At 39.3% G+C, this 57,671-nt stretch carries 60 protein-coding genes, 1 other RNA gene and 1 CRISPR repeat array (2 of these 62 only partly in view); of the genes, 12 read left to right on the top strand and 49 right to left on the bottom strand.

All coding sequences use genetic code 11. From position 1 onward, the window contains the following. The 9 genes from ACPWSO_RS04840 to rimM all read right to left on the bottom strand — a co-directional run. Positions 1 to 254, bottom strand: partial view of a PTS sugar transporter subunit IIA gene (locus tag ACPWSO_RS04840; protein WP_426081694.1) — the 5' portion only. It extends 196 nt beyond the left edge of the window; the window shows 254 of its 450 coding nt (coding positions 1-254); it begins with the start codon at positions 252 to 254; its stop codon lies off the left edge, out of view. A gap of 19 nt (positions 255 to 273) precedes the next feature. After that, on the bottom strand, positions 274 to 591 hold the full coding sequence (locus ACPWSO_RS04845) for a PTS fructose transporter subunit IIB (protein WP_426081695.1): 318 nt from the start codon (positions 589 to 591) through the stop codon (positions 274 to 276). A gap of 11 nt (positions 592 to 602) precedes the next feature. Next, positions 603 to 1,043 carry a PTS sugar transporter subunit IIA gene (locus ACPWSO_RS04850; RefSeq protein WP_426081696.1) on the bottom strand — a complete coding sequence of 147 codons (441 nt, stop codon included), beginning with the start codon at positions 1,041 to 1,043 and terminating at the stop codon, positions 603 to 605. Next, positions 1,033 to 2,514, bottom strand: a complete 1,482-nt coding sequence (locus ACPWSO_RS04855; RefSeq protein WP_426081697.1) for a BglG family transcription antiterminator — start codon at positions 2,512 to 2,514, stop codon at positions 1,033 to 1,035. Before ACPWSO_RS04855 ends, ACPWSO_RS04850 begins: the two co-directional genes overlap by 11 nt. A 464-nt stretch (positions 2,515 to 2,978) precedes the next feature. Then, positions 2,979 to 3,326, bottom strand: coding sequence for a 50S ribosomal protein L19 (gene rplS, locus ACPWSO_RS04860; protein ID WP_426081698.1), 348 nt, complete (start codon positions 3,324 to 3,326; stop codon positions 2,979 to 2,981). Between the two features lie 813 nt (positions 3,327 to 4,139). Then, positions 4,140 to 5,168: a YeiH family protein gene (locus ACPWSO_RS04865; RefSeq protein ID WP_426081699.1), complete on the bottom strand. Its 1,029-nt coding sequence runs from the start codon at positions 5,166 to 5,168 to the stop codon at positions 4,140 to 4,142. Between the two features lie 202 nt (positions 5,169 to 5,370). Further along, on the bottom strand, positions 5,371 to 5,712 hold the full coding sequence (locus ACPWSO_RS04870; RefSeq protein WP_426081700.1) for a VOC family protein: 342 nt from the start codon (positions 5,710 to 5,712) through the stop codon (positions 5,371 to 5,373). Beyond that, on the bottom strand, positions 5,709 to 6,470 hold the full coding sequence (gene trmD / locus ACPWSO_RS04875) for a tRNA (guanosine(37)-N1)-methyltransferase TrmD (protein WP_426081809.1): 762 nt from the start codon (positions 6,468 to 6,470) through the stop codon (positions 5,709 to 5,711). Before trmD ends, ACPWSO_RS04870 begins: the two co-directional genes overlap by 4 nt. Next, positions 6,460 to 6,984 (bottom strand): ribosome maturation factor RimM, encoded by a 525-nt coding sequence (gene rimM / locus ACPWSO_RS04880; RefSeq protein ID WP_426081810.1) that lies wholly within the window; start codon positions 6,982 to 6,984, stop codon positions 6,460 to 6,462. The genes trmD and rimM overlap by 11 nt, the downstream gene beginning before the upstream one ends. A 319-nt stretch (positions 6,985 to 7,303) precedes the next feature. On the opposite strand from rimM, the gene ACPWSO_RS04885 reads away from it, so the two are divergent. Both ACPWSO_RS04885 and ACPWSO_RS04890 read left to right on the top strand, forming a co-directional pair. Continuing rightward, positions 7,304 to 7,903, top strand: a complete 600-nt coding sequence (locus ACPWSO_RS04885) for a TVP38/TMEM64 family protein (RefSeq protein ID WP_426081701.1) — start codon at positions 7,304 to 7,306, stop codon at positions 7,901 to 7,903. Between the two features lie 160 nt (positions 7,904 to 8,063). Continuing rightward, a complete protein-coding gene (locus tag ACPWSO_RS04890; protein WP_426081702.1) occupies positions 8,064 to 9,866 on the top strand; it encodes a glycerophosphoryl diester phosphodiesterase membrane domain-containing protein in 1,803 nt (600 codons plus the stop codon). Between the two features lie 93 nt (positions 9,867 to 9,959). Here the strand turns inward: ACPWSO_RS04890 and nth are convergent, their stop codons facing one another. The 7 genes from nth to ACPWSO_RS04925 all read right to left on the bottom strand — a co-directional run bounded on the left by nth (position 9,960) and on the right by ACPWSO_RS04925 (position 15,801). Then, a complete protein-coding gene (gene nth / locus ACPWSO_RS04895) occupies positions 9,960 to 10,610 on the bottom strand; it encodes an endonuclease III (RefSeq protein WP_426081703.1) in 651 nt (216 codons plus the stop codon). A 10-nt stretch (positions 10,611 to 10,620) separates the two neighbouring features. Continuing rightward, positions 10,621 to 11,337 carry a DnaD domain protein gene (locus tag ACPWSO_RS04900; protein WP_426081704.1) on the bottom strand — a complete coding sequence of 239 codons (717 nt, stop codon included), beginning with the start codon at positions 11,335 to 11,337 and terminating at the stop codon, positions 10,621 to 10,623. Between the two features lie 119 nt (positions 11,338 to 11,456). Beyond that, the gene (locus tag ACPWSO_RS04905) at positions 11,457 to 12,956 is read right to left on the bottom strand and encodes a carboxypeptidase M32 (protein WP_426081705.1); all 1,500 of its coding nucleotides are present in this window, start codon (positions 12,954 to 12,956) and stop codon (positions 11,457 to 11,459) included. Positions 12,957 to 12,958: 2 nt separating this feature from the next. Further along, a complete protein-coding gene (locus tag ACPWSO_RS04910; protein ID WP_426081706.1) occupies positions 12,959 to 14,131 on the bottom strand; it encodes a THUMP domain-containing class I SAM-dependent RNA methyltransferase in 1,173 nt (390 codons plus the stop codon). A 232-nt stretch (positions 14,132 to 14,363) separates the two neighbouring features. Continuing rightward, an RNA gene (rnpB, locus tag ACPWSO_RS04915) (RNase P RNA component class B) lies at positions 14,364 to 14,732 on the bottom strand. 18 nt (positions 14,733 to 14,750) lie between these two features. After that, complete coding sequence (gene gpsB, locus ACPWSO_RS04920; protein ID WP_426081707.1) at positions 14,751 to 15,170, bottom strand: cell division regulator GpsB; 420 nt, start codon at positions 15,168 to 15,170, stop codon at positions 14,751 to 14,753. A 91-nt stretch (positions 15,171 to 15,261) separates the two neighbouring features. After that, a complete protein-coding gene (locus ACPWSO_RS04925; protein WP_426081708.1) occupies positions 15,262 to 15,801 on the bottom strand; it encodes a DUF1273 domain-containing protein in 540 nt (179 codons plus the stop codon). A gap of 62 nt (positions 15,802 to 15,863) precedes the next feature. Between ACPWSO_RS04925 and recU the strand changes: the two genes are divergently transcribed. Both recU and ACPWSO_RS04935 read left to right on the top strand, forming a co-directional pair. After that, positions 15,864 to 16,481, top strand: coding sequence for a Holliday junction resolvase RecU (gene recU, locus ACPWSO_RS04930; protein ID WP_426081709.1), 618 nt, complete (start codon positions 15,864 to 15,866; stop codon positions 16,479 to 16,481). A 30-nt stretch (positions 16,482 to 16,511) separates the two neighbouring features. Beyond that, positions 16,512 to 18,818: a PBP1A family penicillin-binding protein gene (locus tag ACPWSO_RS04935; RefSeq protein WP_426081710.1), complete on the top strand. Its 2,307-nt coding sequence runs from the start codon at positions 16,512 to 16,514 to the stop codon at positions 18,816 to 18,818. 347 nt (positions 18,819 to 19,165) lie between these two features. Here the strand turns inward: ACPWSO_RS04935 and ACPWSO_RS04940 are convergent, their stop codons facing one another. The 6 genes from ACPWSO_RS04940 to rhaB form a co-directional block, all read right to left on the bottom strand. Beyond that, on the bottom strand, positions 19,166 to 20,776 hold the full coding sequence (locus ACPWSO_RS04940; RefSeq protein ID WP_426081711.1) for a CTP synthase: 1,611 nt from the start codon (positions 20,774 to 20,776) through the stop codon (positions 19,166 to 19,168). A 339-nt stretch (positions 20,777 to 21,115) separates the two neighbouring features. After that, a CRISPR array of direct repeats spans positions 21,116 to 21,807; the repeat unit is 30 nt; unit sequence ATTCACATTACACTATGTTTAGATTAAAAC. Positions 21,808 to 22,045: 238 nt separating this feature from the next. After that, a complete protein-coding gene (fucO, locus tag ACPWSO_RS04945) occupies positions 22,046 to 23,197 on the bottom strand; it encodes a lactaldehyde reductase (protein WP_426081712.1) in 1,152 nt (383 codons plus the stop codon). A 188-nt stretch (positions 23,198 to 23,385) separates the two neighbouring features. After that, a complete protein-coding gene (gene rhaM, locus ACPWSO_RS04950) occupies positions 23,386 to 23,697 on the bottom strand; it encodes an L-rhamnose mutarotase (protein ID WP_426081713.1) in 312 nt (103 codons plus the stop codon). Between the two features lie 10 nt (positions 23,698 to 23,707). Continuing rightward, a complete protein-coding gene (gene rhaD / locus ACPWSO_RS04955) occupies positions 23,708 to 24,535 on the bottom strand; it encodes a rhamnulose-1-phosphate aldolase (RefSeq protein ID WP_426081811.1) in 828 nt (275 codons plus the stop codon). 45 nt (positions 24,536 to 24,580) lie between these two features. Continuing rightward, on the bottom strand, positions 24,581 to 25,867 hold the full coding sequence (gene rhaA, locus ACPWSO_RS04960; RefSeq protein ID WP_426081714.1) for an L-rhamnose isomerase: 1,287 nt from the start codon (positions 25,865 to 25,867) through the stop codon (positions 24,581 to 24,583). After that, positions 25,868 to 27,334: a rhamnulokinase gene (rhaB, locus tag ACPWSO_RS04965; RefSeq protein WP_426081715.1), complete on the bottom strand. Its 1,467-nt coding sequence runs from the start codon at positions 27,332 to 27,334 to the stop codon at positions 25,868 to 25,870. It lies immediately after the preceding gene. A 180-nt stretch (positions 27,335 to 27,514) separates the two neighbouring features. On the opposite strand from rhaB, the gene ACPWSO_RS04970 reads away from it, so the two are divergent. Next, positions 27,515 to 28,384 (top strand): helix-turn-helix domain-containing protein, encoded by an 870-nt coding sequence (locus ACPWSO_RS04970; protein ID WP_426081716.1) that lies wholly within the window; start codon positions 27,515 to 27,517, stop codon positions 28,382 to 28,384. Positions 28,385 to 28,644: 260 nt separating this feature from the next. Here ACPWSO_RS04970 and ACPWSO_RS04975 read toward each other — a convergent pair whose 3' ends face one another. The 7 genes from ACPWSO_RS04975 to ACPWSO_RS05005 form a co-directional block, all read right to left on the bottom strand. Then, a complete protein-coding gene (locus tag ACPWSO_RS04975; protein ID WP_426081717.1) occupies positions 28,645 to 29,049 on the bottom strand; it encodes a hypothetical protein in 405 nt (134 codons plus the stop codon). 318 nt (positions 29,050 to 29,367) lie between these two features. Beyond that, positions 29,368 to 29,547, bottom strand: a complete 180-nt coding sequence (locus ACPWSO_RS04980) for a transposase family protein (RefSeq protein ID WP_426081718.1) — start codon at positions 29,545 to 29,547, stop codon at positions 29,368 to 29,370. Positions 29,548 to 29,912: 365 nt separating this feature from the next. Beyond that, positions 29,913 to 30,746: a sugar phosphate isomerase/epimerase family protein gene (locus tag ACPWSO_RS04985; RefSeq protein WP_426081719.1), complete on the bottom strand. Its 834-nt coding sequence runs from the start codon at positions 30,744 to 30,746 to the stop codon at positions 29,913 to 29,915. Positions 30,747 to 31,213: 467 nt separating this feature from the next. After that, positions 31,214 to 32,509 (bottom strand): TRAP transporter large permease, encoded by a 1,296-nt coding sequence (locus ACPWSO_RS04990; protein WP_426081720.1) that lies wholly within the window; start codon positions 32,507 to 32,509, stop codon positions 31,214 to 31,216. Positions 32,510 to 32,512: 3 nt separating this feature from the next. After that, a complete protein-coding gene (locus ACPWSO_RS04995; RefSeq protein ID WP_426081721.1) occupies positions 32,513 to 32,998 on the bottom strand; it encodes a TRAP transporter small permease in 486 nt (161 codons plus the stop codon). Between the two features lie 9 nt (positions 32,999 to 33,007). Then, the gene (locus tag ACPWSO_RS05000) at positions 33,008 to 34,024 is read right to left on the bottom strand and encodes a TRAP transporter substrate-binding protein (RefSeq protein ID WP_426081722.1); all 1,017 of its coding nucleotides are present in this window, start codon (positions 34,022 to 34,024) and stop codon (positions 33,008 to 33,010) included. Positions 34,025 to 34,041: 17 nt separating this feature from the next. Then, positions 34,042 to 35,148, bottom strand: coding sequence for a glycoside hydrolase family 88/105 protein (locus tag ACPWSO_RS05005; RefSeq protein WP_426081724.1), 1,107 nt, complete (start codon positions 35,146 to 35,148; stop codon positions 34,042 to 34,044). 261 nt (positions 35,149 to 35,409) lie between these two features. Between ACPWSO_RS05005 and ACPWSO_RS05010 the strand changes: the two genes are divergently transcribed. Further along, positions 35,410 to 36,264 carry an AraC family transcriptional regulator gene (locus ACPWSO_RS05010; protein WP_426081812.1) on the top strand — a complete coding sequence of 285 codons (855 nt, stop codon included), beginning with the start codon at positions 35,410 to 35,412 and terminating at the stop codon, positions 36,262 to 36,264. Positions 36,265 to 36,656: 392 nt separating this feature from the next. Here the strand turns inward: ACPWSO_RS05010 and ACPWSO_RS05015 are convergent, their stop codons facing one another. The 10 genes from ACPWSO_RS05015 to ACPWSO_RS05060 all read right to left on the bottom strand — a co-directional run bounded on the left by ACPWSO_RS05015 (position 36,657) and on the right by ACPWSO_RS05060 (position 45,670). Further along, the gene (locus tag ACPWSO_RS05015; RefSeq protein ID WP_426081725.1) at positions 36,657 to 37,460 is read right to left on the bottom strand and encodes a gluconate 5-dehydrogenase; all 804 of its coding nucleotides are present in this window, start codon (positions 37,458 to 37,460) and stop codon (positions 36,657 to 36,659) included. A gap of 104 nt (positions 37,461 to 37,564) precedes the next feature. After that, complete coding sequence (gene kduI / locus ACPWSO_RS05020; protein WP_426081726.1) at positions 37,565 to 38,404, bottom strand: 5-dehydro-4-deoxy-D-glucuronate isomerase; 840 nt, start codon at positions 38,402 to 38,404, stop codon at positions 37,565 to 37,567. Positions 38,405 to 38,468: 64 nt separating this feature from the next. Beyond that, entirely contained in the window at positions 38,469 to 39,479 is a 1,011-nt protein-coding gene (locus tag ACPWSO_RS05025) for a PfkB family carbohydrate kinase (protein WP_426081727.1), read from the bottom strand. 2 nt (positions 39,480 to 39,481) lie between these two features. Beyond that, positions 39,482 to 40,129: a bifunctional 4-hydroxy-2-oxoglutarate aldolase/2-dehydro-3-deoxy-phosphogluconate aldolase gene (locus tag ACPWSO_RS05030; RefSeq protein WP_426081728.1), complete on the bottom strand. Its 648-nt coding sequence runs from the start codon at positions 40,127 to 40,129 to the stop codon at positions 39,482 to 39,484. A 196-nt stretch (positions 40,130 to 40,325) separates the two neighbouring features. Continuing rightward, positions 40,326 to 41,087: an IclR family transcriptional regulator gene (locus ACPWSO_RS05035; protein ID WP_426081730.1), complete on the bottom strand. Its 762-nt coding sequence runs from the start codon at positions 41,085 to 41,087 to the stop codon at positions 40,326 to 40,328. Between the two features lie 257 nt (positions 41,088 to 41,344). Beyond that, positions 41,345 to 41,980 carry a DNA-directed RNA polymerase subunit delta gene (rpoE, locus tag ACPWSO_RS05040; RefSeq protein ID WP_426081732.1) on the bottom strand — a complete coding sequence of 212 codons (636 nt, stop codon included), beginning with the start codon at positions 41,978 to 41,980 and terminating at the stop codon, positions 41,345 to 41,347. 75 nt (positions 41,981 to 42,055) lie between these two features. Then, complete coding sequence (locus tag ACPWSO_RS05045) at positions 42,056 to 42,490, bottom strand: DUF1934 domain-containing protein (RefSeq protein ID WP_426081733.1); 435 nt, start codon at positions 42,488 to 42,490, stop codon at positions 42,056 to 42,058. Positions 42,491 to 42,726: 236 nt separating this feature from the next. After that, positions 42,727 to 43,671 carry a sugar-binding transcriptional regulator gene (locus tag ACPWSO_RS05050; protein WP_426081734.1) on the bottom strand — a complete coding sequence of 315 codons (945 nt, stop codon included), beginning with the start codon at positions 43,669 to 43,671 and terminating at the stop codon, positions 42,727 to 42,729. Beyond that, positions 43,668 to 44,663 carry an alpha-ketoacid dehydrogenase subunit beta gene (locus tag ACPWSO_RS05055; RefSeq protein WP_426081735.1) on the bottom strand — a complete coding sequence of 332 codons (996 nt, stop codon included), beginning with the start codon at positions 44,661 to 44,663 and terminating at the stop codon, positions 43,668 to 43,670. The genes ACPWSO_RS05050 and ACPWSO_RS05055 overlap by 4 nt, the downstream gene beginning before the upstream one ends. Continuing rightward, on the bottom strand, positions 44,660 to 45,670 hold the full coding sequence (locus ACPWSO_RS05060) for a thiamine pyrophosphate-dependent dehydrogenase E1 component subunit alpha (RefSeq protein ID WP_426081736.1): 1,011 nt from the start codon (positions 45,668 to 45,670) through the stop codon (positions 44,660 to 44,662). The genes ACPWSO_RS05055 and ACPWSO_RS05060 overlap by 4 nt, the downstream gene beginning before the upstream one ends. 364 nt (positions 45,671 to 46,034) lie before the next feature. Between ACPWSO_RS05060 and ACPWSO_RS05065 the strand changes: the two genes are divergently transcribed. From ACPWSO_RS05065 to yidA, 4 genes are read left to right on the top strand one after another with little or no spacing between them, the layout of a single operon-like run. Next, entirely contained in the window at positions 46,035 to 46,394 is a 360-nt protein-coding gene (locus ACPWSO_RS05065; RefSeq protein WP_426081737.1) for a hypothetical protein, read from the top strand. After that, on the top strand, positions 46,387 to 47,259 hold the full coding sequence (locus ACPWSO_RS05070; RefSeq protein WP_426081738.1) for a lipoate--protein ligase family protein: 873 nt from the start codon (positions 46,387 to 46,389) through the stop codon (positions 47,257 to 47,259). The genes ACPWSO_RS05065 and ACPWSO_RS05070 overlap by 8 nt, the downstream gene beginning before the upstream one ends. Then, positions 47,243 to 48,610, top strand: a complete 1,368-nt coding sequence (locus ACPWSO_RS05075; protein WP_426081739.1) for an HD domain-containing protein — start codon at positions 47,243 to 47,245, stop codon at positions 48,608 to 48,610. Before ACPWSO_RS05070 ends, ACPWSO_RS05075 begins: the two co-directional genes overlap by 17 nt. A 17-nt stretch (positions 48,611 to 48,627) precedes the next feature. Next, positions 48,628 to 49,437, top strand: coding sequence for a sugar-phosphatase (gene yidA / locus ACPWSO_RS05080; protein WP_426081740.1), 810 nt, complete (start codon positions 48,628 to 48,630; stop codon positions 49,435 to 49,437). A gap of 321 nt (positions 49,438 to 49,758) precedes the next feature. On the opposite strand, the gene ACPWSO_RS05085 is transcribed toward yidA, so the two are convergent. Continuing rightward, positions 49,759 to 50,208: an NUDIX hydrolase gene (locus tag ACPWSO_RS05085; protein WP_426081741.1), complete on the bottom strand. Its 450-nt coding sequence runs from the start codon at positions 50,206 to 50,208 to the stop codon at positions 49,759 to 49,761. A 145-nt stretch (positions 50,209 to 50,353) separates the two neighbouring features. Here ACPWSO_RS05085 and ACPWSO_RS05090 point away from each other — a divergent pair, with 145 nt between their 5' ends. Both ACPWSO_RS05090 and ACPWSO_RS05095 read left to right on the top strand, forming a co-directional pair. Then, positions 50,354 to 50,731, top strand: a complete 378-nt coding sequence (locus tag ACPWSO_RS05090) for a VOC family protein (protein WP_426081742.1) — start codon at positions 50,354 to 50,356, stop codon at positions 50,729 to 50,731. Positions 50,732 to 51,098: 367 nt separating this feature from the next. After that, positions 51,099 to 51,821: a gamma-glutamyl-gamma-aminobutyrate hydrolase family protein gene (locus ACPWSO_RS05095; RefSeq protein WP_426081743.1), complete on the top strand. Its 723-nt coding sequence runs from the start codon at positions 51,099 to 51,101 to the stop codon at positions 51,819 to 51,821. A gap of 274 nt (positions 51,822 to 52,095) precedes the next feature. On the opposite strand, the gene ACPWSO_RS05100 is transcribed toward ACPWSO_RS05095, so the two are convergent. From ACPWSO_RS05100 to ACPWSO_RS05140, 9 genes are all read right to left on the bottom strand, one after another. Beyond that, complete coding sequence (locus ACPWSO_RS05100; RefSeq protein WP_426081744.1) at positions 52,096 to 52,920, bottom strand: aldo/keto reductase; 825 nt, start codon at positions 52,918 to 52,920, stop codon at positions 52,096 to 52,098. A gap of 119 nt (positions 52,921 to 53,039) precedes the next feature. Continuing rightward, a complete protein-coding gene (locus tag ACPWSO_RS05105) occupies positions 53,040 to 54,347 on the bottom strand; it encodes a glucosaminidase domain-containing protein (RefSeq protein WP_426081746.1) in 1,308 nt (435 codons plus the stop codon). A gap of 166 nt (positions 54,348 to 54,513) precedes the next feature. Then, positions 54,514 to 54,942 (bottom strand): hypothetical protein, encoded by a 429-nt coding sequence (locus tag ACPWSO_RS05110; protein WP_426081747.1) that lies wholly within the window; start codon positions 54,940 to 54,942, stop codon positions 54,514 to 54,516. Between the two features lie 119 nt (positions 54,943 to 55,061). After that, positions 55,062 to 55,589, bottom strand: coding sequence for a hypothetical protein (locus tag ACPWSO_RS05115; protein WP_426081748.1), 528 nt, complete (start codon positions 55,587 to 55,589; stop codon positions 55,062 to 55,064). 27 nt (positions 55,590 to 55,616) lie between these two features. Continuing rightward, entirely contained in the window at positions 55,617 to 56,258 is a 642-nt protein-coding gene (locus tag ACPWSO_RS05120) for an HD domain-containing protein (protein ID WP_426081750.1), read from the bottom strand. A gap of 60 nt (positions 56,259 to 56,318) precedes the next feature. After that, positions 56,319 to 56,615, bottom strand: coding sequence for a hypothetical protein (locus ACPWSO_RS05125; protein WP_426081751.1), 297 nt, complete (start codon positions 56,613 to 56,615; stop codon positions 56,319 to 56,321). 45 nt (positions 56,616 to 56,660) lie between these two features. Beyond that, a complete protein-coding gene (locus ACPWSO_RS05130; protein WP_426081752.1) occupies positions 56,661 to 57,041 on the bottom strand; it encodes a hypothetical protein in 381 nt (126 codons plus the stop codon). Between the two features lie 53 nt (positions 57,042 to 57,094). After that, on the bottom strand, positions 57,095 to 57,412 hold the full coding sequence (locus tag ACPWSO_RS05135) for a hypothetical protein (protein WP_426081753.1): 318 nt from the start codon (positions 57,410 to 57,412) through the stop codon (positions 57,095 to 57,097). Positions 57,413 to 57,505: 93 nt separating this feature from the next. After that, a protein-coding gene (locus tag ACPWSO_RS05140; protein WP_426081755.1) for a hypothetical protein crosses the window boundary here: on the bottom strand, positions 57,506 to 57,671 show its final stretch. It continues 236 nt past the right edge of the window; the window shows 166 of its 402 coding nt (coding positions 237-402); its start codon lies beyond the right edge, outside the window; its stop codon occupies positions 57,506 to 57,508.

Here is a 57,671-nt window from a genome sequence, read left to right on the forward strand (position 1 = left end):
TTGTTGTTAATGCCAATAGCTACACCAATCGTATTTACATACGAGCTTTTTCCGTGTGGAATAGCTATATAGTTTCCTATACCAGTTTGCCCTTCTGCTTCTCTGGCATAAATATCTTTTATAAATCCATCAATCTCGGAAATATTTCCATTTTTAAGCAAAAGATCAGCTAATTCCCTTAATGCTTCATCTTTCGTTTTTGCATTCATATTTGTTTTTACTGTGTTCAAATCAACAATATCTTTTACTTCCATCATAATTCCTCCTAAGAGTTTACTTATCCTGCGCAATAACTTCCTGCGCTTTTTCAATCAATTTATTAGGTGATTTTACAGCAACCTCTGTGGGAACCTGAATGATTCTTTTTCCTTCAAAACGCTCTCTTCCCGAAATTTTTACATCAATTGCTAAAATCACAATATCCGCTTCCTTAATCTGCTCTTCGGTTAACTCATTTTCAATTCCGATAGTGCCTTGCGTTTCCACGTGAATGTCATGCCCTGCTTTTTTGGCAGCATTCTCCAATTTTTCTTGTGCAATATAGGTATGGGCAATCCCAACAGTACATGCTGCTACGCCTACTATTTTCATCTTTTTTCCTCCTAAAATTCTTGAATTTCTTTATAAAAATCGGTTTCTGTTTCCATAATCAGCAACTTTTCCAAAAATTGCTCATCTGCCAATTTCTTAGTAAATTCGCTGATTTTCTTTTTTTCTTCAATCGTCTCATCTTTCTTTAGTAAGATGGCAATGATTAATTTTATATTTCGAATATCTTTCGTCCATTCGGTAATTTCTTCTTTTAAACGAATTAAATAGACTTCACTTTTTCCTAACAGAGAACTTTCCAAATGGGGCAATACAACCTGTTCCGCAATCTGGGTATTTCCAACCTTTTCTCTCTCAACTAAAGAATGAACAATCTGCTTCTTCTCTTCAATTCCTAAAAATGGAACAGCTGTATCAGCAATGAATTGATAGACTTGCTCTTTAGAAATTGATGCTTGATTTAGGAAAACCTGATATAAAGGGTTAGCGTTCATGGTATATCTCCTCGATCTTCCTCTGAAGTCTGTGCTGATCGTCCACAGTAAACATTGCACTCACTAATAAAGATTTAATAGATAGGCTGTCCTGCAAGTGAATGGTTGTGAGAATCAATTCAATATCAGAATGTTTTTTTAAAGACTTTGCTACATTTCGAGTAGCAACAACATCGACAATTTGTAGTTCAGGAAATTTTTTCTCAACTTTTACTCTGAGTAACTCAGAAGTACCTACCCCAGTTGTACACATAATCAACGTTCGAATAGGCAGCTGGTTGGTTTCAATAATTCGAGCAAAGTATAGCGTAATGAAGCCATTTTCATCTTCATTGATGACTGGTAATTGATATTTTTCACTCACTGCATCCGATACATCTGTTATTTTGCTAAAAATCATTTCATAAGTCATTTTTATTTGGTCCAGCAAACTATTTTTTACTCGTATGCCATTTTCAAGTCGATTCAGCATTGGCTTAATATGATTAGCCAGCTCTAGAAAAATCGTATCATTGGCAATTAAAATCTTAAGGTGCGTACTCATCTCATCTAAATAAAACTGAGTAATTTGCATAACTCTAGGAGAAAAGTTGGTTGCTTTACTGAATGAGCCCTGCATTCTGGAAGAAACTAAGTATTGATATAGATAGTACGCTTCTATTTTGGGAAGTTGTTTATTCAAATAATTTTCGATATTTTGAATGGTTGCTTGAGCAACTTCCTTAAGTGCTAAATCCTTTTTTAGTTCTGTTTTTTCCTCGTTAGATAATTTTGATTTTTCAGAAACAACAACTTTTCGCGAACGGCTAATTAAGATATACAAATGCGAAAATATATTTACGTTGTATGGATATGGAATCATAATATCCAGCTTCTTTTCGATAATTCTTAATTGATCCAATACGAAAAGTACATCATAGTTATTAAAATTCAGCTCTTTAGTGGTTCGAAGATCATCAATATCAATAATATTCAGCATCTGGATTCTGTCAGATATAGCTTTTCTAATAGCCCCTTCTTCGCCAATAACAGCCAATGTCCGGTTTTTACGCCTGAGAGTCAAATCATACCTTTTTAATTCTTCCGCTAACCGTTGTTCATCACTGAAAATCACTGAATCTCCAACATAATATTCTTCAAACAACTCATAAACATTTTTAGGTTTGGGAGCAGACAACAATAATTCCTCTAAAATTCGACTACGCCGTTCTTTTGGTGAAAAACTGCTTTTTTTATCAAATGACTGATGGTTTTGCTTCATATATCTTTCGTAGTCTAACTTGTATCCCCGTCCTTTCTCAGATAATATGAGAGAACCCTCTAAGACTTCATCGTTAATCTTTTTTATTAAACGATAAACAGTCTTAGAAGAGGCATTTAGCGCTGCTGCCAATTCTTCTGCGGTCATATAATCTTGTTTTTTCGAGAGAAGCAACAATAACTTTTGCTCACGTTCTTTTTTCGAACTCATAGCAACCCCTCCTTGATATATTTATCATAACTCATTTAATAGAAAACGCTTCCCTAATTTTTGTCCCTTACAATGGTCACTTTTGTGAACCATTAGAACTGTTACGGAAAATCATTTAGGCTTCCAGCTAAAGTGTATCTGAAAAGTAGAGCGGCAGCTAAATTTTTCAAGGATTATTGTGAAAATCAAGAAAAACATAGCTTGTGTGGTGCATCAGCGAGCCGCCAGTTCTGTTTACTTTAGTATCTTAACAGAATGATAAGCGCTGTTTCGATAAATTTTCTTTGAAATAAACAAGTACCACTTATCTTCGAGAGATAGTTATATAAAGATTCACTGTTAAAATTTTCGGACACGCTCTAAATATAACAGGCTGCTTTTATATGTTGTTGTAATAAATAACTAATAAAAACAAAAAAACCTCTTGATAATCAAGAGGTTTTCGTATAGACAATAACGAATTATTATCTTCTGATTTCTTTGATACGAGCTGCTTTTCCGTGTAATGCACGCAAGTAGTACAGTTTTGCACGACGTACTTTACCGTAACGAACAACTTCAATTTGAGCGACACGTGGTGTATGTACAGGGAATGTACGTTCCACACCTACACCGTTAGAAATTTTACGTACTGTGTAAGTTTCGCTGATTCCAGCTCCGCGGCGTTTGATTACTACACCTTCAAAAATCTGGATACGTTCGCGTGTTCCTTCGACTACTTTCGCGTGAACACGAACTGTGTCCCCAGGGCGAAATGCAGGAATATCTGCACGCAGTTGTTCTTTTGTTAATTCTTCGATCAATGGATTCATTTTATCCTTCTCCTTATACCGAATATTCTTATGAGCATACTCGTCACAGCGGAATACCGTAATAGTTGAGCACTTTTGCACTCACCAATGAATTTTACCACAGCACCTAATGTCTGTAAAGATTTTTTTCTTTACAAGTATCAAGGAAACCCGCCAACTCAAAGATAGTTTCTTTTTTTGATAGCTGCAGCTTTATTTAAAATCACTAGTGTTTCAAAGAAAATAAGACGGTTCATCATGTTTCAGACTAATAGAATAAGCAGTGAGCCGGAAGCAACTCGGTAGAAGATCATGGCCGATTTCATTCCTAAATGAAGTCAAACAAGCTGTAGCTGAACTTGAAAAACAGCTTGTAATTCCTCATTTGCTTTTAACACTGCTTGTTCTTGGTTCTGAAGCATAGCTATCCATAGACAAAAAAGTCCTTTATGCTACTCTTGGCAGAATCTAACCATAAAACAGCTGTATTTTCGTAGCGAGCATGGGGCAAAGAATCAAGTAATTATTGCACTGATCCCCTCACTATTAACCTACTTGATCAAGAGAGAACTGCGAACAAGAGCCAGCCTGTTTCAGCTAAAGCGCTCCTTTCATTATCTGAAGTTTGAGCCAGCAGAAAATTGGTTGGAGAGAAACAGGCCTGATGGCTAAACATTTCAAGTGAAGGATATCGCACTTGGTTTTAGTTAAATAGTTCGTACAAATTCTAAAAAAGAGTCATCCATTGCTTAAGCATTCGAATTTTCACCTTGTTCACAGATTAATATTTTCAGATTATATCTCTACAACTCTAATGATTTAAAATACCTTGAATCAATTCAACAGTAAGAAAATCAATGCTAAAGCGGCAATTGTTTGAAAGCCGCCCACTGAAATACCGTAAATCATAAAACGCGGGCCTTCCTTCAAGAACTTTTTCAAATTTAGTCTAAGCCCAATCGCTGCTAGAGCAGTTGTTTCAAACCAGGTGCTGACAAAGTGGGCAGAGTCAGAGATCAATGTGGGCAGCTGAAATAGACTATTTATAATACAGACAACTAAAAATCCTGTAACATACCAAGGCAGCGATTGTTTCTTTTTTTTCACTGAAACAGATGCTTCCGCTGTTGATAATACGCTTCCTCGATTAGCCCATTTTTCAAAAACAAATACAACCACCACCAGCATCATAATACGCAAAATCTTGAACAGCATTGCAAACTGAACCACATCCTGATTAATTAGACTGGCACCAGCTACGACCTGACCTACGGATTGAAGGGTACCGCCTAGCAGAGCGCTTTTAGGAATCAGCTCTGAAAAGAGCTGCTGACCAAGAAAGGGCAGTGTCAGCATCATTACTGTTCCTAATAGATTAACCAAAGTGATAATTTGTCCCTTTTCTTCATCCTTTGCACCAATTGCTGGTGCAATTGAGGCGATGGCAGAAGAACCACAAACTGCATTGCCTCCTGCCATCATTAAAGACATTGATTGATTAAAGCCTAGTTTTTTTCCTATCCAGTAGGTAAAAACAATTGTTCCAGCCATTAGTAGTAGAACAAACAGCACACCCATAACTCCCATTTCTGCGATGGTTTGAAAAGTTACGGTTGCTCCTAGTAATACGACTGAGAACTCCAACAGCTTGCTTTCAGCGAATTTTGTACCTGCATCCAGCTGGTCTTGATGTCCTATTGTGTTGCCCAAAACGATTCCTAAGAGAATCGCAATTGTAGCACCACCCAGCTGCGGTAAAAAAACAGCCAAGCCTTTACTAATCACAGCAACAATTACTGCCAATGACAGTCCCAGTAGAATAGGACTTTTTCTCAAATTATTAATCCATTGTTTTATCTTCATGTTATTTTCCCCTCACATTTCTTCATCATTATACCTCGTCTTTATCATTCATATGATGAATTATCATGATAGGTACTATTACGAAACTCAATGAAAACTATTACATATAAATAAAATCAACATTTTCATTATACAAAAGAAAATGTTGATTTAGAAAAAATTCTGTTCTTGAAAATTCTCTTTTCAGGAAGCAGATAGTTATTTAAATTTTTGACCGTAATGCAAATTGATTATTTTCAGGATCTATAAACAGTGCATTGCGATATCCCCATGGCTGATCTTGAGGCGGAGCAATGACTGGCACATCCATTTTTATTAGCCGTTGAAACTCCTGATCCACATTCTCTACATCAAATACCAATGCAACAACTGGCGACGGTACAGCTGCTTTATCTGGATTTTTTAGAATCGCCAAGGTCATTCCTTCACATAGAATATCCTGATGAATGTCATCTCCCTTGCCTGCAACTTGAAGTAGCTGACAATAAAAATTACTTAACGCCGGCACATCCTCTGCCAAAAGACAGATACCGCTAAATTTCATTCCTCAATCTCCTTTGCAGCCTCACGCGTCTCTTTTTCAATCTCATCAAGCAGCTTTTTCATTTGTTCCGTCAATTCTAGTTTGTCCAACATGTCCGGCCGTCTTAAAAAAGTTCTCCGCAGTGATTCTTTTAGCTGCCATTCCTCAATCAGTTTATGGTTGCCGTTCATCAGTACTTCAGGAACCATCATCCCTTGGAATTCAGCAGGACGTGTATATTGAGGATGCTCAAGCAAACCTGTTGAATGAGAATCCGTTTGAGCGGATAAATTATTGCCCAGCACTTCTGGAAGCAAACGTACCGTGGCATCCACCATAACCATTGCGCCCAGCTCACCGCCAGTCAGCACGTAATCCCCTAGAGAAACTTCGTCGGTTACCAAGGTTCGAATCCGTTCATCGTACCCTTCGTAATGACCACAGATAAATACCAAATGTTCTTCTCCAGCAAATTCTTCCGCCGTTTTCTGATCAAACTGCTTGCCAGCCGGATCCAACAGAATCACTCGTTTTTTTGTCTCCGGTGTCCGTTCATTGATAGCAGCAATTGTGGAAAAAATAGGCTGTGCTTTTAACAGCATTCCTGCGCCGCCGCCATAGGGATAGTCGTCCACCATTTGGTGCTTATTATCAGAGTAATCTCTAAAATTATGCACTTGAATCTGCAGCAGTTCTTTTTCCACTGCTTTGCCAATAATCGATTCTCCCAGCGGCCCTTCAAACATCCTAGGAAACAAAGTTAAGATATCAATCTTCATCGTCAATCAAACCTTCCGGAATCTCCACTGTGATTTCACCCTTCTCAATATCAACCTTCTTAACAACCGATTCAATGTAGGGAATCAAGGCATCTTTTTTCTTCACACGCTGTACTACCCAGACATCATTCGCTCCAGGAGATAGAATTTCTTTTACCTTACCGATTTCTGTTCCGGCTTCATCAATGACCTTCGAGCCAATAATCTCATGGTAATAGAATTCGTCTTCATTTAACGTGTTTAATTGATCCTTAGCAACTTTCAAAATACCATCCCGATATTTTTCTACATCATTAATCGATGGATGTCCCTCAAAGCTTACAATATCGAAATTTTTATGCTTGCGATGACTTTTAATCGTCAATTCTACCGGATTTTTTCTTTCCTGAAATAACAGTAAGACTGCCCCTTTTTTATAGCGAAGCTCTGGAAAATCCGTCTGAGAAATCACACGAACCTCTCCTTTAAGTCCTTGAGTATTTACAATTTTGCCAACGTTTAGATAGTCTGTCACTCGTAGCCCTCTTTTCATTCATAATCCTTTATAGTTTATCACTTTTAGCGATTGAATACCACGAACAATTATATGCCAGGGTAAATAACCAAGTCCTTCTGCCGCTTTTATTCTACATCTCAGGATGTAGGCGATAATCGGACCATAACTTTTTATTCTTTCGGGCTAAAGTTTGATGTACATCCTTTTAAAATACACTATAATAATTATAGAAATGCTTCCTTACAACTTTGTTATTCAATTTTGTTATGGATTGATGTTAAAATAGAAATATCTTAAAAAGCTTAACTAGCAAAACCATTACAAGGAGCTGAGAAAAATGAGTATTGCCCTTTCCAGAAAAATTATCCAGATGATCTCATTCATTGGCATCATCGCTACTATAATCGTGACTATTTACTTTTTAAAACTGGGTGTTTTCCAGGATACTAATGCCTTGAGAGGATTAGTGGGCGATTCCGTCATTCTCGGTCCTGTAATTTTTATGCTCATTCAGATTATTCAGGTAGTTATTCCAGTTATTCCAGGTGGAATTAGCTGTGCGGCAGGCGTTTTAATCTTTGGTCCAGTTGCCGGCTTCATCTATAACTATGTGGGAATTGCAATAGGTTCAGTCATTATTTTCATCTTGAGTCAAAAATATGGAAAACCGCTGATTCTTAGTCTGATTAGCGACAAGACTTATAATAAATACATTGGCTGGCTGGATAACGAAAAACGCTTTGAACGATTGTTTGCCTTCGCCATTTTCTTCCCGGTTGCTCCTGATGATGCACTTTGTTTGATGGCTGGTCTGACAAAAATGTCTTTAAGAAAATTTACGATGATTATTATTTTTGCGAAGCCATTCTCTATTGCAGTATACAGCTTAGCGCTGATGTATGGAGGAACGTTCCTGAACTCTTTATTAGGCTTTTAAGCAGAAAAATTTTATACTATAATTACAGAGGACGAGGGAGAAGTATTCAGCTGCTTTAAAAGAGCTGCTTCTGTCTCGTTCTTTTATGCTAATGATTTATTTTCCAGAGAGCACTTAGCTGCAACTCGGAAAGATGCTAACACAGATAGGATGACGAACAATGAACTATTTAAAAAACAGTCTAATTAATATTGTTGATTTTCTAAAAAGCACGACCGCCTATTTCCGGGATGTTCTTCTTCTTCACGGATTTATGCTTTTTATTCTGCTCCCTTCTTTATCAAGCTTGACCAAATTTATCCTGCGTCGGGGCAATATTGATTATCTGTCCTACGACTCTATCGGAATTATTCTAAAAGAGCATCCGGCTGTTTTAATCTCTCTCCTGCTGGTACTAACCGCCATCGTGATCAGTGTCTTTTTTGAATTTACGTTCTTATTGTTAAGTGTATTTTTTATCAAAAAGAAAGAACCGATTTCTTTAAAACAGCTCTTAGCTGGTACCTTTAGCCAAATCAAAAAGATTAAGCCCAGCACATTCTTATTCTTTTTATTCTACTTCTTTCTTATTTTGCCTGTTAGCGGTTTAAATTTTAACTCTGATTTACTTGCTAAGATTAAAATTCCAGCGTTCATTTTGGACTATATTTTTGCTAATCGGGTGATTATTATCGCCGCAGTAATTATTGCTTATCTGCTGTTGATTTACCTATCTATCCGTTTAATATTTGCACTGCCGGAAATGATTTTAAGAGATCGGAAATTCAAAGAAGCTGTTGCAGAAAGCTGGCAGCTGACCAAAAACCGTTTCTTTAAAATTATTGGTCAATTTATTGCCATCGGCGGAACGATTCTTCTGATCTCTATCATTGGCTATACAGCCATTTTCATTTTTCAATCCTTTATGGAAGCTCAGTTTCCCACTTATGCGCTGCAAAGTGCGGTAGCAGCTATGACGCTGCTGCAGCTGATGTTTCTGCTGAATATTATCTTTTCTACTGTAGGTATTTTTTATATCACGATTGATTTTATGGATGATGAGGGCTTCCTGCCGACGTTACCTTCGTGGTTTGAAAAGGAAGAAAATGCACCTGCTGCCCCTTGGACCTTTACTAAAGTAATGCTGTTTGCTGTCGCTGCGGCTCTTTTCGGTATGGGTGTTGGGACATATAATACCAATTATCTAAGTAATTATTCAATCAAAGAACCTTTGACCATTTCCCATCGAGGCGTTGATGACACAAACGGTGTTCAGAACAGTCTGGAAGCTATGAGAAAAACCAGTCAGCTTAAGCCTTCTTATATCGAAATGGATATTCAGGAAACCAAAGATCACCAGTTTGTGGTGATGCATGATTTTAATCTTAAAAATCTGACTGGTGTGAATAAACGGCCGAATCAGCTGACCTTAGCTGAATTGGAAAAACTGAAAGCGAAAGAAAACGGGCAGGAAGCTTCGGTTGTATCCTTTGATGCTTATCTGGCAGAAGCGAAAAAACTGAACCAGCCGCTGCTCATCGAAATAAAAGCCACTCCTCAGGATAGTCCAGATATGCTGAACAACTTTATTAAACGCTATAAGGATATCATCATAAAGGAAAAGCATATTATTCATACACTAACCTTTGATATTGCAGAAAACCTAAAGGAAAAAGAACCAGATTTTCAAGTGGGCTACATTTTACCATTTAATATTATCGGTCCGCCTATTTCTAAGGTAGATTTTTTTACAATGGAGTACACCACCTTGAACCGAAACTTTATCGATGCCGCTCATAATGACGGCAAAAAGGTCTATGCCTGGACAGTCAACGATGAAGATACAATGACTCGGATGATGTTCTACGGCGTAGACGGACTTATCACAGACCAGATGGAGCTTTTAAAAGAGACTATCAAGACAGATTTAAAAGAACCCACCTACTCTGATAAGCTTTTCTATTTCGTTACAGGGATTGGTTAAAAAAGAAGCCCGAAAGCCTGAGAGATTCTCTCACGCGCTTTCGGGCTTCTTTCGTTTACTAACACTCTTTAGCTTCAGACTTTGCTTAAAATATTAAGCTTTTGCTCTCATTCGCTCTTTCCCATCCTGACACATGTACAACAATGGGCATACCTCACATTTGGGATTTCTAGCCAGACAATGGTAGCGGCCAAAAAAGATCATTGTATGATGGGTTTTGACCCACAGCTCCTTGGGAACCTTCTTCATCAATGTTTCTTCAACCTCAGTCACGTTTGCATCCAGCTTGCAAATCCGCAGCCGCTTGGATACACGTTCGACATGAGTATCCACCGCAATCGCCGGTTCTCCAAACGCATCTCCCATGACGACATTTGCTGTCTTTCTGCCAACTCCCGGAAGAGAAATCAATTCTTCTCTTGTTTTAGGCACAGTGCCGTTAAAGCGCTCCAGCAGTTGAGCTGCACAGGCTTTGATGTTTTTGGCTTTATTTCTGTACAAGCCAATCGTTTTAATCTTGCTGATAATATCATCCACCGGCGCTTCTGCCAACGCTTCAGGAGTTGGATATGCAGCAAATAAAGCAGGAGTCGCCTTATTTACCGATACATCGGTTGCTTGTGCACTAAGAATAACCGCTATCAACAGCTCAAAAGGATTCTTATGCTGAAGCTCCCCAACTGCTTCCGGGAACATGTCATACATAATCTGAATGGCTTCCATTGTTTTTGCTTTTGAAATCATTACCTTCCTCCTATTCGCTGTCTTCAGGATTCAGCCAATTGTGCAGTGTTACCTTAGGCAGCGGCTCCTGTACGCTGCTCTCTGCTTCAATTTCTTTTTGCTGCAGCGCCTGCTTGCGCCGCTTCTGATCTTCGGCTATCTGTTCCTTTGTAGTTAAATTCTTTCTTTCCCATGCCAGTAATATCCGGTCAATATATTTTAAGCTATATGCCTGATTCAAAACGGCTTCTCTAAGGGCTAATCGGATGACCTCCGGTTTATAACCATCTGTTTCCAGCCACTGCCCAATCATTTCCAGTTCAATAGGCGAGAGCGGACGTGAAAATTCTTTTTCAAAATCCTGATAAAGTGTTTTCACTGCATTTTCCTCTGACTGCTGTTCCTTTTGAATCAATTGTTTCTTCTGCAAACCGGCAATCTTATCAAATATCGGCAGCAAATCGTAGGTATCCATCATCTGACCCTGCTCATTTTGCTTTGTATCAATTCGAATATATCCTCTGGAAACCAGCTCGTTCAACAGCTGATAAACCTTCTCCTTCGGTTTTTCTAGCATCTCGCTAATTGCCAGCAGGTCGGGGAAAAGGTCCCCTTTTTTTTGGGAACGGTAAAGCTGCAGCCAAAACAGAAATTCTTCATCACTCAATCCGATTTTCCGATAATTTTCGATAACAAGATTAGAAACGACGGTTTCCCCGGCTTGTAAATAATCATTAATGGATAACACAGCTGTCCATCCCCTTCTTATCTATAAAAATAGTTCTAAGCAGCTCTCAGCAGCATTCAAAATGAGCTTGTTTTATCTATTTTAGCATAAAATAGTTTAGAACAAACACTCTCTATGACCTATTTTTCAACTTGATAAACATCAAAATAAACAGACTTCATATAATCAAGTAAATAAGAGGCCTTCAGCTCTTCTCCAGTAGCACCGACAATCAGCTCATTCGGCTTTTTCGAAGCCCCGTAACGATGGATTTTCTCTGTCATCCAGTTATAAATTGGTGAATAATCATCTGAAAGAAGGACCTCATCAACGGCAACCTCCTGCTGCAGCGCATGATTCAGCTGGGCAGCGTACATATAACCTAACGCATACGATGGAAAATAGCCAAAGCTCCCGCCAGACCAGTGAACATCCTGCAAGACTCCTTCTAAATCATTCTGCGGGCGAATCCCTAAATATTCTTCATACTTGTCTGCCCAAATAGCAGGCAGCTGTTCCAAATCAACAGCATCATTGAAAATCATTTTTTCTATTTCATAACGAATAATGATATGCAGAGGATACGTAAGACTGTCCGCTTCAATCCGAATTAAGCTGGATTTAGTTTCTTTTAACCCTTTATAGAATGTATCAAAATCAATATCGTCAAAGGTTCCCTCTGTACATTTCTGGAACAGCGGATATTGTTTCTGCCAAAAATTCCGATTGCTGCCTAAAATGATTTCATTAAACAAAGACTGTGACTCATGAATACCCATTGAAGCCCCTGTTGACAATGGCGTGTAATCATATTTTGAATCGATGTTTTGCTCGTAAATACCATGTCCGGCTTCATGAATAACACCAAACACAGCCATTGAGAAGTTTTGCTCATCCCAGCGGGTAGTAATCCGGGCATCGTTGCGGTTCAAATCAAGCATGAAGGGATGAACCGTATCATCCAAACGTCCTTTAGAAAAATCGTAGCCCAGCTGTTCAGCAACCCTTGTTACAAATGTCCGCTGCTGCTCCTTTGAAACCTTTCTATTCAGAAAATCTGTCCGCGGCGGTGTTCCTTTTTCTGCCAATTCTTTTCTTAGTTCAATAATGCCGGTTTTCAGCTCAGCAAAAAGCTGATCCAGTTTTTCCACTGTTAACCCCGGTTCATACTGATTTAAAAGAACATCATAGGGGGTCTTTTCATCCTTTTGCCAATAGGGAATAAATTCTCTTAAATAGGAAACAAGACGGCTGATAGATGGTTTCATGCCCGCAAAATCCTGATCTGCTCTAGCCTGCAGCCAGGCAGCATGAGCGTTAGAAATCTCGCCGTGATACGCCTGCATGCGCTCAGCGGGGATGCGGTGGTTTCGCTCGAATTCTTCCTTAATCTCCTTGAAAACCTCCCCGCCAACCTCTGAAAGCTTCTCAGGATGCTCAGAAAAAAAGGTTACTGCTTCCTGAATAATTGGTCCTGTACTTTTTTCAAATGCCAGCTTGTTAATATAACCGACAACTTCTCCACGAAATTCATTGGAGCCTTCCGGCATACCAGTCTGGCTATCCCATTCAAGCAAGCCTAATGACTGGTTCAGTAAATCAATTTCTTTTACTTCCTTCAGAAACTGTTGTTCATTCATGCCTATCCCTCTTTCTCCTCATTTCTTGGCTTCCTAGGCGGACGTTCTCCCCAAAATTGAAACAGATCCGTTCTCAATGCACCATTATACAGTTTTCTTTTCTTCGTCGCCTTCGCTCCATAATATTGCTCAAAGGTTAAATCACTAGTCAGAATGTATTTACTCCAAGTTTTTAATGGACGGAAGACCTCGCCCATTTCTTTATAAAGCTCCCGAACCGTCTCCTCTTCGCCCAAACGCTCACCGTACGGAGGATTGGCAACAATTACTCCATACTCTTTATCTGTAGAAAAATCCTTCACTGCCAGTTGCTTAAACTGGATAGAATCACCTAAACCAATCTCTGCCGCATTTGCCTTGGCTATCTCAATCATCCGCCCGTTGATATCTGAACCGGCAATATCAAGCACTGCATCATAGTCAGCCTGCGCTTCTGCCTCTGCTCTCACTTTTTCAGTTACTGCTGAATCAAACCAATCCCAAGCTTCAAAAGCAAATTCCCGGTTAAAGCCTGGAGCAATATTGTGGCCAATCAAAGCAGCCTCAATACACAAGGTTCCTGAACCGCAAACAGGATCATAAAATGGCCGGTCCTTGCGCCAGTTCGTCAGCATCACCAAAGCCGCCGCCATATTTTCTTTCAGCGGTGCGCCGCCCTTATCCAAGCGGTACCCCCGTTTAAATAAGCTAGGACCTGTCGTATCCAATGTCACAATCACATGATCCTTCAACAGTGCAACCTCTAGCTGAAAAAATGCGCCTGTCTCTGGCAGCGGTACACTAGCAGGACGGTGGTATACCTCTCTTAAACGATTAACAATCGCCCGTTTCGTAATTGCCTGACAGTCTGGTGTACTGTAAAGCTTGGATTTTATTGATTTACCTGCTACTGGAAACTCTGCATCAAAGGGTAAAAAATCTTCCCAGGGCAAAGCTTTCACCTGTTCAAAAAGCTCATCAAACGTAAAAGCATCAAACTCACCCACGATGATTTTCACTCGGTCTGCTGTACGCAGCCAAAGATTAGCCGTAGCAATCGTCTCCATCGTTCCTTCAAACCTTGCCCGTCCATTTTCAACTTCACAAGGAATCCCTAAGTCTCTCAGTTCTTTTCCTACTAATGCTTCTAGACCGCTGGCTGCTGTTGCTACCAGCTGATATGTTTTATTTGCCATGTTATGCGCCTTCTTTCTATTATAGTGCTGCTTTGTTTACTGTTCATGCTCCAAATCAACCGTAATTTGCTCTTTCTTCTGCAAATCTGCTGTTTGTCATCGGATTTTTTTAATCAACCCAGAATCTGGATGAAAAATTCGTTTCTGCTGCATTTTTCAAACAAGTCCTAGTCTTTTTCGAAAAAAAAGCCTTCACAACAACGTTGGAAGGTCAGCCTGATTGCCTGTAATTTTCTGTAAGCCATGTTCTGTATCAAATCCTCTCAGGTAAAAGAATCTGATGGTTACCATCTATCTGCAGATATTTCTGCCTCTTCTACTCGTTCATTTCCTTTAGAAGAGTGCCCCTACCATTGTTTGGGTTGCTCGCTCGAGGGGTTTACCGCGTTCCACCAGCGTCGTTTCCCACGCTGCTTCGTCACTGTGGCACTTTCAAGGATACTCAGGCATAGCCGAAGCCTTAGCCCTTTTTCCTGCCGTTATTCTCAAAGGAATACCTTAGCTTATGGTTTCGCTAAGCACGAACACTACAGACATCTCAGTCTGTGCGAGCATGGACTTTCCTCAGCCTGATTTAATCAAACCGCGGTAACCCGAAAATTACAGGATCATGATAGTTTTAGAATTGACGTGTTTCTGTGTTGTCGATTGGTGTTTGCGGTGCCGGTTCGTAAACTGGCGCTGCATGGTGTGTTGGCGCCGCAGCTGGTGTATCATCCAGCTTCTTGCCAAAAACCTCACGCTCCAAATTAGAGAGACGTTTCAGAATATCAAAGTTAGTTACGGCTGCACTCTTAGGCGCATCTGGAACTACTGAGCTTCTGCCCGGCATAGACGGCTGCACTTTAGCTGCCTGATCAGCCTTTGCGGAAAGTCTGCTGTTTTCTTCCTGTAAAGCAAGGATTTCTTTGTTGTATGCTTCATAATCCTTGATGACGTTATCCAAAAATTCATCCACTTCAATCGGATCATAACCACGCATTTTTGATTTAAACTCTTTTTGTAAAATTTCCTTTGGGCTGTATATCAAGTTTGCCATATCTACACCTCATATTTATATTTCTGTACTCGAATTCACAATTCAACATTTTCATTGTATCTAAAAACAGGCGGAAAATCAAACAGATTCTCTATTCTAATGCAAAATTTTGTAAATCATCCATGGAAATCATCCGTTTTTCATAGAAATGGGTTTCGGAAAACTGTTCTGCTTCCTTCTCAAAAAACAACGTCTTCCCTGGATATTCTTTATCATATATAAGCAGACAGCCTTGTGTATGATCTAAAATGAATGCAGTATGACTCTTGAGCTGTGCCGGCGATTGATACGGCTGCCGGCTGACATAATCAACGTAGTCGGCATTTGCCTCGATTTTTTCAAGCAGCTCTTTATTTTTTTCATTCCAGTTTTCACCGAACCCCATAAATGGATAAATCACACCCAGATTGACTTCATATTCTTCTTTCAGCTCCAGCACAATTTCTCCTGCCCAAAGCTCTACACCCAAATTTCCGGCAATTAAAAACCACTGAACTCCCTCTTCCAGAAAGTTAATCAGTTCACTTTTTAACACTTTTTTAATAACCCCGACTTTCGGGTCATTTTCCTGAAATACATTGAGTTCAAAGCTTCTATAGCCCGTAACAAAGACAGTTTTTATTACTTCCATAAGAGTTTCCTTTTCTTTCGTTCACATTTTTTGCTATAATATTCGCTAGGAGTGTGATATAAATGGTTTTCCATTATCCAAATGGTACTCCCTTCAATAATAATGAAGCAAACAATCAAAAAAAACAAGAGAAAAAGAAACCTGTCGACTTTGCTAAACGGGGCATGAATTTTGAAGACGAGATTAATCTAAGTAATACTTATTACCTAAACCGTCGTCTTGCTGTGATTCATAAGAAACCCACCCCTATTCAAATCGTTAAGGTTGACTATCCTCGGAGAAGTGCTGCTGTCATCAAGGAAGCTTACTTCAGACAAGCTTCCACCACAGATTATAATGGTGTATATAAAGGGTATTATCTAGATTTTGAAGCAAAAGAAACCAAGAACAAAACATCTTTTCCTTTTAAAAACTTTCACCAGCATCAGATTGATCATATGGCACAATGCCTTGAGCAACAAGGAATCTGCTTCGTGCTATTATGGTTTTCTTCACTGAACCGCTGCTTTTTTCTAAGTGCTGAAACGCTCATCCATTATTGGACAGAACAGCAGACAGGAAAAAAATCCCTGCCACTGAAAGTACTTGAAACCGAAGGAATAGAAATCAAGCTGGGGCTAGCACCCAGAGTGCCGTATTTAGATGCAGTCGCGCGCTATCTTGAAAAGAAGACTGACTGATTTTTGTTAAGATAAAGGAGTAGGTAGTATATGTCAAGCGAATTAGGGACACGTTCACAGAAACATTCCCATTTCTCAGCTGGTTCAGCCCCGACTGGTTCAGGGTCAAACGGCCAGCCGAAAAAAAAGAAAAATATTTTTATTCGAATATTAATTGTTTTAGTCTCATTAGGCTTTACAGCACTTTTAGGCGGTGCCATTCTTTTTTGGTTCTACGCAAAGGATGCGCCAGATTTAGATGACGACCGGCTAAGCGATACAGTTTCTTCAAAGCTTTATGATATCAATAATAACGTTTTTGAAGAACTAGGGTCTGAAAAGCGGGAGCTGATTCAGCCGAATGACGTGCCTCAGCTGCTGAAAGACGCAGTTGTCTCTGTAGAGGACAAGCGCTTTTATAAGCACAACGGGGTTGATCCTATTCGGATTATTGGTTCTGCCTTTTCAAATTTCAAAACCGGCGGACTCCAAGGAGGTAGTACCTTGACTCAGCAGCTGATTAAGCTTTCCTTCTTTTCAACAAAGGAATCTGATCAGACATTGAAACGGAAGGCTCAGGAAGCCTGGATGGCCGTCAAGCTGGAAAGAGAAAAATCAAAAGACGAGATTCTTACCTATTATATCAACAAGGTATACATGGCAAACGGTCTTTACGGGATGCAAACAGCAGCTGAAACTTATTTTGGCAAACCTTTGTCAGAACTGAACCTGCCGCAGACAGCGATGCTTGCCGGGATGCCCCAAGCACCTAATGACTATGACCCTTATGTCCATCCTGATCTAGCGAAAGAACGGCGCGATGTTGTTCTTTATACGATGAAAGAAAATGATAAAATTAGCACTGCTGAATATGAACAGGCGAAAGCAGCGCCGATTGAAGATGGTCTGCTGCCTCAAAGTGAATCAAGCGATGAAAGAAAAATCGTTGATAATTACGTTACAGCAGTAATTGCTGAAGTAGAAGAAAAAACTGGTAAAAATGTTTATACTGACGGCCTTGATATCTACACAAATCTTGATATGGAGGCGCAAAAGAAATTATTCGACATCATTAACACTGAGGAATACGTTGCTTACCCAGATGAGAATATGCAGGTTGCTTCTACTGTCGTTGATGTTCAGACTGGCCAGGTACGCGCTCAGATTGGCCGACGGAATGTCCCTGATGATGTTCAGCGAGCGGAAAATCTAGCGACAAATAATCGGCGAGACATGGCGTCTACGATGAAACCATTGATTGACTATGGACCAGCGATTGAATACTTGGATTATTCTACTGGTAAAATTATGTACGATCAGCCAACGACTTATACAGATAAAACACCTGTTTATAACGCCGATTTACAATATTATGGCGCACTCACTATGAGACGGGCGATTATGGGTTCACGAAATACCACAGCTGTTCAAACATTTAACGCAGTTGGAAAAGATAAGGCTGGAGAATTTCTTAAAAATCTAGGCATTGAATTCAAGACCTTAAATGAAGCAAATGCGATTTCCAGTAATATGAACGAGGGCGAAGATGCTAAAGAATATGGCGTTTCTTCCTTAAAACTGGCTTCTGCTTATGCCGCTTTTGCAAATGGCGGAATGTACAACAAGCCTTCGTATATTCACAAGGTGGTCTATCAAGACGATTCTGAAGAAGAATTTGCTCCTGAAAGTAAACGGGCAATGAAAGAATCAACTGCCTATATGATGACAGATATGCTTAAGGATGTTATTAACGGCGGAACAGCATTTAACGCCGGCATTGACGGCTTGATTCAAGCTGGCAAAACTGGAACAGCCAACTATACAGATGCTGACCTTGAAAAAATTGGTATTTATTCAAATATTGCACCAGACAGCACATTTGTTGGCTACACTACGCATTATGCTGTTTCAGTATGGACCGGCTACGACGACCGTTTGACACCGATTCATTCAGAATACTGGGGAACTGCATCAGATGTATACCGTGAAATGATGACTTACCTATCTCAGAATGTTTCAAACGATGACTGGGTTATGCCGGACGATGTTGTTCGAATTGGTGCTGAGCTTTATGTTAAAGGTGCAACCAATCAACAGGCTCCTGTATACACCTCCAGCTATTCGACTGAAAGCAGCACGACAAGTGAATCCAGCAGTACAACGGATTCTACTTCAAGTACATCTACATCAGAAGCACCTGTCGTTCCGCCAACAGAAACATCGACACAAGAACCACCAACTCAAACGTCAGAACCAACGCCGCCAACAACTGACAGCAGCGACGTCACACCACCTGTTACTCCTGGCGGCGGTGATGGCGAAAATGCCGAGAATGATAACCCCGCTGCACCAGGCTGATTACAATTAGGAAAGTGAGTGGGACATAAGTACATGCCTGAACTCTTATTTCTCTAAAATCCGAATAAACGGCGTTCCAGTCTTTGTATGCTTCGAGGATTGCAACAGAGTGAGAACCGTAGACGCAAAAGTAGCTCTCTCAAACAATAAGGCGAGTCAGAAACATGATGTTCTTTATCATGAGACTGACTCGCCTTACTGCTGAAGTAAGCTTGCTCGTAAAGCCAAACATTGGCAAAATACTTTTCTGTGTAGCCTTTACAGGATACCTAGATAGCTTATTCCCCTTTATCAATAAAAAAGCATCTGAGCCAAAAAACTCAGATGCTTTTCTCTATTTTTAAGTACTAATTACTTTGACTATTTTTAAGAGCCGCTCCGACAAATCCCTGAATCAATTTTTGCGGACGGTTCGGACGGGAAATCAATTCCGGATGGAACTGACAGCCCACAAAGAATTTCTTCTCTGGAATTTCAACAATTTCAACCAGACGGTTATCTGGAGATACACCAGAAAAGACTAGACCATTTTCTTCGAAAATCTGACGGTATTTATTGTTAAATTCATAGCGGTGACGATGGCGTTCCTGAACAACCTCTTGATTGTCATAGGCCGCTGCCGTGACGCTGCCTTTTTTTAGTTTGCAAGGGTACAGTCCTAAGCGGAGAGTTCCACCCAGATTCTCTACATTTTCCTGATCTGCCATTAAATCAATAATATTATTGGTAATATCCGGATTGGTTTCTGCTGATCCGGCATCTTCTAAGCCAACCACATTACGGGCAAATTCCACGCAAGCCATCTGCATACCAAGACAGATTCCTAAAAATGGTACATCACTTTCACGAGCATAGCGAATTGCTTCAATTTTCCCTTCAATCCCGCGATCACCAAAGCCTCCTGGAACCAAAATCCCATCTGCTCCGCTAAGTAATTCACCAACATTTTCAGCCGTTACTGCTTGTGAATCTACCCAGTCAATTTCAATTTCTGAATCAAATGAAAAGCCTGCATGCTTCAAGGACTCTACTACTGAAATATACGCATCTGGTAGTTCAACATATTTTCCAACAAGAGCAATTTTGGTTTTCTTTTTCAGGTTTAATACTTTTTCTTCCAATGCACGCCATTCGGTCATATCTGCAGCAGGAGCATCAATCTTCAAATGGTCACAGACAATCTGATCCATGTTTTGTGCTTGTAAAGCCAATGGAATTGAGTAAAGCGTTTCTACATCTCTTGATTCAATAACTGCTTCCGGTTCTACATCGCAGAATTGCGCCAATTTATTTTTAGTTCCTTGAGAAACAGGTAATTCCGTTCTAACGACTAAGATATTTGGCTGGATACCCAGACCACGCAGTTCTTTCACACTATGCTGTGTCGGCTTGGTTTTCATTTCTCCAGCAGCCTTTAGATAAGGAATTAGGGTTGTATGGATATACATCACATTGTCTGTTCCTACATCAGCTTTCATCTGACGCAAAGCTTCCAGAAACGGCAGAGACTCAATATCCCCTACTGTTCCGCCGACTTCTGTAATGATGATATCAGAATCGGTCATTTTCGCTGCACGCATAATCTTGTCTTTGATTTCATTGGTAATATGAGGAATAACCTGAACAGTTGCCCCTAGATACTCCCCCTTACGTTCTTTTCTAAGAACTTCGGAATAAATTTTTCCTGTGGTAACATTTGAATACTTGTTTAAATTGATATCAATAAAGCGTTCATAATGTCCTAAATCCAAATCTGTTTCGGCACCATCATCTGTAACGAATACTTCTCCATGCTGATAGGGACTCATTGTTCCCGGATCCACATTAATGTAAGGATCAAATTTTTGAATCGTCACCTTTAAACCGCGATTTTTAAGTAAGCGTCCGAGAGAGGCAGCTACAATTCCTTTTCCGATTGAGGAAACAACGCCACCGGTAACAAAAATATATTTTGTCATAATTACAAAAACCCCTTCTTTTCTTATGATAATTTTGGAGAGGATATTGAACAGCTTTTATTCAGACATATCTAGCTAGGAAATTAACGAATCTTCACCGACATACCAAATAAAAAAAGAAAACGCCCCTATCCAAAAAGAATAGGGAGCGGATAATGTTCAATTTCTGACCTTCTCAAAGGTGCCCAAGTAGTATAATACAAGCAAAATCGCTCAAGGTCAAGTATTAATGAACAGATCTTATATTGGCTCTTTAAAACATAAAGAATTCAAGTTTATGTCAACAATGTGTTTAGATTAAAACTTTGAAGGAGGCACACAAAGTGCTACACGTTCAATATTCACATTACACTATGTTTAGATTAAAACCCTGACTCTGTTCCGTTTCTATGCTTAATGTATGCAATTCACATTACACCATGTTTAGATTAAAACAACTTGCTGAATAAAGCAAAAGAACTAAAGAAAGATATTCACATTACACTATGTTTAGATTAAAACACCAACAACCGAGCAGATAGGCATTGATTTTGACGAATTCACATTACACTATGTTTAGATTAAAACCGAAAATAATGTGTAATCATGTTCATACCATGCAACATTCACATTACACTATGTTTAGATTAAAACAGGGATAAAGCCGAGTGCCTGCTCCGAGAAGAGCGTATTCACATTACACTATGTTTAGATTAAAACTTAATCGCAGATTTACCGAAGCGTTTAGCGATTTTATTCACATTACACTATGTTTAGATTAAAACTGGTCCTTTTCTTCCTGTAGAAGCAATATGAAAAGCTATTCACATTACACTATGTTTAGATTAAAACTCGAACTTGTTTTATATGATGAATTTCAGGCTGATGAAATTCACATTACACTATGTTTAGATTAAAACGATAGAAGGTATTCAGAAAGCCGTCTCAGGTTCGTCATTCACATTACACTATGTTTAGATTAAAACGTCTACTCCATAGCCACCGTAACGAGCGATAATTTCATTCACATTACACTATGTTTAGATTAAAACCGGCTCTTGTTTAGCCCTTGCTATGACTGAGCTGAACAGGGCATTTCTGTCGACCTCGCTTTTTTTTGCTCTTTATTTATAGATTTTAGAGCACTTTTAACAAGAAGTCAATAATATCAAGGTTTTCGTCTGCTGTCGATCCCCCGTTCTTTTTACAGTATTGACGGTCGACAGATAAAAAACTCGCTGAAATCTTCTATCGAGTAGAAGTTCAACGAGTTTTCTTCATTCATATATCTTACATCAGGCTTTGATAAAGAGAAATAATCTCTTCCACTGAAGCATCTCTTGGATTGCCTGGTGTACAGACATCTTTAAAGGCATCAGCAGCAATCTGTGGAATGTCTTCAGCTTTCACGCCCAGTTCAGAAATGGTAGCTGGGATTCCTACATCCTTGCTCAACTGATCAATCCCTTCACAGGCTGCATCACGCACCGCTTCGATGGACAATGTTTCTGCGTCTTTAATCCCTAATGCTAGGGCGATATCCCGATACTTTTCTCCGGTAAAATCCTTATTAAATTTCATAACCGTTGGCAATAAAGAAGCGCAGGCCACACCATGAGGAATGTTATACCAAGCACTCAATGGATGGGCCATCCCGTGAACTAGTCCCAATCCTACATTGGAAAAGCCCATACCGGCAATATATTGTCCCAGCGCCATGGCTTCCCGTCCAGCCTGATGACCAGCGACAGAGTCTTTTAGCGAACGACCGATGATTTCAATCGCTTTGATATGAAGCATATCCGTCATTTCCCAGGCACCTTTGGTAATATAGCCTTCAATCGCATGCGTCATGGCGTCCATGCCTGTAGCGGCAGCCAGTGCCTTCGGCATTCCCATCATCATATCACTGTCTACAAAAGCCACAATTGGAATATCATGAGGGTCGACACAAACAAACTTACGATGGTTCTCTTCATCTGTTATTACGTAGTTAATTGTTACTTCCGCTGCAGTACCTGAAGTGGTTGGCACGGCTAAGATAGGCAAGCAAGGCTGCTTGGTTGCCGCCACGCCCTCCAAGCTGCGGACATCAGCGAACTCTGGATTGTTTACAATAATCCCGATTGCTTTCGCTGTATCAATAGGAGAGCCGCCGCCAATCGCAATAATGCAGTCTGCTCCGGCCTCCTTGACTGCCTCTACGCCATCTTTGACATTCTGAATTGTAGGATTTGGAACAATTCCGTCATAGACACTATAGCTAATACTTGCTTCATCCAACAGAGCCGTAACCTTTGTTGCAACTTCAAACTGCACCAAGTCCTTGTCGGTAATCACAACCGCTTTTTTAAAGCCTCTTTTTTGGAATTCTCCCGGCACTTCTGCAATTGCCCCTTTTCCAAAATACGATGTTTCGTTTAATACCATTCTGTTTGCCATTTCCTATTTCCTCCTCATGTGTTATTTTTCACAAGTTTATCTAAAAGAGAGACGGTTCCAAGCCGCAGCTCTTCATTTCTGCGCAAAAGTAAACGTTTCCCAATTACCCTTACCATGCCTTCCGCTGCAAAAAATCCTTGAAGAAAAAGAAGCTGAAACAGAATCCTCTTTTTCTTCAATCTATTCCATTATAATTCAAATACTGGCAACAGGTCCTCTGCAACTGGCGAGTTATCTGGATTGGTTTCCATAATATCTGCCATGTAATCCCACCATTTGCGGTTAATAGCTGTTGCTGCTGTTTTTCCCCACAGCAGTTCATCTTTTATCTCCAGATAAGCAAAAAGTGTACTTGTTTCCGAATCCAAAAAGATTGAATAGCTCACTGCGCCGTATTCTTTAAGCATTTGTTTCATTTCCGGCCATAGCTCATCGTGCCGTTGCTTATATTCTTCATGCTTATCAGGATATACTTTCATTTTCACTGCTTTTTTAATCATCTAAGCACTCCTATTTTTCTTTCAAATAACCTGCTTTTGGTTCTACACCAAAGGCATCAGCTAACGCCCAGAGATTTTCATCGGTAATTGTCTGTCTCACTCCACCTTGCGCGCAGACGTACGTATAGATTTCCGCTGCTTTTTCCGCTGTTTCAATCAATCCAAAAACCTCATCCATATCTTTACCAGCTCCATAAATCCCATGCTGCGGCCATAAAACAAGGCGCGTTTCTTTCATTTTTGCTGCAGTTGCTTCACCGATTTCATTGGTTCCAGGTACTAGCCAAGGAATAATAGAAACGCCTTCCGGGAAAACAACTAAGCATTCTGTACACATTTGCCATAAGGTGCGGGTAAATGCTTTTTCATCCAGCTCATGTGTAAAGCTCATAGCCAACAAATGGCTGGCATGGTTGTGCATGATAATCCGATTGTCAGGATCAACTTCCAAACGAGCGATATGGCTCATGAAATGGCTGGGAAGCTCACTGGTTGGTACAGCATTGTTCTCTAAACCCCATAAGAGCTCTACAGCACTTCCGTCCTTGCTTACGCGCACCACACCTAAGTTTTCAGCAGGAGCATCGCAAACATTCTTGAAGTATTTCCCTGAACCTGTCACGATAAAATATTTGCCCGCCAGCTTACTGCCGTCAAAAATCATTGGGATTGTTCTAAGCACATTTTCCGGATTAAGAAAGGGTAGGATTTCTTCTTCTGTTAGCAGATAAGAAATATTTCCTCCGTTCCGTTCATCCCAGCCTAAGCGGTAAAGATTTGCCGTAGTTTTTGTCATTTCCTGCACAAAAGGTGCATGTAGCATATCCATTTTTTTCATCATTCTGTTTGTCTCTCCTTCGATTTTCCATTAATAAGCTTTTTTCTACGAAAAACGGCAGCTTTCTTTACCATTACCAGTCATTCTTTGACTCAATACGTCTTTTTCATACTGCTTAACTTCAGCAAGCCAGTCTAAATTTACAGGTACTCCATTTATTTCACAGTAATAATTCCAGACATCAGCGAATGGAAAATCCTTTAGTTCTTCAATCATCGCTAAACGAGTTGTATAATCTCCTGAATTTTCGATAGCCTTCAGCTCTTCGGTTGGTTCAAGCATTGCCTTCATAATCGCTTTTTGAGTATTTCTTGTACCAATCACCCAAGCTGCTATCCGGTTAATCGTTGCATCAAAGAAATCCAAGCCAATATTTGTTATTGGCAGCAAGTCGTTGCGAACCAGCTCTCTACCGATTTCCTGTAACTCGTCGTCCATAATGACCACATGATCACTGTCCCAGCGAATCGGACGGCTCACATGTAGAAGAATCCCTTTACTAAATAGAGACAAGGAAGACAGTTTATTGGAAATCACTTCCGTTGGATGGAAATGACCAGCATCCAAACAGACAAGCTTGTTTCTAGTTAACCCATAGCCCATATAAAATTCATGAGAACCAACCGTATAGGCTTCTGAACCAATCCCGAACAGTTTGCTTTCAACCGCATCCAGCGTATACTCTGTGCTTAGCTCTTCTGAAAAAATCTCATCAAGAGACTCCATCAATCTTCTTCTTGGCGCCAAACGGTCGATAGGGTTGTCTTTAAAGCCATCAGGAACCCAGAAATTATTTACACAAACCTGTCCCAGCTCTTTTCCAAAATATTCAGCAACCCTTCTTGAACGTTTTCCATGTTCAATCCAAAAATCGCGAACTTCCTTATCTGGTGATGCTAGAGTAAATCCATCCTTGTACATTGGATGAGAGAAAAAGGTCGGGTTAAAGTCCAATCCCAGCTTTTGCTCTTTAGCCCAAGAGACCCATTTTTCAAAATGCTTCGGCTCAATTTCATTTAAATCAACTGCTTCATCTGTATCAAGATAAATCGCATGCAGGTTTAGTTTATGATTCCCAGGAATCAGTCCATAAGCTTTTTCCAAATCCTGTCTCAGCTCATCCGGTGTACGTGCTGCCCCTGGATAGTTGCCGGTAACAGATATTCCTCCGGAGAGCTCCTCGTCACTTAGAAACCCTTTAACATCATCCCCCTGCCAAACATGCATGGAAATTTTTACGTCGTTCATTTTCTTCATTACTGCATCCGTGTCCACACCAACAGCAGCATATCGTTTCTTAGCATCTTCGTATCGTTGTTTTACATCAGTCATTTACTTTTTTGCTCCTTCTATCATAGATTTATATGCTTCAATAATTTGATTATCAAATGGCTCCGGCTGATGAATAGAAAAATCAAAGGATTTTTGAATCACCTTGCGGGCTTCTTCAAGATTGTTAAAAATTCCGGTAGCAATCATCTGCATTAGAATATTGCCAATGGCTGTTGCTTCGCCAGGGCCTGCTTCAACTGGAATGCCTGCTGCATTAGCAGTCAGCTGATTAAGAAATAGATTATTTGCACCGCCCCCGACAATATGAAGCTTATTGATTTTTTCTCCAGTTCCAGTCAAGCCTTCCATTTTTTCCAGCTCTACAGCATAGCAAAGGGCTAGATTATCGTAGATACATCTGGCCAATTCGCCGGCTGTTTCTGGAACCTTTTGATTCGTATTGCGGCAATAGCTTTGTAATGCTTCAATCATATTATCTGGATTTAGAAATACTGGGTCATTCACATCAATGAACTGCTGAAATCCAGGAGCCGCAGCAGCCTGCTCGGCAAGCTCCGCATAGCTATACTGATATTTCTGCATTCTTGCAACCTCCTGAATCAGCCACATTCCCATAATATTTTTCAAAAAGCGAATCGTGTTATGGGCGCCCCATTCATTTGTGTAGTTTTCAAAAAATGCTTGTCGGGAAACATTAAACAACGTTGTCTCGATTCCTAGAAGAGACCAGGTACCGCTGCTAATATATGCCCAGTTTTCCCCGCAGCCTGGAGTTCCGATGACTGCAGAAGCTGTGTCGTGTGTTGCTACAGTAATAAATGTGGCTTCCGGCAAATCCCTTGTTGGGAATTTTTCTTGCAAAAGAGTACCCAGTACTGTCCCAGCTTCTACTAATGGGGGCAGCTGTTCTTCTCTAAGACCAACCAGCTTTAACAATTCACCATCCCAATTTTTGCTTTCCGGATTTAAGAGCTGCATGGTTGAAGCGTTTGTCTTTTCTGTTACTGCCTTCCCAGTAAACACGTAGCCTATATAATCAGGAATCAGCAGCAGCTGGTGTGCCTCCCTCAGTTTTTGCTGGTCTTCTGCCAGCAGCTGAAAAATAGTGTTGAAGGGCTGAATCTGAATGCCGGTTTTCTCATAAAGCTTTTCTAAGGAATAGTGTCTGGTAAATTCCTGTACAGCGCCTTTCGTCCGATCATCCCGATAAGAAATAGGCGCCTCTTTTAAGCAGCCGTGCTTATCAATTAAACAATAATCAACCGCCCAAGTATCAATTCCCACATAGCATTTCTCTATACCGGATTGTTTGACTTTTTCCAACCCGTTAATTATTTCCTCTATCAGACGGTTGATTTCCCAGCGATCATGCCCATCTTTTTGGGAAAAGCCATTTTTAAAGCGATGAACCTCTTCTAAAGTAATCCGATCATCTAGCTCATAATTACTTTTCATCAGCCGACCGCTGGAAGCACCAATATCGACGGCAATATATGCTTCTTTCATTCTTCCACCTTCTATTACACTTTTTTGATATAAAAATAAAGCGATGTCATTTTTAGCAAAAATAGTTTATTTATTTGTTTACAAAGTAATAATAGTATCAAATCAATTCTTTTACATCACACAATTTTGATATATAATTGCACTATCTTGGTATATACATTTAAAGGAGGGAAATTAGCTATGTCCTATTGGGAAAATGCGAATCATTCATGGAGCCCTGACTCTACTCGATACATTAATACACCTGATCAGAAAAGCCGCGAGCTCTTCTATTATATTCAAGAAATCGGTCACTTTAAGGCTCATCAGCCCTACTTTACTGAACGAGCAAATCTCCCGTCTTTTTTAGTCAAATTTACACATTCTGGGGAAGGAAAACTAATCTATAAGAATCAACATTATATTTTGAAAAAGGGTGACGTTTTCTTTATCGACTGCCGTGAGTATCAGCACTATCAGACAACCAGCGACGAACCTTGGGAAATGGATTGGATTCATTTTTTTGGCGGAAATGCAGAGGCCTTCTATCAGGAATTTATGAAAAATGGCACAAATGTTTTTCACACAGAAATGACCACACTAACTAATCCTATTCATTTGATTATCAATCAGATGCTGCTAATACAAGAAAATCAGCACGCCCAGACGGATTATCAGGTTTCGGTTTTACTTCATCAGCTGTTAAACGAGCTTTTGCTTCAGAAAAATCAACTGGATTTTACCTATGAAGAAATTCCTGATCACGTACTTGCTATGAAGGATTTTCTGGATCAGTATTTTAAAGAGTTCATTTCCATGGAACAGCTGGAAAAGCTATTTCATGTCAACAAATACCAGTTGAACAAAGATTTTTCCCGCTATATTGGCCAACCGCCTATTAGCTATCAGATTAATAAGAAAATCTCTTATGCGAAAGATTTACTTCGCTATTCCAAGCAGTCCATCAAAGAAATTGCAATGGAAGTTGGCTTGGAAAACTTTGCTTATTTCAGTCGTTTGTTTAAAAAAAGAACTGGTCTTTCCCCCAGTAGCTACAGAAAAATCGGCTAGCGTTAAATGCTTTACCAGTTTCTCTATTATTTAAGGTTCTTATTTTTCGCAGTATTAGAGGAAGGTATCTTTCCAGTCACACTGACAAGGTAGAAAGAATCAGTTACTTTCAATCAGCCACCTAGATGACTCATATCGTTTCTTTTAATCAAAAAAGAGCTTAAAACAAAATCGGATTTTTGTTTTAAGCTCTACGCTGTTATTTAATTTTTAGTCTTACAAGCAGCTTTGATGTAAAACAGTTATTCAAACTAATACACTTATTTTCTTTCATTCATTAAAGCCTTTAAGGTCATTCCTCCACCAGCACCTATCAATACCATAATCAAGATATAAACATAAAGCGGTGTTGCCATTAAGCGAATATGCACGCTAGTAATAATACTAAAGACGATTAGAACAACACCTAAACCCATCAATAGCTTAGCTATCACCGATTTCATATTATAGAAAAACAAAACAATCCCGGCAATTAGCGGAATAACTACCAATCCGTTAGAAAAACCATACCGGCCAAATCTGAAAAAGTTCGTGCTATACCAAGAAGAACTTACATAGACTCGGTTAAACAGCATAAACAAACCAATCCCTAAAAGAATAATTCCGAAAAAAAAATTGCCGGTTTCATCTTTTTTTCTTTTTCCCACACTATTTTTCTTTTTCATTTTTACTCCTCCAACTCGATAACAAGAACCTCTTTATAAAATTAATATAGCATAGGCTATTTTTAAAGTAAACGAGGTTCCAGTTGGAAGTACGACAAAAGTATGAAACTAACTCTCTTGATTATAGATACTTAGTCAAGGGCAAAACAGAAATCCGGAGACCGCACTAATGAATTGAAACAGCTAGCCGGAAGCGACTCAGCTAAAATCGTGCCTATTCCATTCCTAAATAGCGTCAAACTCGCTGTATTCCTTATACTAACAGCGAGTAATTCCCTATTGCTTCTACAGCTGCTTCAATTCTTTACTGGCTCCTTCCTATTGGAGACAATCCTGTACTCGATAGAGATAAATCATTCCCATGACTCGACAAATGGTGTCTTTTGAAGGAACACCATTTTCCAAACTAATAAAGTGTTTCAAAATCGTTTTATTACGCAAAGCGAAAAAATGACTTTCTTCCCATTCGTTACAATTTACCAAGTAGCAAAAAAACAATCATCACACTAGCTGATAATGAATGAACCACCTTGCGTGCTTGACGAGAATCAGTGACTTGAGATGAAAAACAAAGAGGACCTTCATGAAAAAAGTGCCCTTCTACATTGAATTGATAGTTTCAGTCTAGTTCATTACTACCAACAGGAAAACAGATTCTTTCAATTTTCTCACTTTCTTTTTCCTTCATGAGTATGTCCTGGGTCGGAAGTTCGTTCGTCTAATGCTGAGCTATAATTTTTTACATTAGACTTCTCTATGAACTTTCTTTTTTGCCAAAATAAATCGACTACTATTAAAAACGTTTATCTGATCTAGTCCCTAGATATTTTTGAAGAGACTTTATTACTTGATTACACTGTAATTTATTTAAATTTGGCTATTAATTCTCTAGCTCTACTGATTTTCTCATTTTTTGTTTCTTCCAAAACAATATTTATCAAAGGTTTATGAGTATTAATAATCTCCAACATCCCTTCGATGTCCATCAAGCCTTCTCCTACAGCTGCTGGAATAACCTTTCCAGCTTCAATAACAAAATCTTTCAGGTGAATTGCAGCAATTTTTTCACCAAACAGCTCAAATGCCTGTTTTAAAATAGTGGTTTGCTGCTGATAGTTTGCAGCGGTAATCAAATTGGTCGCATCCAAAACAACACCCAAATAATCAGAATCAATTCGTTGTATCAGCTGATTCATACGCTCAACAGAGTAAATCGGATGGTTTAAACCCGGCTCGATTCCTACTAAAATACCGTACTTTTCTCCACACTTCACCAGCCGCTGAATCGATTCAACGGCTAATTCAAAAGCTTCTTCTGTAAAATTCTGTTCCGTAAAGACAATTTCTGGTAAGACATTCCCAGTTTCAGAAGCTACCATAGAAGCACCAAAGTATTTTGCATACTGTACGTAAGCTTCAAATTTCTGCAGAAGCTCCTCCCTTGTATCTTGATTAGGATGAATCATATTGATATAGCAGCTCAAAATGGCAATTTGAACACCACTTTTCATAAATTCATTTTTTATAAATGTTCCAAATCCTGGAGATAAGTTTTCCTTGCCGCTTGCTAATTTCGGAAACGACATACCTAATGCCAGTTGAACATTTTCTATGCCAGCTTCTTTAATTTTTGCCGGCAAATCTGTTATAGAGTACCCTCCTGTTAAATCATGGCCTCGAACTGTTAAATTATACAAATTAGTACCCTCACTTTATTAGTAAATTCTTTTATTGATTGCTTCATATACTTGAAAGCCTTGCATCACACGTAAAATAAAATTCGTGTTACCCAGAAAATAACCAGCGGGCATTATTTTAAATTGTCCACTGCTATAAATAAGAAACAGAGGATGTGACAGTTGCATGTCGCCATCCCCTAAAACAGTATTTCAGAAGCAGACTCTTTGGAAAAAAATCGAGTCCTATTGAAAATATGAAAAGCTCTACATAAGTCTCAATCATCCGCTACTCGATTCCCACGCAGCGTTTCTTGTTTTTTTACTCTCCATATCCTAATACTCCTGTCCAAACCTTTGCTTATTTTACAATTCAGATAATGCTTGCTCCCCCCTTCAATCTATAAAAACTGCCTTCTCTGGTTGTTTGTTGGTTTATCCAATCAAAAATTTGGGGTGATTAATTAGATAAACAGTGGTGAATGTGATTAAGAAGCGAGATTTGGCAGCCACATAACAACTTGCGGGAAATAGGTAATCAAGAAGAGTACCGCTAAAATTGCTAGATAAAATGGAATAAGCGGCTTGAGCATTTTTTCAGCCTTAACCCCGCCGACACTGGCTCCAACATACAGGCCGGTTCCTACAGGCGGTGTGATTGAGCCGACACACAGATTCATGATGGCAAAAAGTCCAAAATGAACAGGATCTACGCCAACACTGGTTACAACCGGCAGAAAAATTGGTGTGAAAATCAAGATTGCCGGACCTACATCCATAAACATTCCAACTAATAACAATACAATATTTACCAGCAGCAGTACTAACAGTTTATTTGTTGTCAGACCTAAAATCGCTGCACTAATTGCTTGAGGAATGCCGGTAAAAGCCATTGCAAAAGACATCATTGAAGATGTTGCCAATAAGAAAGCAATCGTTCCTGTTGTTAACACCGCATCCTTTAGCATTTTAGGAATGTCTTTCACCGTTACTGTTTTGTAGAAAAACATCGCAATGAGTAATGAATAGGCAACCGCAATTGCTGACGCTTCGATTGCTGTAAACAAACCTGTTAGGATTCCGCCGATAATAATAACAATCAGCATCACACTTGGCAGCGCTTCTTTCAGCACTGTGCCAACTGCTCCAATTTCAGAACGAGTAACTGTTTTATAGTTGTTTTTCTTAGCATGGATAAATGCAACAATCATAATTCCGATGCACCATAGAGCACCTACCAGATAACCGCCGAGAAACAATGAGGAAATCGATGCACCACTGGCAACCAGTGAATACATGATAAATGCTGTACTGGGCGGGATAACCATGCCTGTTGGTGCAGAAGCAATGTTCACTGCTGTTGCAAACTTCCGGTCATACCCAGCCTTTACCTGCTGAGGAATCAACACTCCGCCAATGGCTGTTGAAGCAGCAATCGCTGAGCTTGACATTGAACCGAACAACGCATTCCCTAAAACATTCGTATGTGCTAAACCTCCTGGCACCCGACCGACAAACAACATGGCAAAATTAACGAGCTTTTCCGCTATTCCGCCACCATTCATAATAATTCCCGAGAGAACAAAGAACGGTATTGCGACCAACGAAAAGCTATTTAGACTGGACACCATTTTTTGAGCAGAAGTAAATACTGCAATATCAAATGGAACAACTAACAATAATGTGGCTATAGAAGAAACGGCGATACTGATTGCAATCGGCATTCCTAATATCAGCAGTATGGCAAAAACGATAAATAGTATTAAACCAGCTTCCAACGCCATCTTTTATTCCCCCTCCTGAACACTTTCTTCTACTGGTTTTTCCAGTAGATTCAATAAGCTGTAAATAAACATAATCACTCCCGATATTGGAACTGCCAGATAGACATAGCCCATCGGAATAGAAAGCGATGGCGAAATTTGTCCCATAGTTACTGTTACAGCTTTCCAGCCGCCGAATACCATGATAACTGCAGCAAACAACAAGAATAAAATTTGTACAACAATTTCTAAAAGACGTTTGTTGCCGCCCTTCAAATGATCACTTAGCAGCGTTACTGCTAAATGACTTCTTTTTCCCACTACATAAGCAGAGGCCAGCATCGACAGCCAAACTAGACCAAATCGAACAAACTCTTCGGTAATTGTATTAGGATTATTCAGTACAGTTCTGGCAAATACTTGATAGAGAACGACTAAAATCATAACTGCCAGCAGCACAGCTCCGAAAACCTCTAAACATTTATCTAAAATATTCCTTACCGTTTTCATAGTGACCTCCTAGTTCATTTCGTCTGCTACAGCACGAATTTTCTCGTATAAATCGCTGTAGTTTTTATCATTTTTGAATTGATCATGAAGCGGCTGAACGGCTTCCTGGAAAGGCGCACTGTCTACATCGTTATAAACCACACCATACTCTTCCTCGGCAATTTTTTTCTCTTCCTCAACCGCCTTTTTAAATACTTCTTTTTCAAATTCAGTGGATTCTTTAGCAGCCTCAACAACTGCTTCATACTGCGCATCTGTAAGACGTTCTTTCACATCATCATTCATGATTACAATATCCGGTACGCGAGTATGCTCATCATAAGAGTAATACTTCGCAACGCCGCCGTGTCCTGCCGTATATAGTACGAACTCATTATTTTCGGCGCCATTAATTAAGTTTGACTGCAATGAAGTATAAACTTCCGAACTGCCCATAGGAACGGGTGATCCGCCTAAGAGCTCCACCATCTTAATCGCTGTTTCACTTTGCATCACTCGAATCTTTTTCCCTTTTAAATCCTCAGGTGTATTCACAGGACCGCCTGTCATATAAAAGCTTCGCTGACCAGAGTCATAGTAGGTTAGACCAATGAATCCTAAGTCTTCAGTTGAGTGATAAATCTCATCCATGATTTCCTGATTCTCCATCACTTCAAAAAAGTGCTCTTCATTATCAAAGATGTAAGGTACAGCAAAGATTGAATAATCCTTTGAAAAGCTTTCCAGTGCAGAACCGCTAACCTTTGTAAAATCAATTCCGCCCGTTTGAGTCAGTTCAATCAGCTCAGTTTCCCCACCTAGCTGGCCATCGGGAAAATACTCAATACTTACTTCTCCGTTTGTTTTTTCTTCAACTAAGCGGCCAAATTCCTGCATAGAATCGATAACCGGCTGGCTGTTACTGGCATAAGCATACCGCAGCACAACCTTTCCATCGTCAGCTGCTTCGGATTGACTACAGCCGCTTAATGCTATCAGACCAGCTGTTGACAGCAGCAGCCCCGTAATAAGATGTTTCATTTTCATCATTTTTCCTCCTGTTTTTAGCAATAAGAAACAAGCAGTTCTGTCAGACACAGAATCGTCAATGACTGTCCATAAGGCATTGCTGTCATACCAATGTTGCGGTAGAAGTCCAAATCATCACCCATCCCTGTTCCGATTGAAACATGCTGAACTTCTCCTTTTTCATCAATCTCTTCTAATAGACCAGCCATCGCTTTATAAGCAACCGCTTCATAGTCACTGCTGATATAGCGTTTATGAACAGCTTTCAAAATACCATATGCAAAGCCGGCAGTCGCAGAGGATTCCAGATACGAATCAGGATCATTCAGCAATGTATGCCACAGTCCTGACTCATGCTGGTAGTCTGCAAGAGATGCTACCTGAGCGTTTAGTGTATTAATTAGGAAGGCTCTTAATCCATCTCCTTCAGGAAGCTCTAAAATTTCAATAATTTCAGGAATTGCAATCGTAATCCAGCAGTTACCTCTGGCCCACAATGCTTCGGCATAGTTATGATTGCCTTCAAAAGTCCATCCGTGATACCAAAGGCCAGTCTTTTTATCCATCAAATATTTGATGTGAATCAGAAACTGGTGCCTTGCCTCTTCCAAATAATGAGGGCGATTTAAGAGCTTACCAATTTTCGCCAGCGGCAGAACAGTCATCATCAACGTATCATCCCAAAGCTGATTAGTATTTGGGGGACCATAAGTCGCATGCTGCAGTCCGTTTTCGTTTGTTCTAGGCATATCATGCATGACCCATTCCGCCCATTGCTCCAAGTAAGGAACGTATTTAGGATCTTTCGTATCCTCATAGAGATAAGCCATCGTCAGCAGCGGAGCCATTGTGTTGACATTTTTAGGCGGTGCTCCTTCTTTCATGCGGGCATCAAACCAATCATTTACAACTTGTAAAGCCTTTTCATTTTTAGTAATCCGATAGTTCTTATACATCCCATACAAACCGACACCTTGAGGCCAGTTCCAAATTGTCCAGCTCTTATCGTCAACCTTCAATCCATCAAAATCCAATAGGAATTCTCCACTGTTATCTTTAATAGTTGTCAGATTTTCAATCATCAAATCAATTTTTTCTTCAACCGTTTCTTTCGGTACAAATAATTCCTGTTTAATAATCATCGCTGCATTAACTCCTTTTCGATTCTTTATTCTATTATTACTCGAGTTTTTTCAAAGCGCTTTCAACACTAGGTATGTACTTAGTTTAACAAGTCAGTAAAATTATTTATATAATAAAAATTGCTAAATTACTGTCAAAAATTGCATATAAAGCCTTTTCAGTGTATTTTTAGTGTATTATAGAAGCGGATACATTTTTGAAATAAGGGGGAGTTCATTTTGACAGACTCTAAATTGCTCAATACTTCACTAGTAAATTCGATGATTTCCAATGACTATGAAGTCTTTCATGTTAAGGATTTTGTCATCCAAGAGAAAACGCTTTATCATTACCATGATTTTTATGAGATTCATTGTACCTTAATGGGTACAGCCGAATTTTATTTGGATGGTCAACAGTATCTTTTAAAACCAGGTTCGGTAATTTTTATCCATAACCTGGACCTTCACCGCATCGTCAAACAGAACTCTGATTTTTTTGAAAGAGTTTATATGTTTATTACGCCAAGCTTTCTAAAAAAACGCTCTAGTAAATATACGAATTTGGAGCGCTGTTTTCATCCAACTGGCCGTACAAAGAGCAAAATTATTCAGACTGATCCGGAAAAGCTGCGTTATTATCTTTCACTGATTGAAGCACCAGCAGATAAGAAAGAATATGGATTAGATTTAATGTATGAACAACAGTTTGTAAACTTTCTCGTTTATTTGAACAAGCTGGTAATGAATGAGGAAAAAGAGGTTCAACCAAAACAGGCCACGGAGAATACCTTGATTGAAGACTTAATGAATTATGTCTCAGAAAATCTCAGCGAGCCTCTAACCTTGGACGATGTAGCAAAAGAATTTTTTGTCAGTAAATATTATATTTCCCGTACCTTTAAAAGCAGCACAGGTTTCACCTTTCATAATTATGTCTTAAAAAAGAAATTGCTCTATGCCAAGCAATTGTTAGTGACTTATAAGAATTCTAATGAGATTTATCTGCAGTGCGGCTTCAAATCTTATCCTCATTTTCTTAAATGCTTCAAAAAAGAATTTGGTATGACACCAAAAGAATTTTTGAAAAAGCATCATACTCAGGAAGTTGTGTTTTTTGATCATCATCAAGCATAATTAAGGTTAAAACAAGAGATTGCTTTCGGCATATATGAAAGTCTCTGTGAATAGGAAGGATCGTTTTAGATAAATAAAAAGAATTCATAGAAATGATTGCTCAGATTTCTGTGAATCCCTTTTATTTTGTTGTGGAGTCTGTTTCTTCATTTATACGTTTACTTAGCTTCTTAATGGATAAAAAATTTACTGCTGCTGCTCTTTTTTAGACAGAATATCTATCTAAAGGAGTAGTTCTATAAAAAAACAGAGCTGTTTATTCCCTTCATTCACGCATATGAAAGGACAGCTCTGTCGATTTTATTTACTTAGGAATTTTTTTAGTTTCAGAAACATATTACTTAGAAAACCATTCATACATATTTTCTTTTACTTAGGTGATTAAAAGCTGATTATGGTTGTTTACCAATGTAAGCTAGAATACCGCCGTCTACATACAAAATGTGTCCGTTAACAAAGTCAGAGGCTTTCGATGCTAGGAATACAGCAGGCCCCGCAAGATCATCTGGTGTACCCCAGCGAGCTGCCGGCGTCCGGCCAACGATAAATTGGTCGAAAGGATGACGAGAACCATCCGCTTGCTCCTCACGCAACGGTGCTGTTTGCGGTGTTGCAATATAGCCTGGACCAATGCCGTTACATTGAATATTATACTCACCATACTCAGAAGCAATATTCTTTGTCAACATTTTCAGGCCGCCTTTAGCAGCTGCATACGCACTAACTGTTTCCCGACCTAACTCACTCATCATTGAGCAGATGTTGATAATCTTGCCGCTGTTTTGCTCCATCATTCCTGGAAGAACAGCTTTAGACATAATGAAAGGACCATTCAAATCAATATCAATGACTTGACGAAAATCTGCAGCTTCCATTTCATGCATTGGTGTACGCTTAATGATACCAGCGTTGTTTACCAGAATATCGATAACGCCAACTTCTTCTTTAATTTGTTTAACCATTGCCTGAACCTGTTCTTCATTGGTTACATCGCAAACATAACCTTTTGCATCGATTCCGACTTTTTTATAATTTTCAATCCCGTCATTAACTGATTTTTCATCAATATTGTTAAACACGATTGTAGCACCTGCTGCAGCTAAAGAGCTGGCAATCTCAAACCCGATACCATATACTGCCCCAGTAACTAAAGCAATTTTCCCATCTAATCTGAAGCTGTCCATCTTAAAATCCATAATTTCATCTGCCTCTTTTCTTTTTTATTAAAGGGAGCAAACTAAGTGCTCCATTATTTCTATCTGTTTAAAACTTTAAATACATTGCTTTAGCAGCCAGTTGACTATTTTAATTGATCCATCGGCACCATATCCATGTCAGTATATGTGATATTTTCGCCACACATTGCCCAAATAAATGAATAGTTACTAGTTCCAACACCAGAATGAATAGACCAGCTTGGTGAAATTGCTGCCTGCTCATTGTCCATCACTAAATGTTTTGTTTCATCTGGTTTGCCCATCATATGAAAGACACGTGTGTCCTGCTCCATATCAAAATACACATAAGCTTCCATCCGTCTTTCATGGGTATGACACGGCATTGTATTCCAAGAACTACCTGGTTCTAAAATCGTATACCCCATTTGAAGCTGACAGCTTTCGCAGACATTTGGGTGAATGTATTGATAAATTTTACGTTCATTTAGTGTTAGCGGCTCACCAGTTTCCATTGGTTTAATGTCATCAATACTAATTTTCACATTAGGATATTTGTGATGTGCCGGTACACAGCTGATATAGAATTTTGCAGGATTGGCAGCATCCTCAGAAGAAAAGACAACATGGCGAGTTTCTTTTCCAATATAATAGCCATCTTGTTTCTTCATTGATTCTTTTGCGCCATCGATTTCAATAAAACCTGGTCCGCCAATATTGATTACCCCTAATTCACGGCGTTCAAGAAAATAATCCACGCCTAGCTCTTTATCCAGTTTAATTTCCAAAGCTGCATTCGTTGGCGTTACTCCACCAAAAATCATTCGGTCATTATGGGTATAAGTCAGACTGATTTCACCAGGAACAAACACCTTCTCTACTAAAAATTCATCTCTCAGCTGTTCAGTAGAATAATGACGAATATCCTCCGGGCTATGAGTATAACGAGTTTCCATATTTTGCATGTTTCATGCTCCTTCCTTTAATTAGCAGCATTCAATCTTTTGAAAGAAAAAATGCTTAGTTATTTTATCGAACAATTTTACCTGAACCTGCCGCAAGAAAGCTTTCAACCTCTTCACAGCTAAATTGATTGCAGTCGCCGTGAACCGTATGCTTCAATGCTGAAGCAGCTGTAGCAAAACGAATCACCTGCTGATAGTCGTAGCTGCTTAGCAGCCCATGGAGAACCCCGCCTGCAAAAGCATCTCCTCCACCAACCCGATCGATAATTGGATTGATTTGGTGGCATTGGGATTCATAGTAGGTTCCAGCTGCCCAAAGAGTTCCTATCAACTCGTTGGCACTTGCTGAATGGACTTTTCGTCTGGTGGAATAAAAAACAGAAATGTTGGGATATTTTTCCTGCATACTTCGATAGTAGTAAATGGTTTCTTCCTCATCAGCAGTTTTATCATATGCTGGAATTTCCAGAAAATGCTGAGCATCCAGATTCCCGGCAGAACAATAATCTACATATGGCAGGATTTGACGAATCGTTTCACCAGCTTCTTCTCTGCTCCACAGCTTTCCTCGATAATTCACATCAAAGCTAATTTTACAACCAGCATTTTTAGCACTAGTAATTAGTTCAAGAGTTAATTGCTTCCATGAATCAGAAAGTGCAGGCGTAATGCCTGATACATGAAAAATGTCTACACCATCAAACAATTTCTGCAAATCCCATTCACTGGTTTCCATCGTTGCGAAGCTCGACCCGGCACGATCGTAAATCACACTGGCAGCCCGTTCTCCTGCTCCTGATTCTAAGTAGTAGGTTCCCAGTCGGGCACCACCGCTCAGTAATGCCGAGGTATCTACTCCATAACGATTAAGGTGTTTTTTTACTGCTTCACCCAGTCCATTTGCCGGAACTTTGCTGGCAAATGAAACCTGATGTCCATAATTAGCCAATGAAACAGCAACATTCGCTTCTCCGCCACCATAATGAGCAGAAAATCCTTCGCTTTGTGCGATGCGAATCCCACCATCAGTAGACAAGCGCAGCATGATTTCTCCTAGGGTTACAACTTTTCCCATAGCTATGCTCCTTTGATTTCGTGATATTTCGCCATATACTCAGCAGCAACTTCTGTTACCTTTTCAAAATCACCTGTCGCAGCTGGTGCCAGCAAATTACCGCCAACCCCTACTGTCACTACTCCAGCCTTAAACCAGTCTGCCATATTCTCAAGACTAACTCCGCCTGTCGGCATGATATTAAGATGAGGCATTGGTGCCTTAAATGCAGAAATGATACTCGGTCCATAAGCACTTCCAGGAAACAGCTTGATAATATCTACACCGCTCTTCAGGGCTTCCTTCATTTCGGTAATTGTCATGCAGCCTGGCAAATAAGGGATTTGATAAAGATTACAGATTTCTGCAGTCTCGCGGTCAAAAGAGGGGCTTACAATATAGTCAGCTCCAGCCATGATTGCCAAGCGGGCAGTTACCGCATCAAGAACCGTTCCAGCTCCAATCACAACCTTTGGCGAATCCTTATAATGGTCTGACAGCTCTCTAATCACTTCATCTGCACGTGGAACAGTAAAGGTCAGCTCCAAACCGTACATACCACCTTTGACAATTGCGTGACTTGCTTTAATTGCTTCTTCTTTTGTCTTTCCTCGAACAACAGCAATTACACCTGCATTTTCTAAACGTTGAAGAATGTTAACTCTTTTCAAAACAACCACTCTTTTCTTATTTGGAAATTATATTTTATTATTAGGAAATTCTTACTTTCATTATACATAGAAAAAAAGAAAATGCAAACGTTTTTTATACAGATTTCTTATAAAAAATTTTTATCCCGCTATTTTACAGCTGCTTAAAAACAATAAAATAGAGAGGGAGATTTTGACGTCTCTCCCTCTCTATACTCTATTTTCCTTTTAACACTCGCTCCAAGGCATCCTTTGTTTGTAAAACTGCTTGAATAATCATTTGTTTTGCTTCTTCATTTAAGCGGTATTTCGGCATACTAACACTGAAGGCTCCGATAATCTGCTGCTCCTTTTCAAGAGAAGCACCAATACAAAAAATATCCATTTCCATTTCTTCATCATCAAAAGCGATACCTGAACGCCGAACCTCATCCAGCTCTTTCACTAATCTTAAAGGATTAGTAATTGTATTTTCCGTATATGGCGTCAGTACATGATCAGACAAATAGCTTTGAAAGTCCTCATCGGAAAATTTCGCCAGTACTGCTTTCCCCATTGCTGAGCTGTACAACGGACGAGTAATCCCGACTTTAGAAGACATGCGAATCGTTTGATGCTTAGGCTCCAGCTTGTTGATATATAATATCTCATTATCATTTAGTATCCCTAAATGAATCGTTTCATCAATTGTCGCCTGCAGCTTTTCAAGATAAGGCAAAGTGATTTCTGCCAGATCCAGCTGCTCCAATCTTTGGTTTGCATAGCGTATCAGCTTAGAACCTAGACGATAGCTTTTATCTTCATTTTTCTGAACATAACCAATCAGCACTAGGGTATCTAATATTTTGATTGTTGTTGAAGCTGTCATTTCAGTATTTTTGGCAATTTCCTGCAGTGAGTGATTGGGATTTTCTGCCAGATAATCCATAATTTTTGCCGCTTTAATCAGTACAGTTCCATAAGGTTTCGCTTCGCTCATCAGCCTCACCCTTTCTATATAAGAAATTATATAATATAAATAGGAAAATGCAACTATTTATTTTTTTATTATAAACGCCCGCTCTTTTAAACCTCGTTTTGCTAAAAAAAGACTAGAACAATAGTCATGCTGACTATGCTCCAGTCCTTAAAAGCTGAATAAACGATACTACTATTTAGCGTATGAATAAAACTCAATCATCCACAAGCGACAAGTCGAAACGTCCTTCAAGTAAAGAATAAACATCTAACTTCGCTTTATTCTTCCTCTTCAGGATATTCGTCTTCTTCCTCATCATCAAAATCACTGTCTACATCTTCATCATCGATGATTGTCAGATCTTCTTCAATACTGGATAAGTCATCATCTGCATCCTCATCCGCTCCGATTTCCTGAAGATCACTATTGTAGGCTTTGATTTCTTCATCGTCCTCTTCTTCTTCATCCTCATATAAAATATCGATATCATCATCGTCATCTGCAGTTAATTCCGCATCTTCCGGATCGTCATCATTATAGTCGATGGCATCTTCATCATTTGTATCCATGATAAATGCATTGACTTTCTTGCGTTTTCTACGACGTGGTTTATCTTCCTCATCTTCATCCAAGCCATGTGTTACTTCTTCATCGATTGAATCAATTGGATACCATGAACGAAGACCCCATTGGTTGTCGCCTAGAGAGATGAAACTTCCATCAATATTCAAGTCAGTATAAAATTGCGCAAGAGAATCACGAATATCGCTATCAGACTTTTCAAGATAGTTTTGGATTTCATTAGCCAAGTCGGAAAAATCCATGACATCTCCTTTTTGTTCCAAAATTGCGTGAGCAACTTCAATCATGGACAACTCGTTTTTATTCAATCCTTCAAATACATTAATTTCCAAGCGGTACACGTCCTTTCACAGTCTACTCTTTATCATACAAAAACAAGCAAAAAAAAGCAATTGATTCTTTAAGAATTACGCAGTAAATTCCAATTCTAAATGATACTCGCCAATTTTTGCATTTTGAGAAGATAAATCATAGTCAATAACAATTGAACCGGAAATTGGCTGGTCCTTTAAGCTGAACCTCAAATTATGCGTATAAGTCGTAATTTGGAATAGTCCGTACGGGGTACGATAAGCTGTTTCTAAATGTTCACGATAGCCGAATTTCAAACGCATGCGCAAGTCTCCAGCGCGAATCAGCTGGATTTTGCCATCTGGTTCTACTTTGATTGTCACAGGGACTTGCTCGCCATCCTCTTGTTCTTCCTTATAACGGATATAAAGCGTATCACCAATTTTAACCATTTGACCAGTTAAATCAAAGTAAAAATTCTTTTTTTCCCCTTCCTGGGTTACCTCTGTTTTCAATTGAATCGAAATATCTGTTCCTTGCTTTAAATCCATAAGAAACACTCCTCCAGTACGATGATTAAGCATATTATTTCTTAAGCAGATAGGTTTGAGACTCTTGAACTTGCTTATCTGCCTTACTAAAGCGTGCTTTCAAACTGATAGACTCTAGCTTCAGCCCACTTAGTTCTTTACACAAGAAACACCTTAATCTCTAAATTTTATAAAATCAATCATTTTATGCGTATATTTATTTTATAACCAGAACAAAGTAAAATGCAACTTTTTCTCTACGACAACAGTAATTCAGCGGTGGTCTGATTAGTTACTAATATTGAACAGTAGTTTCCGATTAACAAAGGACGAATACTCTCGGCTTTTTCCTTTCCGCTTCCGATGACCATCACCCGAGAAATATTAGCCAAATCCTCGACCTTGATGCCAAGCATCCGCTCGCTAATAGTATTGTTCACTGTCTGACCATTTTTGTCAAATAAGGAGGCTACTGCATCTCCCTTGACGCCGTCTTCTGTTATCTTATTGATATCCTCTTTGGTGAAATATCCCAGCTGATTCCAAGTAGAATGCTTAATCGGATTGCCCACACCGATAATCGCCAAGTCTACTTTTTTGGCAAAATCCATTGCGGTGTTCAGCAGCCTGCTCTGATTCAGACTTTCTGCCAGTTCTCTGCTTTCTGCTAAAGCCGGGATATAGGCATACTGACAGCGGCTGTTCAGCTTTTCCGATAGCTGGAAAGCCAAGTGATTGGTGTCATAGTATAAATGCTCGCTGGAGACACCTCCAACTAGTGGACAAACGTTCACTGTAGGAAAAGAATAGAAGGGCAGCGCATCAATCATATCTGCCAGCGTCGTTCCCCAAGACAGCCCAATCGACATGTGCTCTGTCAAGATGCTTCCCAGATAATCAGCGGCTGCTTCACTAACCTTCTGCTTTATTTTAAGTGCAGGAGTGTATTCGTTATCCGGCACCACAATAACCTCATCCAAGCCGTAGTATTCCTCCAGCTTCAAACTAAGCTTGACAGCATAGGCAGAATCATCTCGAATTGAGATTTTTATCATTCCCTCTTCTCTTGCCTGCTGCAGCATTTTAGAAATAACCGGTCGTGAGATTGCCATCTTTTTTGCAATCTCCGCTTGCGTTAAACCAGAATCATAATACAGCGTGACAATCTTCAACAGTTTCCTGCGGTCTTCACTAAGTTTCATTCGATTCCGCCGCTTTCCTTCATCATTTTCTGAATTTCATTTACCAAGGTTTCCACTTGGGGAACAGCTCTTTGTTCCAGCTTCTGCTGTGCAGGCATTGGCACAAACTCGCCGCCTAAGCGGACAATAGGATAAAGCAACTCACGGCTGATTTTTGACTCGGCAATAACGGCGGTGAGTTCCGCACTAAAACCGCTGTTTTTCACAGCCTCTGTTACAACCAGTACACGGCGTGTTTTCATAACTGAAGAAAGAATCGTTTCTTTATCCAATGGTACCAAAGTTCTCGGATCAACGACCTCGATTTGAATCCCTTCCTTAGCCAGCTGTTCTGCGGCTGTCAGGGCCTTATCCACCATGATTCCTGTTGCAACTACAGTCACATCCTGTCCTTGCCTCTTAACATCTGCTACGCCAATCGGCAGGCTGTACTTTTGTTTTGGCACAGCCATGGCTGTTTTATACAATAATTTATGTTCATAAAACATCACTGGATTATTGTCTTCAATCGCTGCGTGAAGCAGTCCTTTTGCATCATACGCATTAGAAGGCTGAATCACTTTTAAGCCAGGAATATGTGCCATCCAGTTTTCCAGACTTTGCGAGTGTTGTGCTGCCGCTCCTGTACCTGAACCGCCTGCTGTCCTCATCACCATAGGTACAGAGGCTTTACCGCCATACATATAATGAATTTTAGCAGCCTGATTGACCAGCTGATCAATTGCCACTGTGATGAAATCAGAGAACTGCAGCTCCATTACTGGACGCATGCCAGTCATTGCAGCACCGACAGCGGCTCCTGCGATGGCACTCTCAGAAATAGGTGTATCCCGCACTCGTTCAGGTCCGTATTTTTCCTGAAGTCCCTTGGTCGCTCCAAATCCGCCACCGTATACGCCAATGTCTTCTCCCAGAAGAAATACTGTTTCATCCAGCGCTAACGCTTCATCCAACGCTTCATTGACAGCATCAAGATAGGTTATCTCTCTCATTTTCCAATCGTTCCTTCCTGATAGACGTCTTGCCATAACTCATTCAAGTCAGGCTCTGGATCTGCTGCTACTGAACGAATCATCTCATCCGTCTCCTTTTGCACCGAAGCTTGAATCCCGCGTAATTCAGCTAGACTAGCTGCTTTCTCTTTTAATAAATAGTTTTCCATCCGTAAAATCGGATCGTGATTTTCCATCCAATAGCGGCATTCTTCTTCTGAACGGTAAACAAGCTTATCTGATTTAGAATGCCCTTTATAGCGATAGGTAATCGCTTCAATTAAGGTCGGTCCCTTGCCGCTACGGGCCTTTTCAATTGCGCTTTTAACTGTCCGGCTCACTTCAAATAAGTCGTTCCCATTAATCGTGAGTCCCTCTATTCCGTAACTTTCTGCACGTGCTGACAATCTGTCTACATTTACCATTTGCTTAATAGAGCTGCTCATTCCATATTGATTGTTTTCAATTAGATAAATAACCGGCAGATTCCAAATAGAGGCTAGATTCAGTGCTTCATGAAAGCTGCCTTCATTTGTGGCACCGTCACCAGCGTAGCATAGAACAACTTGGTTAGTTTTATTCATCACAGCACTAAGAGCCGCCCCGGCTGCAATCGGAAAATTCCCTCCGACGATTCCGTTTGAGCCAAGATTTCCCACCGCTAAATCAGCGATATGCATACTGCCGCCTTTTCCGTTATTTGTCCCAGTTGCTTTCCCCAGCATTTCGGCCAACATTGCACGGCGGTCCGTTCCTTTGGCAATAGCATGTCCATGATTGCGGTGAGTAGAAAGCATCCAGTCATCCTGACGTAAGATACCGGCACCGCCAACGGCGGTGGCCTCCTGACCGATACAAAGATGCATCGTACCATACATCTGTCCGCTGTCAAAAAGCTGTTGAACAGCCTCCTCAAATATTCGTATCTCCCACATCTTCCGATAGCTTTCTAAACTGCCGTTTGAAAGAACTGTTGATGTTTCTGACTGATCGATTGGATGAATCATACCTATCCCCTTATTCTTTATGTATTTTATTTATCTGAATTTTTGCAAAGATCTTCATTTTATGAGCAGCGGCTTTTGTCCATAGCCTAAACAAAGAAACGCATTCTTAATACAACTCCTTTATGGAATGTATACATGCCTGAATAACAGCCATTGCTCTTTTAGCTGACGCTTAGCTATTAACCACATCTTTACATTTGTTCTAGAGTAAATCATATGTAAACAGTTTAGCTGTTTCTCACTATTCTGGCAAGACTACTGGAAAAATTCTCTATTTATCTTAAGAAAAATAAAAGTTTCTTTATACTTTTACTACAAGACTTTTGCTATAAATAGTTTATAATAGAAATCGGGGGTGGAAACAATGTTGTTTCATGATGAAGAAGCAATGCTCTTCTGTATGCATTGCCAAAAAGAAACACTCCATGACATCCAATACCTGAATGAAGTCATTTCCAGTATTGAATGCGAAGAGTGTCACAATAAAATGAGTATTGATATTGATGCAATGAAAGAGTTCTATCATTATTTATATGAACGTCTGGTTTCCAAACCTGGACGGCTAACAGAGGAAGCTCGTAAAGATTTCAGCCGCTTCTTATCCTCTATGCCGATGCGGCTGCTCAGCAAACCAGTCAGATTCAGCAATGAGTATTCACAGATGAATAAAGAAGTAAAAAAATACGTTTCAAAAACACAACAGGATGATGACACTTATGACTAATTTGAACCGGCTTCTTTTCAGCCAGCCAGTTGCTCTGCTTGATCAGAATATTCTTTCTTCTAGAGATACACTGGTTCCTTTCGCTTTGACAGATACATTAACCGCTTTTGCCGAAAAGCAGCAAAAACCAATTCTACATTTTTGGCAGTTCAGTCAGACCATGATTTTAGGGATGAAGGACACTAGAGTCCCTCATTTTTCCGAGGGAATAGCTGCATTAATGAAGCATAATTATCAACCAGTAATCAGAAATTCCGGCGGTCTGGGCGTTATTGCCGATCAAGGTGTTTTAAATCTCTCTTTGATTCTGCCGAATCCCCCAGAACACAAATTGACCATCGATAGAGCCTATCTCATCATGTCTGACTGGATTGCTTCAGCCTTTCAGACAAAAGAAAAGCGCATTGAAGCGTACGAAATAAGCTCTTCATACTGCCCTGGAACTTTTGATTTAAGTATTGAAGGGAAAAAATTTGCCGGGCTTGCTCAGCGGCGTGTAAAAAACGGTATTGCTGTTATGGCCTACCTAAGTGTTGAAGGAAATCAACTGATGCGTGGTGAAGTCGTTCGTCAATTTTACCAAGCCGCTTTGAAAGATGGTTTTGGACAAAACGGCTATCCGGCTGTTGATCCAACAGTCATGGAAAATCTTGGTACTTTAATTGGGGAGGAATTAACTGTTGCAGAAGTCAAAAACAGACTTTTATTTTCCTTTGAAGAACACTTTGGAAAATCTTTACATGAAGAGCCGCTTGAATCGTGGACGGCACTCGCTGAGTTTTCAGAGGATTATCACAAGCAGCTTGAAAAAATGGTCCAGCGCAATCAACAACTAAAGGAGGAAACGAATGCCTTATTCTTATAAAAATCAATATCTGCCTATTGAAAAGGTCTTTCGAGATCCTGTACATAGCTATATTCATGTACAGCATCAAGTCATATTAGATTTGATTGATTCCAGTGAATTTCAGAGACTGCGCCGCATTAAGCAGCTGGGAACTTCCTCTCTGACCTTCCATGGAGCAGAACACAGCCGTTTCTCTCACTCCTTAGGTGTTTATGAAATTACGCGCCGAATTTGTGATATTTTTCAGCGGAATTACTCTGTTGAACAAATCGGTGAAGATGGCTGGAATGATGAAGAACGTTTGGTTGCCTTATGTGCCGCCTTGCTTCATGATGTAGGACACGGTCCGTATTCCCATACTTTTGAACATATTTTTCAGACGGATCATGAAAAGTTTACAGTTGATATCATTACTTCTCCTGAAACAGAAGTATTTCAGATTTTAAACCGTGTTTCAGCGGATTTTCCAGAAAAGGTGGCTAGCGTCATTACGAAGGAATATCCGAATCCTCAGGTTGTTCAAATGATTTCCAGTCAGATTGATGCTGATCGAATGGACTATCTGCTTCGAGACGCCTATTTTACAGGAACAGAATACGGAACTTTTGATTTAACTCGTATCCTTCGAGTAATTCGTCCCTATAAAGGCGGAATTGCCTATACGATGAACGGCATGCATGCTGTTGAAGATTATATTGTCAGCCGCTATCAAATGTACGTTCAGGTCTATTTCCATCCTGTTTCTAGAGGGATGGAGGTTATACTGGATCATCTGCTGCATCGGGCGAAGGAGCTCTACGAAGAGCAGCCAGAGGACTATCTCTTACATTCCCGCCTGCTTGTTCCTTTTTTCAAAGGTGATTATACCCTGCAGGAATACCTAAAACTGGATGACGGCGTACTAAGTACGTATTTTACTCAGTGGAGCGAGCTGGGGGACTCGGTTTTAACTGATTTAACTAACCGTTTTCTGAAAAGAAAACCGTTGAAATCTGCTACTTTTTCAGCTGGAACAGCTGATCAGACAATTGAACATCTAAAGAACTTGATAGAAAAAGTCGGGTTTAATCCCAAATACTATACAGCTATTAATTCCAGCTATGATTTACCTTATGATTTTTATCGCCCTGAAAAAAACAGTCACCGGACTCAGATAGAAATTATTCAAAAAGACGGCACACTTATCGAACTATCAAAGGTTAGCCAGCTGGTTGCAGCGTTAGCCGGACAAGGTCAAGGGGATCACCGCTTTTATTTCCCTAAAGAAATGCTTCAGCCTGCAAAACAACAGCATCTGGATTTATTTGAAGAGACATACCATGAATTCCAATCCTTTATACACAATGGTGCAATTATTGAAAAGAACTAAATACTCAGGAGGACACTATGACTATTAAACTTGTAGCAATTGACATTGACGGGACACTATTGAACTCTAATCGCGAGATTACTCCTCGTGTAAAAGAAGCAATAAAAAAAGCCAACGATCAGGGTGTTTACATTGTATTATGTACGGGCCGCCCAATTCCTGGAGTGGAAAATTTTTTACAGGAGCTGGATCTTTACAAAGAAAATGATTATGTCATTACGTATAATGGCTCTCTGGTACAAGCGACAAAATCAAAAGAAGTAATCTCGGAATATTCTCTTCCCTACGAAGATTTTCTTGAGATTGAGCTTATGGCGAGAAAACTCAATGTTCATCTTCATATGAGCGATGAGCAGTCCATCTATACCTTTAACCGTGATATTGGAAAATACACGGTACATGAAGCTTATCTAGTCGATATGCCTCTACGCTACCGTTCAGTTGAAGAAATCACACCGGAAATCAAAGCTATAAAGATGATGATGATTGATGAACCTGAAATACTTGATGAAGCAATCAGTAAAATTCCTGAATGCTTTAAAGAAAAATACACAACTGTGAAAAGCACTGAATTCTACTACGAAATTTTAAATAAAGAAGCCAGCAAAGGGAACGCATTGAAAAAATTAGCTGCTCATTTGAATATTCCTATCGAAGAAACTATGGCGATTGGAGATAATGAAAATGATCTTTCCATGATTGAAGCTGCTGGTATTGGTGTGGCCATGGGTAATGCAACTGACTCCGTTAAAGCGGCGGCTCAAGTTGAAACGGCCTCTAATGACGAAGATGGTGTTGCAGAAATTTTATTTAAATACTTGGATTAAGAAAAAGTAGGATTTCCTAAAAAATTTTCATTCTATAAGTCCTTCTTTACTTTTAGAAAACCTTACGAACACAGCTGGTCTTTGTGAGTTTGGGCCAAAAGTGTTTTGCTTCAAGCAATAAGCCGTATTATATTGAAAATGTAGCATTTTCGTATAGTACGGCTTATTTCTGAAGAAGGACCTTTTATTGGGATTTAGACATGTAAAGCGTCTGGAAATTGATTGTTGTCCTATATTCATAACCAATTAAAAAGGCGTATGCACGAACTCCTGTCTATTTGACTAGAATTCAGACATACGCTCAGCTATTTTGCTTGAATCTTATTCTTGGTTTTGCTTTTGCCACTCTTTTACTGCCCATTTGTGGCTTCCGCGTTTTAAAAGCTCCGTGCCTTCTGTAATAGAAACCCAGCGAATCGTATTGCATTTTTCCAGTGGTTCACTCAGCTGCTGCCATTGAGCTGCTACATAAAAATACCCCGGATTATAATAATCTGTACTACGATGGCGGGAATGGAAATACTCATCCGCCTGACCTAAGTACTTTTCGATTTCAACTTTAATCCCTAACTCTTCAAGCATCTCTCGATCAATCGCCTGTTCTTTTGTTTCCCCTTCCTCTATCTCTCCCCCAGGAAGGAAATAAGCCCCGTTCGGCGCCTGAATCAGCACCATTTCTTTTTCTTCATTTCTAGTGACAATAATATAAGCCCCTAATCTTGTTTTATACTCCCGCTGATTTAATTTTTCTCCAAAAGTGGGAATTTTCATAGAAACAACTCCTTTTAATCCCTTTAATTTTACATGAGAAATTTCTAATGAACAAGCAAAAACTTATCATTTTTAGTGGTCTATGCTAGTATTGAAGAGAAGGACTACCTATTTATTCGTTTTATATAGAAAGGATGATTTATCAATGAAAATGGCACATACCTGTGTTCGTGTGAAGGATTTGGATGCTTCACTAGCATTTTATAAAGAAGCTTTTGGCTTTGAAGAAAGCCGCCGACGTGATTTCCCCGAACATAAATTTGCTTTGGTCTACTTAACCTTACCAGGCGATGATTATGAACTTGAGCTAACGTATAACTATGACCACGAAGCTTATGATCTTGGAAACGGCTATGGACATATTGCTATCAGTACAGATGACATTGAAGCACTTCATGAAAAACAAAAAGCTGCTGGCTTTAACGTAACAGATATGAAGGGTTTACCTGGAACACCTCCTTCTTACTTCTTTATTACTGATCCAGATGGATACAAAGTTGAAGTTATCCGTACGAAATATTAAGCCAATTACAGCTATTTTTTGAGTCTATGACAAAAAACTTAATGCCGAGACGTTCGACTTATCTTTGAAAAAACTATTCTTGCTGCTACCTCGCTGCAGTTTAGTACTGGTAAATCCTTTTGTCTCACTATTTTGTTCAGATTAATAGAGAGCCGGCAGAAATAGAAGCCGGTTCTCTATTTCTTTTAGACTAAAAAATAAATAACTGATTGCTGAGTAAAAATAAATCAATGCTGGTTGTTTTTGCCTGTCTTCTTTTATACTTTTTCTGAAACAAATCTCATTGTCCTTGGGATTGAGACGCTTCAATAGCCTTTTCAGAAAAAAATGATAGAATAAGAAATAGAAAGAATAAAGGAGTGATAAGATGACAAAACCAATAATCGGAATTGCTGGAAACCAGCTGATTCATGCTGCTGACGTTTTTCATGGCAATCAGGTATCCTACACCCCACAGGGATTTGTTGCTGGTGTTCAACAAACCGGCGGGTTGCCCTTCGTGTTGCCAATCGGAACACCTGAATCAGCTTCCGCATATATTGAAAAAATCGATAAACTCTTACTAGCTGGCGGTCAAGATGTTTCTCCCGAATTTTACGGTGAAGAACCACATCCCAAGCTTGAGGAAACAAATAAAAATAGAGACAAATTTGAATTAGCACTTATTTCAGAAGCAATAAAGCAGAAAAAGCCCATTTTTACCGTATGCCGAGGAACACAGCTGCTGAATGTTGCTCTGGGCGGAACTTTATATCAAGATCTTTCTCAGTATTCAGACTGGAAAGTTAAACACAGCCAAGAACCAACGGCTCCTGAATTTCCTACACATTCTATTACAACTGAAAAAGGCAGTATATTGAGCCGCTTATTAGGAGAGCATTATCAAGTTAACTCTTATCATCATCAGGCGATTCATACATTGGCTCCTGATTTAACTGTCACCGCCCGAGCTGCTGACGGAATTATTGAAGGTGTGGAAGGAAAACAAGCGGATTCCCGCATACTGGGCGTTCAATGGCATCCTGAATTGATTTTTCATAAAGAACCAAAAGAACTAGGACTTTTCGACTATTTCGTTAATGAACTATAAAATAGTTCTACATTTAATTGCTTTTATAGAATTAAAAAACTGAATGAAACCTTAAAACTTGAAACAAAACCAGCTGTTTTTGTTTTAAGTTTTTTTATTTTTGGAAAAGTCTTTTTTTGATTCCCACTTGTTTTTGACGATTTTATTTTATCAATCAGTTATTTAATTTTTTTGTTTTTAACTATTCAAAAAGATGTCGGCAATTTTTTTTTGCTGACACAACATAGTAAAATAGAGAAAAACAGCTGGCTATGATTCGCCAGCTGTTCTTTAATTAAAAGTTAAAATTATCTGGATCAGCACCTAGTCGTTCATTACTGTTTAATCCGTCAATTTTCTTCATATCTGCTTCACTTAATTCAAAATCAAACACATCAAAGTTTTCTTTGATCCGGTCTTCATGAACAGATTTAGGAATCACAATAATATCACTTTGCAGATGCCAGCGGATAATTACCTGCGCTGCTGTTTTTCCGTATTTTTCTCCAATTTCAATTAAATCAGCATTTTTTAAAATTGTTCCTTGACCCAGAGGAGACCATGCTTCAACAGCAATGCCTTCCTCTTTCAAAAATGCCCGCAAGGGTTCTTGCGTCAAGGTTGGATGCAGTTCAATCTGATCAACCATCGGCTTAACCTTCGCACTAGTCATTAAGTCTTCAATATGGTGCTGATGGAAGTTAGAGACACCGATGGCTTTTGCGCGACCACTGGCATAGATTTCCTCCATTGCCCGCCACGAGTCCTTATATTTATCTTTCACAGGCCAGTGAATTAGATATAAATCCACATAATCCAGACCTAATTTTTTCAAGCTTTCATCAAATGCTTTTAGTGCTGATTCATAGCCTTGATCGGCATTCCACAGCTTGGTTGTAACGAAGATTTCTTCTCTTGGAACACCAGATTGGCGAATCCCTTCTCCTACACCCTCTTCATTTTTATAAACAGCTGCTGTGTCAATCAAGCGATACCCTGCTTTTAATGCCCACTTCACAGAATCAATCACTTGATTTCCATCTTCTACTCGCCAGACACCTAGTCCAAGCCGAGGAATTTTATTGCCGTTTGCCAGTTCTTTGGTTTTTTCAAAAGTCATAATATTAATCCTTCCTTTCTAAAAATCCACTACATACTTATTATACGCTATAAACGGCAAAGTTTGAAAAAATTAGTTTACCTATTTCTTATGTGACTGAAGCTATCTGAAAGCAGCCTTCATTCTACACTTAATTGATTGGGATAAAAATCTTTAGGCACAATATAAGTATGGGTGTCCGCATTTACTTTATCTATTATTCGATAGGAGACTACATTCAAACCGATTACGTTCATTTCAGAAAGCAAGATGCTGCCATTTTCGTAGACATGCTCTACGAAAGCAACGTGCCCATAAACAGCATCTGCCCCAGCAGCTCCTGGTTGAAAGCTGACCACAGTTCCAGCAGCTGGATGAGGGGAAACTTCATAACCTCTTACAGCTCCAGTCTGCCCCCAATCCATGCCGTTTCCCATGTCTACATCCAGATGCCCTCCTAACTGTTTCACCCGATTATAGGCATACTGCGTACAATTACCAAACGCATAGTATTCTGCTCCATCATAGTTTTCACCAAAATACTGTATAAAATCACTGTCCACACTTTCTTCTGATACAATTCTGCCAAAATCTGTTATCACTGATTCCGGTAAATCATAGTTCATTAACTCGTAAGCTTCTATTAGAGCAATTAATTTTTGATCATAGAGAATGTCTGTCGCATAGACTCCTGTTAACGCTTTTGCTGCTTCTTGATAGCTCAGTGCAGAATCTTTCCATGCTTGCTGATAGATAAAAGGGTTCCAGTCAGTCCCCTCTTTTAAAAGTACTGCATAATCCTGAAAAGATTCCTCATAACCTGGATAGCGTTTGAATGCAGCTTCTATCTGATACCAACTGCCATAGCCATCGTCTTCATAGGTAGGAAATGCAACAAAGCTTCCATTGTAAGCTCCCTTCACTCCAAACAAGTTATAATAAGGGCTTTGACTAAGCTGACTATTCCCAGATCCGCTCTCCAAAATTGCCTGTGCAATCATCACTGAACTGTATAATCCATATTCCTGACCTATTTTACGTGCCTGCTCGCCGATTTCTTGAATAAATACTTCAGTTTCATTCGTTCTTTCAATGGTAATTATCTCAGGTAACCATTGATTTTCCTCATAATTTAATATACTGCTTCCCGCTGTTTCATCTTCTGTAGTTTTTGTCTCCTCTTCAATAACTGACGACTCAATTGCTTCTGGCTCTACTGCTACTCCTGACTCTACCCCATCAGAAAATTCATTGGTAGGACTTAAAGATTGCTCTACAATCAGTTCATTCGTAGTATCAGTATAAACGGTTCCACTCTCCCCATTAGAACTTGGGATTTCCATTTCCTTTGAACTCTCTATCCCACTTTCCATACCATGCACAATAGGAACATTTCCTGCCATCCCCATTAAAATTATCAATAGTACCATTAGTTGTTTTTTTATCATTGCTGTTTTCCTCCAATCATTTCGCTACTTTAATTTTTCATACAAAAAAGGCTTCGTCATTAATATACGAAGTCTTTCTGGTTTTTATTTTTTTAGGTGAACGATATTGGGGTTATATTTACAACATTCCCTCTCCTGCTTTCTTAAAAACAACATATACAAATAACTATTTATAATAAAGGCTGATTTCAACACCGCCGCCTTTCATATCAGTATAAGAAGTCACTTCACCCCAGCTTCGTTTGAATATAATGGCTGTAGCAGTCTTCTCATAAGGTTTTCCAAGCTGTTCTTCCAACCAAGTATCATGGCTCAACCGCTTTAACCGATTGCGTTCATTTGACCAGTCAGCATAACTATTTTGAAGATTTTTATCTGCATTAGATAAATTGATTCCTTTGAGCGTATCTTCCTTAAATACAGCAGTAAACCAAAAGAATAATCCTGAAATGAGAACTGGCTGATTCAACATTTTCACACCAGAATAATTATCTTCTCTTAACGGCTCCTTAAACAGCTGGATAAAATGTTGCTCTTCCATAAATGGATAAATCCGTATATCTCCAATCAAAATACTACCATCTTCATTATTCATATTTTTTGCCCCTCTTTGTCCTGAATCAGAAAATATAGATTTAATATCCGTAATATTTAATTTAATTATTTTGCTATATTAATGCTAATCTAGACCGTCTGATTTTTTCCCTTCACTCGCTAGAATGTTTCAAGTAATACTTCAATTTGTTTTTTCTCTATGCCATAGTTCACTGGAAAAACAGCCATGATTTCTTCAAAAAAAGTGAATCCTGCGGTCAAAAGAACGCTTAAAAAAAGCTGTTCCGGTAATACCCACTTGCTTTTTTCTTTTCCTTCTTTAGTAAAAAGAAGCTGCTTTCCAGGTAGCTTTTTAAAGCTGATTCTAATTGGCTGATCCGGAAAATAAGTTTCTGCCTGTCCCTCTTTTAAATATCCTTCTACCATATCGATTAGATAGCACCACAGCTGATCAAGCAAATCCCATTCTTCAAAGGACAATAGCTCTTCATCAAAATACTTCAGGATAATTGCACCCTCTAATGTATTTGTATTTACTTTTGTTTTAATTTTTAGAAGCTTTGCTTGATCTCCAATCGAAATAAAATAATCTTTTTTATTTTTGAAAGAAACAGCCTTTGGATCAAGAAGATAGGAGCCACAGAGAATCCCCGATTGATAAAACTGATTATTTACTACTACCACCACAACACTTTTCCTTCCTCTAAACTTATTTTATAAAAAGCTTTCCAAATAGCTCAAAGCTGCTTCATATTTTTCAAGTCTTTTGAAATCCTCTTCTTTTGGCTGAGGAATCCGGCTGAGATCCATATTTTGTTTTAAATCAGCCATTTTCACTATCCAGGCACTATTATCCATTTTTACAGCAGAAAGATACTCTTCATAAGAAATTGTTTTATCTTTTGTAAGAGTTACAATCGATTGAATGATTCGTTCTGTAAACCCGTTTTCTCTTAAAAACGCCTCCGTTACAAAGGTGTCTTCAATACTATCATGGAGCAATGCAACAATTTTTTGTTCGGTACTTCCTACCATATTGGCTACGGCCAGAGGGTGCTTGATATAAGGCTGACCTCCCTTATCGACTTGCCCCGCATGTGCTTTTGCTGCAAGCTGTTCAGCCAGCCCGTGTAATAACTTTAACCTTTCCCGCTGTTCGCTTAAAAGCTGGAATGCCGCAGTTTCGCTTATTTCCTCATATTCATCAAATAGTTCATCCTCGGGCCATTGGTATCTAATCATAATACCGGTTTTGACCCACTTTTCTAAACCAAAATAATAACGATAAGAATAGGTATTTGTATCTTTGATTACTTCATTAAAATTCAATTTGTCTGTTAATCTGTAATATTTCATTACATCCTCCTTGCTATTTCTTAAAACAAAAGTCAGCACCATAAAGGCTAGTTTAGCTATTTAATGATGCTCTATAGAAATATGAACCTTATCTCCCAACTTAACCTTATGAAAGTCAGCTGATTTATATAAACTAAGTCCTAAATTTACCTGCTCAATTATAGAGGTCGCAATTTCACTTTTTTTTACTTTAAATCTGTATTCATGCCCCTCAGACTGAATAATAATTTCTTTTTCCTCTAGATACAAGCCTTTTAAATTATCAATAGAATAGTCTGAAGCCAATCCGCCAGCAATTCGCTGCTCTCCATCTTTTTCCATCTTAAAACCAACCGACATAATATATTTTAGTATCATTGTGTTTCCTTCCTGATTTGACGATTCACTTATTCATATCAAAAATCATTGCAACTGTTTTCTTATCTTCCTAACTTCAACTTCTGATTTTGGAACTTCTTTTTCATAAAAGTATTTATCGGTTCTTAAAAATCCGTATTCCTCAGCAATATCTGCTAAGCTGGTTCCAATGACATAATTCCCATTTTTTTCATTTGGACGCAAATAAAATTCAAACTCTTTGTACTTCGCCATCAGTTCGATTGAATAGTACTCACTCAATTCACTCTTCTCTATTTTCTTTGTATAAACACCGCTATTATATGTATCTTCAAAGCTATCATCGATTATTCCCTTATTCTCAGTAAGTAGTAACGTATTTCCATCCATGTCTCCAATTATTTCATATTCATTTTCATGATAGATGCCATAATTCCCTGATTTCATCACGTGTTCTCTCCTCGTTCATTTACCAGCTTCTACACAACTAATTACGAATTCTACGTCATTTCTAATAAAGGAACTTCTAAATTATCTGGTGCTGTTTCTATAAAGCCCGCTTCGGTTTCAAATAATTGGCGCTTATATTCCTTTAAAGTCCAATAATTTATTCTACGAAGTATTTCTGCTTGCTGGAATGAGGTTAATTGACAATAATCATCCGTCTTCTTATCTTTTACTGACAATAGTAATATCCAATAAACTTCATCTCTGAAATCTGCAATATTGCATTTAATCACACAGCTAGCGTCTTCATACATCAGATTATCATGTTCTTTTGGCGTAGTTATTATAGAAAAATTTTTGTTAGTCATCATTTCATCACCTTTTTTATAGGGTTCACATATGAATACTTTTCAACAGCCATTTGTCTCATGAAATAATCTCAGTCTTCAATCTGCCATTAAAAATTAAGAGGTAATACTCAGATTATAAGCTACTCTTGATTTAACACTGTAGTTGGTTTCAACTAGTTTATACGGAACAGTTTCTAACATTTCGTTATACACCATCACATCATTTTTTAGTCGCTCTATTTCTTTATCATCTATATCTAAGATAATCTGATTAATTAAC

It is taken from the genome of Enterococcus sp. LJL51 (assembly GCF_049894025.1).
Lineage (GTDB): Bacteria > Bacillota > Bacilli > Lactobacillales > Enterococcaceae > Enterococcus_L.

Bases quoted from the DNA above. Each gene is read 5' to 3' on its own strand.
- ACPWSO_RS04845 (WP_426081695.1), bottom strand. From the start codon at position 591: ATGAAAATAGTAGGCGTAGCAGCATGTACTGTTGGGATTGCCCATACC.
- ACPWSO_RS04850 (WP_426081696.1), bottom strand. From the start codon at position 1,043: ATGAACGCTAACCCTTTATATCAGGTTTTCCTAAATCAAGCATCAATT.
- ACPWSO_RS04855 (WP_426081697.1), bottom strand. From the start codon at position 2,514: ATGAGTTCGAAAAAAGAACGTGAGCAAAAGTTATTGTTGCTTCTCTCG.
- rplS (WP_426081698.1), bottom strand. From the start codon at position 3,326: ATGAATCCATTGATCGAAGAATTAACAAAAGAACAACTGCGTGCAGAT.
- ACPWSO_RS04865 (WP_426081699.1), bottom strand. From the start codon at position 5,168: ATGAAGATAAAACAATGGATTAATAATTTGAGAAAAAGTCCTATTCTA.
- ACPWSO_RS04870 (WP_426081700.1), bottom strand. From the start codon at position 5,712: ATGAAATTTAGCGGTATCTGTCTTTTGGCAGAGGATGTGCCGGCGTTA.
- trmD (WP_426081809.1), bottom strand. From the start codon at position 6,470: ATGAAGATTGATATCTTAACTTTGTTTCCTAGGATGTTTGAAGGGCCG.
- ACPWSO_RS04885 (WP_426081701.1), top strand. From the start codon at position 7,304: ATGAGTATTGCCCTTTCCAGAAAAATTATCCAGATGATCTCATTCATT.
- ACPWSO_RS04890 (WP_426081702.1), top strand. From the start codon at position 8,064: ATGAACTATTTAAAAAACAGTCTAATTAATATTGTTGATTTTCTAAAA.
- nth (WP_426081703.1), bottom strand. From the start codon at position 10,610: ATGATTTCAAAAGCAAAAACAATGGAAGCCATTCAGATTATGTATGAC.
- ACPWSO_RS04905 (WP_426081705.1), bottom strand. From the start codon at position 12,956: ATGAATGAACAACAGTTTCTGAAGGAAGTAAAAGAAATTGATTTACTG.
- ACPWSO_RS04910 (WP_426081706.1), bottom strand. From the start codon at position 14,131: ATGGCAAATAAAACATATCAGCTGGTAGCAACAGCAGCCAGCGGTCTA.
- gpsB (WP_426081707.1), bottom strand. From the start codon at position 15,170: ATGGCAAACTTGATATACAGCCCAAAGGAAATTTTACAAAAAGAGTTT.
- ACPWSO_RS04925 (WP_426081708.1), bottom strand. From the start codon at position 15,801: ATGGAAGTAATAAAAACTGTCTTTGTTACGGGCTATAGAAGCTTTGAA.
- recU (WP_426081709.1), top strand. From the start codon at position 15,864: ATGGTTTTCCATTATCCAAATGGTACTCCCTTCAATAATAATGAAGCA.
- ACPWSO_RS04935 (WP_426081710.1), top strand. From the start codon at position 16,512: ATGTCAAGCGAATTAGGGACACGTTCACAGAAACATTCCCATTTCTCA.
- ACPWSO_RS04940 (WP_426081711.1), bottom strand. From the start codon at position 20,776: ATGACAAAATATATTTTTGTTACCGGTGGCGTTGTTTCCTCAATCGGA.
- fucO (WP_426081712.1), bottom strand. From the start codon at position 23,197: ATGGCAAACAGAATGGTATTAAACGAAACATCGTATTTTGGAAAAGGG.
- rhaM (WP_426081713.1), bottom strand. From the start codon at position 23,697: ATGATTAAAAAAGCAGTGAAAATGAAAGTATATCCTGATAAGCATGAA.
- rhaD (WP_426081811.1), bottom strand. From the start codon at position 24,535: ATGAAAAAAATGGATATGCTACATGCACCTTTTGTGCAGGAAATGACA.
- rhaA (WP_426081714.1), bottom strand. From the start codon at position 25,867: ATGACTGATGTAAAACAACGATACGAAGATGCTAAGAAACGATATGCT.
- rhaB (WP_426081715.1), bottom strand. From the start codon at position 27,334: ATGAAAGAAGCATATATTGCCGTCGATATTGGTGCTTCCAGCGGTCGG.
- ACPWSO_RS04970 (WP_426081716.1), top strand. From the start codon at position 27,515: ATGTCCTATTGGGAAAATGCGAATCATTCATGGAGCCCTGACTCTACT.
- ACPWSO_RS04975 (WP_426081717.1), bottom strand. From the start codon at position 29,049: ATGAAAAAGAAAAATAGTGTGGGAAAAAGAAAAAAAGATGAAACCGGC.
- ACPWSO_RS04990 (WP_426081720.1), bottom strand. From the start codon at position 32,509: ATGGCGTTGGAAGCTGGTTTAATACTATTTATCGTTTTTGCCATACTG.
- ACPWSO_RS04995 (WP_426081721.1), bottom strand. From the start codon at position 32,998: ATGAAAACGGTAAGGAATATTTTAGATAAATGTTTAGAGGTTTTCGGA.
- ACPWSO_RS05000 (WP_426081722.1), bottom strand. From the start codon at position 34,024: ATGAAAATGAAACATCTTATTACGGGGCTGCTGCTGTCAACAGCTGGT.
- ACPWSO_RS05005 (WP_426081724.1), bottom strand. From the start codon at position 35,148: ATGATTATTAAACAGGAATTATTTGTACCGAAAGAAACGGTTGAAGAA.
- ACPWSO_RS05010 (WP_426081812.1), top strand. From the start codon at position 35,410: ATGATTTCCAATGACTATGAAGTCTTTCATGTTAAGGATTTTGTCATC.
- ACPWSO_RS05015 (WP_426081725.1), bottom strand. From the start codon at position 37,460: ATGGATTTTAAGATGGACAGCTTCAGATTAGATGGGAAAATTGCTTTA.
- kduI (WP_426081726.1), bottom strand. From the start codon at position 38,404: ATGCAAAATATGGAAACTCGTTATACTCATAGCCCGGAGGATATTCGT.
- ACPWSO_RS05025 (WP_426081727.1), bottom strand. From the start codon at position 39,479: ATGGGAAAAGTTGTAACCCTAGGAGAAATCATGCTGCGCTTGTCTACT.
- ACPWSO_RS05035 (WP_426081730.1), bottom strand. From the start codon at position 41,087: ATGAGCGAAGCGAAACCTTATGGAACTGTACTGATTAAAGCGGCAAAA.
- ACPWSO_RS05045 (WP_426081733.1), bottom strand. From the start codon at position 42,490: ATGGATTTAAAGCAAGGAACAGATATTTCGATTCAATTGAAAACAGAG.
- ACPWSO_RS05050 (WP_426081734.1), bottom strand. From the start codon at position 43,671: ATGAAACTTAGTGAAGACCGCAGGAAACTGTTGAAGATTGTCACGCTG.
- ACPWSO_RS05055 (WP_426081735.1), bottom strand. From the start codon at position 44,663: ATGAGAGAGATAACCTATCTTGATGCTGTCAATGAAGCGTTGGATGAA.
- ACPWSO_RS05060 (WP_426081736.1), bottom strand. From the start codon at position 45,670: ATGATTCATCCAATCGATCAGTCAGAAACATCAACAGTTCTTTCAAAC.
- ACPWSO_RS05065 (WP_426081737.1), top strand. From the start codon at position 46,035: ATGTTGTTTCATGATGAAGAAGCAATGCTCTTCTGTATGCATTGCCAA.
- ACPWSO_RS05070 (WP_426081738.1), top strand. From the start codon at position 46,387: ATGACTAATTTGAACCGGCTTCTTTTCAGCCAGCCAGTTGCTCTGCTT.
- ACPWSO_RS05075 (WP_426081739.1), top strand. From the start codon at position 47,243: ATGCCTTATTCTTATAAAAATCAATATCTGCCTATTGAAAAGGTCTTT.
- yidA (WP_426081740.1), top strand. From the start codon at position 48,628: ATGACTATTAAACTTGTAGCAATTGACATTGACGGGACACTATTGAAC.
- ACPWSO_RS05085 (WP_426081741.1), bottom strand. From the start codon at position 50,208: ATGAAAATTCCCACTTTTGGAGAAAAATTAAATCAGCGGGAGTATAAA.
- ACPWSO_RS05090 (WP_426081742.1), top strand. From the start codon at position 50,354: ATGAAAATGGCACATACCTGTGTTCGTGTGAAGGATTTGGATGCTTCA.
- ACPWSO_RS05095 (WP_426081743.1), top strand. From the start codon at position 51,099: ATGACAAAACCAATAATCGGAATTGCTGGAAACCAGCTGATTCATGCT.
- ACPWSO_RS05100 (WP_426081744.1), bottom strand. From the start codon at position 52,920: ATGACTTTTGAAAAAACCAAAGAACTGGCAAACGGCAATAAAATTCCT.
- ACPWSO_RS05105 (WP_426081746.1), bottom strand. From the start codon at position 54,347: ATGATAAAAAAACAACTAATGGTACTATTGATAATTTTAATGGGGATG.
- ACPWSO_RS05110 (WP_426081747.1), bottom strand. From the start codon at position 54,942: ATGAATAATGAAGATGGTAGTATTTTGATTGGAGATATACGGATTTAT.
- ACPWSO_RS05120 (WP_426081750.1), bottom strand. From the start codon at position 56,258: ATGAAATATTACAGATTAACAGACAAATTGAATTTTAATGAAGTAATC.
- ACPWSO_RS05125 (WP_426081751.1), bottom strand. From the start codon at position 56,615: ATGATACTAAAATATATTATGTCGGTTGGTTTTAAGATGGAAAAAGAT.
- ACPWSO_RS05130 (WP_426081752.1), bottom strand. From the start codon at position 57,041: ATGAAATCAGGGAATTATGGCATCTATCATGAAAATGAATATGAAATA.
- ACPWSO_RS05135 (WP_426081753.1), bottom strand. From the start codon at position 57,412: ATGATGACTAACAAAAATTTTTCTATAATAACTACGCCAAAAGAACAT.